This window comes from Paenibacillus sp. J31R98, from assembly GCF_056269245.1.
On the sequence record NZ_JBWDNO010000001.1, the window covers coordinates 230,686 to 288,356 of the forward strand.

General features: G+C 53.1%; 54 protein-coding genes and 1 tRNA gene (1 of these 55 running past the window's edge). 44 read left to right on the forward strand and 11 right to left on the reverse strand.

The features are described from left to right. Window positions 1-1,716: the 3' portion of an alpha/beta hydrolase family protein gene (locus tag AC0YNX_RS00945; protein ID WP_475813785.1), read on the forward strand. The gene continues 600 nt to the left of window position 1, outside the view; only the last 1,716 of its 2,316 coding nucleotides appear in the window; its start codon lies off the left edge, out of view; its stop codon occupies window positions 1,714-1,716. 73 nt (window positions 1,717-1,789) lie between these two features. Here the strand turns inward: AC0YNX_RS00945 and AC0YNX_RS00950 are convergent, their stop codons facing one another. Beyond that, window positions 1,790-2,812 (reverse strand): LacI family DNA-binding transcriptional regulator, encoded by a 1,023-nt coding sequence (locus tag AC0YNX_RS00950; RefSeq protein ID WP_475813786.1) that lies wholly within the window; start codon window positions 2,810-2,812, stop codon window positions 1,790-1,792. A gap of 135 nt (window positions 2,813-2,947) precedes the next feature. On the opposite strand from AC0YNX_RS00950, the gene AC0YNX_RS00955 reads away from it, so the two are divergent. The 9 genes from AC0YNX_RS00955 (at window position 2,948) to AC0YNX_RS00995 (ending at window position 12,860) form a co-directional block, all read left to right on the forward strand. Further along, window positions 2,948-4,738 carry an L-fucose isomerase gene (locus tag AC0YNX_RS00955; RefSeq protein ID WP_475813787.1) on the forward strand — a complete coding sequence of 597 codons (1,791 nt, stop codon included), beginning with the start codon at window positions 2,948-2,950 and terminating at the stop codon, window positions 4,736-4,738. Between the two features lie 31 nt (window positions 4,739-4,769). After that, on the forward strand, window positions 4,770-5,198 hold the full coding sequence (locus AC0YNX_RS00960; protein WP_475813788.1) for an RbsD/FucU family protein: 429 nt from the start codon (window positions 4,770-4,772) through the stop codon (window positions 5,196-5,198). 111 nt (window positions 5,199-5,309) lie between these two features. Beyond that, window positions 5,310-6,452 (forward strand): endospore germination permease, encoded by a 1,143-nt coding sequence (locus AC0YNX_RS00965; RefSeq protein WP_475813789.1) that lies wholly within the window; start codon window positions 5,310-5,312, stop codon window positions 6,450-6,452. Next, window positions 6,403-7,827, forward strand: coding sequence for a spore germination protein (locus AC0YNX_RS00970; protein WP_475813790.1), 1,425 nt, complete (start codon window positions 6,403-6,405; stop codon window positions 7,825-7,827). Before AC0YNX_RS00965 ends, AC0YNX_RS00970 begins: the two co-directional genes overlap by 50 nt. Next, window positions 7,782-8,975 carry a Ger(x)C family spore germination protein gene (locus AC0YNX_RS00975; RefSeq protein WP_475813791.1) on the forward strand — a complete coding sequence of 398 codons (1,194 nt, stop codon included), beginning with the start codon at window positions 7,782-7,784 and terminating at the stop codon, window positions 8,973-8,975. Before AC0YNX_RS00970 ends, AC0YNX_RS00975 begins: the two co-directional genes overlap by 46 nt. A 166-nt stretch (window positions 8,976-9,141) precedes the next feature. Then, window positions 9,142-11,328 (forward strand): alpha-galactosidase, encoded by a 2,187-nt coding sequence (locus AC0YNX_RS00980; protein ID WP_475813792.1) that lies wholly within the window; start codon window positions 9,142-9,144, stop codon window positions 11,326-11,328. Window positions 11,329-11,424: 96 nt separating this feature from the next. Then, on the forward strand, window positions 11,425-11,814 hold the full coding sequence (locus AC0YNX_RS00985) for a phage holin family protein (RefSeq protein ID WP_475813793.1): 390 nt from the start codon (window positions 11,425-11,427) through the stop codon (window positions 11,812-11,814). Window positions 11,815-11,927: 113 nt separating this feature from the next. After that, a complete protein-coding gene (locus AC0YNX_RS00990; protein WP_475813794.1) occupies window positions 11,928-12,350 on the forward strand; it encodes a YhjD family protein in 423 nt (140 codons plus the stop codon). A gap of 126 nt (window positions 12,351-12,476) precedes the next feature. Further along, a complete protein-coding gene (locus AC0YNX_RS00995; RefSeq protein ID WP_475813795.1) occupies window positions 12,477-12,860 on the forward strand; it encodes a cupredoxin domain-containing protein in 384 nt (127 codons plus the stop codon). Window positions 12,861-12,912: 52 nt separating this feature from the next. Here the strand turns inward: AC0YNX_RS00995 and AC0YNX_RS01000 are convergent, their stop codons facing one another. Continuing rightward, complete coding sequence (locus AC0YNX_RS01000; protein ID WP_475813796.1) at window positions 12,913-13,170, reverse strand: hypothetical protein; 258 nt, start codon at window positions 13,168-13,170, stop codon at window positions 12,913-12,915. Between the two features lie 111 nt (window positions 13,171-13,281). Here AC0YNX_RS01000 and AC0YNX_RS01005 point away from each other — a divergent pair, with 111 nt between their 5' ends. From AC0YNX_RS01005 to AC0YNX_RS01025, 5 genes are all read left to right on the forward strand, one after another. Beyond that, a complete protein-coding gene (locus tag AC0YNX_RS01005) occupies window positions 13,282-13,569 on the forward strand; it encodes a Dabb family protein (RefSeq protein ID WP_090572796.1) in 288 nt (95 codons plus the stop codon). A gap of 152 nt (window positions 13,570-13,721) precedes the next feature. Next, a complete protein-coding gene (locus AC0YNX_RS01010) occupies window positions 13,722-14,147 on the forward strand; it encodes a DUF86 domain-containing protein (protein WP_475813797.1) in 426 nt (141 codons plus the stop codon). A gap of 91 nt (window positions 14,148-14,238) precedes the next feature. Continuing rightward, entirely contained in the window at window positions 14,239-14,916 is a 678-nt protein-coding gene (locus AC0YNX_RS01015; protein ID WP_475813798.1) for a helix-turn-helix transcriptional regulator, read from the forward strand. A gap of 465 nt (window positions 14,917-15,381) precedes the next feature. After that, window positions 15,382-15,864 (forward strand): hypothetical protein, encoded by a 483-nt coding sequence (locus AC0YNX_RS01020; protein WP_475813799.1) that lies wholly within the window; start codon window positions 15,382-15,384, stop codon window positions 15,862-15,864. Between the two features lie 19 nt (window positions 15,865-15,883). After that, entirely contained in the window at window positions 15,884-16,294 is a 411-nt protein-coding gene (locus tag AC0YNX_RS01025) for a YtxH domain-containing protein (RefSeq protein ID WP_475813800.1), read from the forward strand. A 69-nt stretch (window positions 16,295-16,363) separates the two neighbouring features. On the opposite strand, the gene AC0YNX_RS01030 is transcribed toward AC0YNX_RS01025, so the two are convergent. Then, window positions 16,364-17,938, reverse strand: coding sequence for an MDR family MFS transporter (locus tag AC0YNX_RS01030; RefSeq protein WP_475815148.1), 1,575 nt, complete (start codon window positions 17,936-17,938; stop codon window positions 16,364-16,366). A gap of 165 nt (window positions 17,939-18,103) precedes the next feature. After that, window positions 18,104-18,985, reverse strand: a complete 882-nt coding sequence (locus AC0YNX_RS01035; RefSeq protein WP_475813801.1) for an AraC family transcriptional regulator — start codon at window positions 18,983-18,985, stop codon at window positions 18,104-18,106. Between the two features lie 182 nt (window positions 18,986-19,167). On the opposite strand from AC0YNX_RS01035, the gene melA reads away from it, so the two are divergent. From melA to AC0YNX_RS01070, 7 genes are all read left to right on the forward strand, one after another. Beyond that, on the forward strand, window positions 19,168-20,469 hold the full coding sequence (gene melA, locus AC0YNX_RS01040) for an alpha-galactosidase (protein ID WP_475813802.1): 1,302 nt from the start codon (window positions 19,168-19,170) through the stop codon (window positions 20,467-20,469). 229 nt (window positions 20,470-20,698) lie between these two features. Beyond that, window positions 20,699-21,508 (forward strand): glutamate racemase, encoded by an 810-nt coding sequence (gene racE / locus AC0YNX_RS01045; RefSeq protein WP_475813803.1) that lies wholly within the window; start codon window positions 20,699-20,701, stop codon window positions 21,506-21,508. A 117-nt stretch (window positions 21,509-21,625) separates the two neighbouring features. Next, window positions 21,626-22,852 (forward strand): M14 family zinc carboxypeptidase, encoded by a 1,227-nt coding sequence (locus AC0YNX_RS01050; protein WP_475813804.1) that lies wholly within the window; start codon window positions 21,626-21,628, stop codon window positions 22,850-22,852. A gap of 40 nt (window positions 22,853-22,892) precedes the next feature. Beyond that, a complete protein-coding gene (locus tag AC0YNX_RS01055; RefSeq protein ID WP_475813805.1) occupies window positions 22,893-23,132 on the forward strand; it encodes a hypothetical protein in 240 nt (79 codons plus the stop codon). A gap of 121 nt (window positions 23,133-23,253) precedes the next feature. Further along, window positions 23,254-23,556, forward strand: a complete 303-nt coding sequence (locus tag AC0YNX_RS01060; protein WP_475813806.1) for an iron-sulfur cluster assembly accessory protein — start codon at window positions 23,254-23,256, stop codon at window positions 23,554-23,556. 26 nt (window positions 23,557-23,582) lie between these two features. Further along, a complete protein-coding gene (locus AC0YNX_RS01065) occupies window positions 23,583-23,807 on the forward strand; it encodes a YuzB family protein (protein ID WP_475813807.1) in 225 nt (74 codons plus the stop codon). A gap of 198 nt (window positions 23,808-24,005) precedes the next feature. Continuing rightward, window positions 24,006-24,584 (forward strand): hypothetical protein, encoded by a 579-nt coding sequence (locus AC0YNX_RS01070; protein WP_475813808.1) that lies wholly within the window; start codon window positions 24,006-24,008, stop codon window positions 24,582-24,584. Between the two features lie 45 nt (window positions 24,585-24,629). Here the strand turns inward: AC0YNX_RS01070 and AC0YNX_RS01075 are convergent, their stop codons facing one another. Together AC0YNX_RS01075 and AC0YNX_RS01080 are read right to left on the reverse strand one after the other, a co-directional pair. Then, complete coding sequence (locus AC0YNX_RS01075; RefSeq protein WP_475813809.1) at window positions 24,630-26,654, reverse strand: LTA synthase family protein; 2,025 nt, start codon at window positions 26,652-26,654, stop codon at window positions 24,630-24,632. A 28-nt stretch (window positions 26,655-26,682) separates the two neighbouring features. Next, the gene (locus AC0YNX_RS01080) at window positions 26,683-27,831 is read right to left on the reverse strand and encodes a THUMP domain-containing class I SAM-dependent RNA methyltransferase (RefSeq protein ID WP_475813810.1); all 1,149 of its coding nucleotides are present in this window, start codon (window positions 27,829-27,831) and stop codon (window positions 26,683-26,685) included. Between the two features lie 178 nt (window positions 27,832-28,009). On the opposite strand from AC0YNX_RS01080, the gene AC0YNX_RS01085 reads away from it, so the two are divergent. Further along, on the forward strand, window positions 28,010-28,636 hold the full coding sequence (locus AC0YNX_RS01085; protein ID WP_475813811.1) for an O-methyltransferase: 627 nt from the start codon (window positions 28,010-28,012) through the stop codon (window positions 28,634-28,636). Window positions 28,637-29,449: 813 nt separating this feature from the next. Here the strand turns inward: AC0YNX_RS01085 and AC0YNX_RS01090 are convergent. Beyond that, a complete protein-coding gene (locus AC0YNX_RS01090) occupies window positions 29,450-30,670 on the reverse strand; it encodes an MFS transporter (protein WP_475813812.1) in 1,221 nt (406 codons plus the stop codon). Window positions 30,671-30,852: 182 nt separating this feature from the next. On the opposite strand from AC0YNX_RS01090, the gene hemE reads away from it, so the two are divergent. Genes hemE through hemG form a run of 3 tightly spaced genes read left to right on the forward strand, consistent with a single transcriptional unit; the run spans window position 30,853 to window position 34,388 of the window. Beyond that, on the forward strand, window positions 30,853-31,914 hold the full coding sequence (hemE, locus tag AC0YNX_RS01095) for a uroporphyrinogen decarboxylase (RefSeq protein ID WP_475813813.1): 1,062 nt from the start codon (window positions 30,853-30,855) through the stop codon (window positions 31,912-31,914). Between the two features lie 13 nt (window positions 31,915-31,927). After that, a complete protein-coding gene (gene hemH, locus AC0YNX_RS01100) occupies window positions 31,928-32,863 on the forward strand; it encodes a ferrochelatase (protein WP_475813814.1) in 936 nt (311 codons plus the stop codon). 49 nt (window positions 32,864-32,912) lie between these two features. Beyond that, window positions 32,913-34,388 (forward strand): protoporphyrinogen oxidase, encoded by a 1,476-nt coding sequence (hemG, locus tag AC0YNX_RS01105; protein ID WP_475813815.1) that lies wholly within the window; start codon window positions 32,913-32,915, stop codon window positions 34,386-34,388. A gap of 79 nt (window positions 34,389-34,467) precedes the next feature. Here hemG and AC0YNX_RS01110 read toward each other — a convergent pair whose 3' ends face one another. Next, window positions 34,468-35,007, reverse strand: coding sequence for a phosphatidylglycerophosphatase A family protein (locus AC0YNX_RS01110; RefSeq protein ID WP_475813816.1), 540 nt, complete (start codon window positions 35,005-35,007; stop codon window positions 34,468-34,470). Between the two features lie 137 nt (window positions 35,008-35,144). On the opposite strand from AC0YNX_RS01110, the gene AC0YNX_RS01115 reads away from it, so the two are divergent. The 3 genes from AC0YNX_RS01115 to rdgB all read left to right on the forward strand — a co-directional run bounded on the left by AC0YNX_RS01115 (window position 35,145) and on the right by rdgB (window position 37,764). Beyond that, complete coding sequence (locus tag AC0YNX_RS01115; protein ID WP_475813817.1) at window positions 35,145-36,218, forward strand: GerMN domain-containing protein; 1,074 nt, start codon at window positions 35,145-35,147, stop codon at window positions 36,216-36,218. A 161-nt stretch (window positions 36,219-36,379) separates the two neighbouring features. Then, window positions 36,380-37,126: a ribonuclease PH gene (gene rph / locus AC0YNX_RS01120; RefSeq protein ID WP_475813818.1), complete on the forward strand. Its 747-nt coding sequence runs from the start codon at window positions 36,380-36,382 to the stop codon at window positions 37,124-37,126. Further along, window positions 37,123-37,764: an RdgB/HAM1 family non-canonical purine NTP pyrophosphatase gene (rdgB, locus tag AC0YNX_RS01125; protein WP_475813819.1), complete on the forward strand. Its 642-nt coding sequence runs from the start codon at window positions 37,123-37,125 to the stop codon at window positions 37,762-37,764. Before rph ends, rdgB begins: the two co-directional genes overlap by 4 nt. A 753-nt stretch (window positions 37,765-38,517) precedes the next feature. On the opposite strand, the gene asnB is transcribed toward rdgB, so the two are convergent. Beyond that, window positions 38,518-40,362: an asparagine synthase (glutamine-hydrolyzing) gene (gene asnB, locus AC0YNX_RS01130; protein ID WP_475813820.1), complete on the reverse strand. Its 1,845-nt coding sequence runs from the start codon at window positions 40,360-40,362 to the stop codon at window positions 38,518-38,520. A 124-nt stretch (window positions 40,363-40,486) separates the two neighbouring features. Here asnB and AC0YNX_RS01135 point away from each other — a divergent pair, with 124 nt between their 5' ends. The 3 genes from AC0YNX_RS01135 to AC0YNX_RS01145 all read left to right on the forward strand — a co-directional run bounded on the left by AC0YNX_RS01135 (window position 40,487) and on the right by AC0YNX_RS01145 (window position 42,616). After that, window positions 40,487-40,840, forward strand: coding sequence for a hypothetical protein (locus AC0YNX_RS01135; RefSeq protein ID WP_475813821.1), 354 nt, complete (start codon window positions 40,487-40,489; stop codon window positions 40,838-40,840). After that, window positions 40,837-41,184, forward strand: a complete 348-nt coding sequence (locus AC0YNX_RS01140; RefSeq protein ID WP_475813822.1) for a hypothetical protein — start codon at window positions 40,837-40,839, stop codon at window positions 41,182-41,184. Before AC0YNX_RS01135 ends, AC0YNX_RS01140 begins: the two co-directional genes overlap by 4 nt. Window positions 41,185-41,284: 100 nt before the next feature. Beyond that, window positions 41,285-42,616 carry a 5'-deoxyadenosine deaminase gene (locus AC0YNX_RS01145; RefSeq protein ID WP_475813823.1) on the forward strand — a complete coding sequence of 444 codons (1,332 nt, stop codon included), beginning with the start codon at window positions 41,285-41,287 and terminating at the stop codon, window positions 42,614-42,616. Window positions 42,617-42,681: 65 nt separating this feature from the next. Here the strand turns inward: AC0YNX_RS01145 and AC0YNX_RS01150 are convergent, their stop codons facing one another. Further along, window positions 42,682-43,560: an SDR family oxidoreductase gene (locus AC0YNX_RS01150; RefSeq protein ID WP_475813824.1), complete on the reverse strand. Its 879-nt coding sequence runs from the start codon at window positions 43,558-43,560 to the stop codon at window positions 42,682-42,684. 196 nt (window positions 43,561-43,756) lie between these two features. Then, window positions 43,757-43,833: transfer RNA gene (locus AC0YNX_RS01155), tRNA-Arg, on the reverse strand. Window positions 43,834-43,992: 159 nt separating this feature from the next. Between AC0YNX_RS01155 and AC0YNX_RS01160 the strand changes: the two genes are divergently transcribed. The 12 genes from AC0YNX_RS01160 (at window position 43,993) to AC0YNX_RS01215 (ending at window position 57,434) form a co-directional block, all read left to right on the forward strand. Next, entirely contained in the window at window positions 43,993-44,193 is a 201-nt protein-coding gene (locus tag AC0YNX_RS01160; protein ID WP_475813825.1) for a hypothetical protein, read from the forward strand. Further along, window positions 44,183-45,448: a DNA polymerase IV gene (locus AC0YNX_RS01165; RefSeq protein WP_475813826.1), complete on the forward strand. Its 1,266-nt coding sequence runs from the start codon at window positions 44,183-44,185 to the stop codon at window positions 45,446-45,448. The genes AC0YNX_RS01160 and AC0YNX_RS01165 overlap by 11 nt, the downstream gene beginning before the upstream one ends. A gap of 28 nt (window positions 45,449-45,476) precedes the next feature. After that, window positions 45,477-45,833 carry a YolD-like family protein gene (locus AC0YNX_RS01170; protein ID WP_475813827.1) on the forward strand — a complete coding sequence of 119 codons (357 nt, stop codon included), beginning with the start codon at window positions 45,477-45,479 and terminating at the stop codon, window positions 45,831-45,833. A gap of 147 nt (window positions 45,834-45,980) precedes the next feature. Then, window positions 45,981-46,937: a hypothetical protein gene (locus AC0YNX_RS01175; protein ID WP_475813828.1), complete on the forward strand. Its 957-nt coding sequence runs from the start codon at window positions 45,981-45,983 to the stop codon at window positions 46,935-46,937. 97 nt (window positions 46,938-47,034) lie between these two features. After that, complete coding sequence (tig, locus tag AC0YNX_RS01180; RefSeq protein WP_475813829.1) at window positions 47,035-48,330, forward strand: trigger factor; 1,296 nt, start codon at window positions 47,035-47,037, stop codon at window positions 48,328-48,330. A gap of 196 nt (window positions 48,331-48,526) precedes the next feature. Next, on the forward strand, window positions 48,527-49,108 hold the full coding sequence (gene clpP / locus AC0YNX_RS01185; protein ID WP_475813830.1) for an ATP-dependent Clp endopeptidase proteolytic subunit ClpP: 582 nt from the start codon (window positions 48,527-48,529) through the stop codon (window positions 49,106-49,108). 34 nt (window positions 49,109-49,142) lie between these two features. Continuing rightward, window positions 49,143-50,399 (forward strand): ATP-dependent protease ATP-binding subunit ClpX, encoded by a 1,257-nt coding sequence (clpX, locus tag AC0YNX_RS01190; RefSeq protein ID WP_475813831.1) that lies wholly within the window; start codon window positions 49,143-49,145, stop codon window positions 50,397-50,399. Between the two features lie 200 nt (window positions 50,400-50,599). After that, window positions 50,600-51,721: a flavodoxin-dependent (E)-4-hydroxy-3-methylbut-2-enyl-diphosphate synthase gene (gene ispG / locus AC0YNX_RS01195; RefSeq protein ID WP_475813832.1), complete on the forward strand. Its 1,122-nt coding sequence runs from the start codon at window positions 50,600-50,602 to the stop codon at window positions 51,719-51,721. 142 nt (window positions 51,722-51,863) lie between these two features. After that, window positions 51,864-53,573 (forward strand): ATP-dependent protease LonB, encoded by a 1,710-nt coding sequence (gene lonB, locus AC0YNX_RS01200; protein ID WP_475813833.1) that lies wholly within the window; start codon window positions 51,864-51,866, stop codon window positions 53,571-53,573. A gap of 89 nt (window positions 53,574-53,662) precedes the next feature. Then, window positions 53,663-56,017, forward strand: a complete 2,355-nt coding sequence (lon, locus tag AC0YNX_RS01205; protein ID WP_475813834.1) for an endopeptidase La — start codon at window positions 53,663-53,665, stop codon at window positions 56,015-56,017. Between the two features lie 18 nt (window positions 56,018-56,035). Continuing rightward, window positions 56,036-56,677 carry a ribosome biogenesis GTP-binding protein YihA/YsxC gene (gene yihA, locus AC0YNX_RS01210; protein ID WP_475813835.1) on the forward strand — a complete coding sequence of 214 codons (642 nt, stop codon included), beginning with the start codon at window positions 56,036-56,038 and terminating at the stop codon, window positions 56,675-56,677. Window positions 56,678-56,843: 166 nt separating this feature from the next. Next, complete coding sequence (locus AC0YNX_RS01215; protein ID WP_475813836.1) at window positions 56,844-57,434, forward strand: non-ribosomal peptide synthetase module; 591 nt, start codon at window positions 56,844-56,846, stop codon at window positions 57,432-57,434. Window positions 57,435-57,671: the final 237 nt, after the last annotated feature.

The following is a 57,671-nucleotide window of genomic DNA, read 5'->3' on the forward strand; positions in this document are numbered from 1 at the left end:
GAGGTTGCGGCGCTGCTGGCCGATGATCCTGCGGAACCCGGATTGTACCGAGTGAAGAGCTTCACGTATGGCAGCGGTGACGATTCTCGCCGTGATGAATTTGGAGCAGACGCGGAGCTCATCTCGAAGCCTGTTGACGCTTCCGCTTATATTACACGGTGGAAGTGGCTGCGCTCTTTGTTCTGGGGCTTTGACCAGAGCGCCTTGCCGGTCAACGGGCGTGTCTGGATGCCGGAAGGCGAGGGGGAATTCCCGCTCGTGCTGATGGTGCACGGCAACCACTTGATGGAACAATACTCCGACGAAGGCTACGCGTACTTGGGCGAGCTGCTGGCAAGCCGAGGCTTCATAGCCGTCTCGGTCGATGAGAACTTCTTGAACTATTCGTACTGGGGCAACATCCCGAACAACGATATGAAAGTGCGGGCATGGATGCTGCTGAAGCACTTGCAGCAAATCGCAGTGTTTAATGAACAAGCGGGAACACCGTTCTACCATGCGGTTGATTTGAACAAAGTCGCGCTCATCGGGCATTCCCGCGGCGGTCAGGCTGTTGCAATGGCGGCTGACCGGTCTCGCTGGTTCGCAAGCGACAAGTCGCTGGATAGCTTGAATAGCGATGGCGTATCGATTCAAGCCGTCGTTGCGATTGCGCCGACCGATAACGTCGTCGACAAGCAGCAAGCACAGCTGAAAAATACGTATTACTTGTCGCTTCAAGGCGCCAGCGACGGAGATGTCGATACGTTCAACGGAGAGCGGCAGTACATTCGTTCTTCATTTTCCGCCGGATCGGACCGCTTCAAGTCCACGCTCTATATCGGTGAGGCGAACCACAGTCGGTTCAATACCGAGTGGGGGACGATGGACGACAGCTTGCCAGGAGGCTTGTTCCTGCGAAGAGCAGGCATGATGGATGCCGATGACCAGCGCGAAGTGGCAAAAGTATACGTCTCCGCTTTCCTCGAGGATGCGCTGCACGGCAAGAAGGAATATACGCCGCTCTTCAACGATTATCGGACAGGCGCCGCATGGCTGCCGCAAGCGACTTATATGAACCGCTACGAGGATGGCAGCTTCTTGCCGCTTGCCCGCAGCGAAGAGGACTTTGACAAGACGACGGAGAACAGCGGCGTGACCGCTAGCGCCGATAAGCTGCTCTGGACAGAAGAATCGGCGAAGGATCGAGACGGCAAGGACAAAGGCACGCGCGGCGCAGTGCTCCAGTGGAAGCAGGGAGACGGCAGCTACACGCTGCAATTGCCTGAATCGCTGACCGCGAAGCTGCAGCAGAATGCGCCTGCGGCGAATCAGCTGACATTCGCCATGACGAATCTGGCGAAGGATCTACCGGCGGATAGCAGCGGTTCAGCCGCTCCGCTGCCCGTCATTGACGTCGAGCTGCAGAGCAAGAACGGCGCGATTGTCCGGCTGCCGCTCGCACAGTTCAAAGCGGTGAAGCCATTGCCATACACGACATTCACCCGCTTCGCATGGACGGAAAAAACGATAAAGGACGGCAAGTATAAAGTGCCCTCTGAAGCGGTATTTCAAACGTTCAGCTTGCCGTTCGCGCAGTTCCAGAAGCAGAATGCGGACTTTGATCCAAGCAATCTGTCGCGAGTGACGTTCTATTTCACGAGCGACCGGGGCAAAGTGATGCTTGATGACATTGGCATTAGCAAGGTCATCAGCTCCGAATCCGAATCCGAATAATGACATCAACAAAGAAACACCGCAGTACTCGCGCTGACTCCAGCACGGGCACTGCGGTGTTTTTTTCAACTTATCAACCTTCAAGCCGTTTCACGGAGCGTCTGACAATCAGCTCCGGTGGCAGCACAACCTTCTTCCATACCGTCTTCTCCGGCGTTTCCCGCTCCCCGATGCGATCAATTAGCAGCTGCATCCCTAGGTATCCGAACTGGTACGCTTGCTGAGCTGCCACGGTGATGAACGGGTCCATCTCCGAGTAGAGTCCGAAGTCATCGAAGCATACGATCGAGATATCTTCGGGGATGCGGAGTCCGCGAGCCCGCAGTAGCTTGATAATTACGACGGCAAGCACATTGTTGCCGGCCATAATGGCTGTAGGGAGCGGGTCCATCGAAGCGATCCACTGCTCCATCGCATCCACATCCAGCTCAGGCCCGAAGCTGGTCTCATGCACATACTGTTTATCGAACGCGAGGTCGCTCAGCTTCATCGCTTCCTGAAAGCCCGCAAGCCGCAGGCGCGCGCTGCTAATGGAAGCCGATCCGTTGACGAGAGCAATGCGCCGGTGGCCTTGTTCCACCAAATGTTCCACCAATCGGCGCGCGCCGTCCCGGCTGTCCCCGAGCACAATATCGCATGCGATGCCCGGAACCTCACGGTCGAGCAGCACGAACGGCACGCCATGCTTGCGCAGCTGCTCCAAGTGAGGATGTGACGGATCGCCGGCTGGGGCAAGCAGCGCTCCGTCAACACGAGTCGTCAGAATGGTGTTGATATAGTCGCCTTCCTTCTCCACGCTCTCGTCGCTGTTGCCGAACAGCAGCCGGTAGCCGTTCTTGCGTGCAGCATCCTCGGCGCCGCGAGCAAGCGTTGTATAGAAAGGGTTCATAATGTCGGTGATAAGCAGAAACAGAATGCGCGTCTGCTGAAGGACGAGGCTGCGCGCCATCTGGTTAGGTACATAGCCAAGCTCGTCCATTACTTTTTTTACTTTTGCCCTTGTTTTATCGCTGATTTTGCCAGTGTTATTGATAACTCTCGAAACGGTCATAGCCGACACATTCGCTTGAGCTGCGATATCGTAGATGGTCACCATAGGTTTAAGCTCCTCGTAGGTCTGATCATGCATTTATATTACCTAACAAGTTCATTGACAGCAAGCGGTTACATTGTTATTTTAGAGTTATCGGTAACATTATTAATTACATTCATTCGTTGGAGGGATTCGTTCGTGGCAGATATCAGCACTCGTTATCAATCCGCTTTCCCTAAGATTGGCATTCGTCCTGCAATTGACGGCAGACGCAAAGGCATTCGTGAATCGCTTGAAGAGCAAACGATGGAGATGGCGAAATCCGTAGCAAGATTGTTCGCTGAGCATTTGCGTTATCCGAACGGTGAGCCAGTGGAATGCGTTATCGCGGATACTTGCATCGGCGGCGTTGCAGAAGCAGCTGCTTGCGGCGAGAAGTTCTCGCGTGAAGGCGTCGGCGTATCCATTACGGTAACACCTTGCTGGTGCTACGGTACGGAAACGATCGATATTGACGCGTCGATTCCGAAGGCGGTATGGGGCTTCAACGGCACAGAGCGTCCAGGCGCGGTTTACTTGGCTGCTGTATTATCCGGTTATGCGCAGAAGGGTTTGCCGGCATTCGGCATCTACGGCAACGAGGTGCAAGATAGCGGCGACACGACGATCCCGAGCGATGTTAGAGATAAGCTGCTCGGCTTTGCCCGCGCGGGCCTTGTTGTTGCTCTCATGAAAGGCAAGACGTATCTATCGATGGGCTCGGTATCCATGGGTATTGCAGGCTCCATCGTGAACGATGCTTTCTTCCAAGATTATCTCGGCATGCGTACCGATTACATCGACATGTCGGAGTTCGTCCGCCGTATGGATCAAGGCATCTACGATCCGGCTGAGTACGAGCGTGCGCTCTCATGGGTGAAGGAGAATTGCAGTGAAGGTGCGGACAACAACCCTCCTGCGCTTCAATCAACTCGCGAACAGAAGGATAAGGATTGGGAGACTGTTGTCAAAATGACGCTGATCGCGCGTGACCTCATGATCGGCAACCCTCGTCTGGATGAGCTGGGCTACGGCGAAGAGGCGCTCGGCCGCAATGCGATCGCTTCCGGCTTCCAGGGGCAGCGGGCATGGACGGATCATTTTCCGAATGGTGACTTCTTGGAGGCGATGCTCAATTCGTCCTTTGACTGGAACGGCAATCGCGCGCCATATATTGTTGCAACGGAGAACGACAGCTTGAACGGCGCTGTGATGCTCTTCGGCAATCTGCTGACGAATACAGCCCAAATCTTCGCGGACGTGCGGACTTTCTGGAGCCCGGATTCTGTGGAGCGCGTAACAGGCCATCGTCTGAGCGGTCATGCGGAGAACGGCATTCTGCACTTGATTAACTCCGGTCCGGCAACGCTGGATGGAACCGGACAGCAAGAGAAAGACGGCAAGCCAGTAATGAAGCCGTTCTGGGATATCAGCGAAGAGGAAGCGCAGAAGTGTCTGGATGCAACCTCGTGGCGTCCGGCTTCCCTGGAATATTTCCGTGGAGGCGGTTATTCCTCGGATTACCTCACTCGCGGCGGCATGCCGATGACAATGTCGCGGATCAACCTTGTGAAGGGCATCGGCCCTGTACTCCAAATCGCTGAAGGCTATTCGGTTGACTTGCCTGAGAATGTGCATGACACGCTCGACAAGCGGACAGATCCAACGTGGCCGACAACTTGGTTCGCTCCAAGGCTGACAGGCAGCGGTGCATTCCGCACGGTGTACGATGTGATGGATAACTGGGGCGCGAACCACGGCTCGATCAGCTACGGCCATATCGGCGCGGATCTCATTACGCTCGCTTCGATGCTGCGCATTCCGGTGAATATGCATAACGTACCGGCGGAACAGATTTTCCGTCCGCGCGCATGGAGCCTGTTCGGCACGGATAATCCGGAGAGCGCGGATTACCGGGCATGCACGAACTTCGGCCCGCTATATAATTAATTAGTTCGTTTACAACAGGAGGACACTCACGATGCTAATTGGTATTCCTAAATTGCTGTCACCGGATTTGCTGAAGATCTTAATGGAGATGGGCCACGGCGATGAAATTGTGATCGCGGACTCGAACTTCCCGGCTGCAAGCCACGCACAGAGGCTCATCCGCTGTGACGGGCATGAGATTCCGGCGCTGCTAGAGGCGATTCTCCAGCTGATGCCGCTCGATCAATATGTCGAGAAGCCGGCAGCGCTTATGCAGGTTGTGCCTGGCGATACGGTTGCGACGCCGGTGTGGGACGTTTACGGCCGCGTCATTCAGGAGCGCGCAAGCCTGGAGTCGCCGTTCGAGATGGTGGAGCGGTTCGCCTTCTACGAGCGGGCGCGCAAAGCCTATGCGATTATCGCAACGAGCGAAACGGAACGGTACGCGAATTTAATACTTAAGAAAGGCTGCGTTCTCTAACTCAGCCGCTGATTGAACCGGTCCCTTCGAGCCTAGTGCTTGCAAGGGATCGGTTTTTTTATGCCTATTCTGGTAAAACTATGCCGAAATGGAAAGGAGGGCAACTGCGGAATGAAGACGAAATCGCTTGAACTTGGCTTCTGGCCGGTCTTTATGATGCTGACGCTGTCAGTCGGTCTATCGTCGCATGTGCTAGTCCTTCCGTCCGTGCTGGAGGTCAGCGGCAGAGACTCGTGGATGTGCGGCATCATCGCTTTTGTTATCCTTCTGCCTTGGACCTTGATTTTCGTCACGGGGACGATGAAGCGAACGAAGCAGATTAATCTGCGGGAATGGCTGCGCACCAGAGTGTCCCCTTTTGGCGCATGGCTCATTATTTTGCCAACTATCCTCGTGCTGCTGCACGCGAGCTTTCAAACGTTTGTCGAAACAATCAGCTGGACGTCCGCGACTTATCTTCCGGATACGCCGCTTCTTGTTGTCATGATTACCTTGATGATGCTCATCGGTTGTGCTGCCTATAGCGGGCTAAGAGCGGTCGCGTATATGTCCTGCTTGCTGCTGCCTGCCGTCGTTATTCTCGGCGATTTCGTCATGAGCGCCAACATGCCGAATAAAAACTACGCTCTGCTGCTTCCGATGTTGGAGGGTGGAGCGGGTCCACCTCTGCACGGTTCCTTGTATGCGATTGGCTGCATGATGGAGCTTTCGGTGATTTTGTTCATTCAACATCACTTGAGCGGCCGCATTAAACATTGGCAAATGATCATTCAGCTTGCGTTTATTATGCTGCTCATGTTAGGCCCGACGATTGGAGCGCTCACGCAGTTCGGTCCTGCGGAAGCTGACAAGCTGCTCTTTCCGGCATTTGCCCAATGGCGGCTCGTTTCGGTCGGCAAATACATTGAGCATGTGGACTTCTTCGCGATCTATCAGTGGCTCTCCGGTGCTTTCGTGCGTATTTCGCTCGGTATCGTAATTACCATTGAGCTAATCCAACTGCGCAAGCCGCTCCCAAAGGTCATTTTCATAACGGGTCTTAGCATCATATACATGGTCCTTGCGCTCATCCTGCTTGCTTCGGTAAATGCCCCTGAATTGATCTATCGGTATGCGTTTGTCATTGAAATTGGCGTAATTGTTTGTGTGACGACTCTAATATGGCTGTTGTCGTTTAAGGGCATTCCGAAGGAGGGTGGCGCAGATGAGAATCCGAAGCCAAGGCAAGACGACGGAGCAATCAATAACCTTTGATTGGCTGCTGGACGCCGTAAAGCATTGCGGCGACGTCGAAGTTCACTCGTTGTCTTACGAGCGCGAAGGCAGCGAGGACCGTGAGCATATTACCGTACTGTATTGTTGCAGCATGCTGGACGTGCAATTGATGAGGGAACTGCTCCGGCCGGATAAGCTAGGTGAACACATCGATTCGGAGCAAAGTCCGTTTGTTCGGGATTTGGATCCCGGTGCCGAAGGCAAAGAACTGTTCAATCGGCTGTTCGCGGGTTATATCATCGTGTGGAAGCCGGCGCAGGAGCAATACTACTCCATCGATTGCTCTCAGCCTCCGGGGCGGGCGCCGGATGAATCGACGCTTGAATTATCCATTAAAGGACCGCGTGATGGGTTCGTCGAAGAGATCGACACGAATTTGGCGCTGATTCGGAAACGGCTGCGCTCGCCAAAAATGCATGCCGAATGGTTTACAGTCGGCACGGAATCGCAGACGAGAATATGCTTGCTCTCGATGGATGGCGTTACAGCGAAGGCCGCGCTTGAGGAAGCGAGACATCGGATTCGCGGCGTTAATATTGCGGTTCTTCATGGAGCGGGAGAGCTTGAGGATATTATTTCCGATAAGTCGATTGTGCTCGTGCCATTGATTGATTACATCGGCCGGCCGGACGCGGTCATTCAATCGCTTATGAATGGCAGATTCGCCATTCTGGTGAATGGCACGCCTGCTGCCCTAGTCGCGCCGGTCAATGTCTCCTTGCTTGTCAAGTCTCCGGAGGATGCCTACCAGCCGTTTTATTTTGTCGTCTTTGAACGGTCGCTTCGCTTGATCAGTTTCTTCTTAGCCGGCATATTGCCAGGTTTTTATCTGGGCTTGCTGGCTTTCAATAACGACCAGCTTCCATTCGCGCTGCTGGCTACGGTTACGCTGAATAGGATCGGGTTGCCGTTCAGTCCGCAAATGGAACTGATTCTGATGATGATCATGTTCGAAATCTTCCGCGAAGCGGGGGTTCGTTTGCCGCGAGCCGTCGGTCAAACGGTCACCGTTGTCGGCGGCTTGATTGTCGGCGATGCCGCGATTCGCGCAGGACTGACATCGGCTTCGATGCTGGTCATCACAGCAGTGACGGCGGTATCGACCTTTACATTAGTGAACCAATCACTCAACGGCTCTGTAACCGTTATTCGATTCTATATGATGATTGCTGCCTCGTTCCTAGGCCTGTTCGGTTTCTTTATTTCCTTGTTCTCCGTCATGTTGTACTTGTGCACGCTGGAGTCGTTCGGCATGCCGTTCTTGAAGCCGCTTGCTCCGTTCGAGTTCAAGAAAATGATTACAGCGGTGTGGCAGCTGCCGTGGAAATATCGCGTGAAGCGGAATTTGCCATGAAGCTCTGCAGCCGATCACTGTTTTTGCTGCTACTCGTGCTGCCGAGTGTGCTGAGCGGCTGCAAGGAGCGGATGGATACAAGCGATCTTAGCGCGCAAGCGTTCGTAAAGGCGATGGGCGTCGATTACCGGGACGGTCGATATATCGTAACGGTCCAGTTGATGGACTTCTCGGCGATCGCGAAGTCGGAGAGCCCAAAGGCACAGAAGCCTTCCGTCTGGATCGGCATAGGTCGAGGCGAAAGCATCAGCGAAGCGAATAAACAAATTGCGGTGACGACCCAAAGCACGCTTAATTTCGATCAATTAAGCGTGGTTATTGTGCGAGAGCCTGCCATGGATAGGATGGCTCAAATTCTGGATGCGGTCAATCGGGTGCGCGTGACGCGTTATACGTCATGGATCTACGGGACACGCAGCGATCTTAGCGACATCTTCACGGCAAGTGCTTTCTTTGAGCTGTCGCAGACGTACAGCTATATTTATAACCCGCTTACGCTTGAGAAGCAGAACAGCTCCGTTCCACCGGTTACGATGCAGAAATTCGTCGCGGCCTTCAATGAGAAAGCGATGACCGCGCTGCTGCCGAGTGTCACCGTTTCGAGCAAGGTTTGGCACCAGAACAAGAAGCCGATTACCGTGCAGGAGCTGGACGGCGTATTCGCCTTCAAGATGAAGCATAAGCCGGTCTTCTTGCCTCTGAAACAGGTGACGGGGATTCGCTGGTCGAGAAATCCGCTCTATCGCGCGCAATACACGGTGCAGTCAGGGGGGCAGCAGGATGCAGCGGTCGTCATGATTAAGTACGCAAAGGTGGAGAAGAAGGAACTGAAAGCAGGCGAGGGAGGTCCGAAGTTTGTTCTGCATGTGAAGGCGTACGGCGATTTGACTGAGATTGGCGGCTCGATGACGGTGGGAGAAATTGAAGACAAGGTAAAAAAGTTGATCGAGGACGAGATTATGCTTGCTTATACGTCTGGCATTCGCAAGCATATGGATCTGTTTAACATGGAAGAAGTGATGTATCGGTATCATTTGGGCACATGGAAAAAGACAGCTCGAAACGGCGACTGGCTCCCCGGTGAGAAGGATTTGCAAGTGAAGATTTCGTTTGATATCCGGCGAGCTGGCGTATTTGAGATGCAATAGTGACGGAAGCTCGTTCCGTGATCCTACATTTCTCCATATGATGGCGTCAAGCATCCATATTGATCGTTCGCGAATCCCCCTATACTTGGAGACGACAAGCCTATTGTGCCTGTCATTCACACGCTAACAGTAGAGTCGTTTTGTCCATAGGGAGGATGCGTTAAGGATGTCAATTATATTCAATGCCGCAAACGGTATGTTCCATCTTCAAACACGAAGCATGAGTTATATTTTTCAAGTGCTGCAAGGCTATCCGGCACATCTGTATTGGGGTCGCCGAATCAGCGAGCCTAACCCGGCGCGCTTGCTTCAGCGTATCGAACGCGCTTCATTCTGTCCGACACCGATTCCGGAGGACCGGACAATATCTTTGGATACATTGCCGCAGGAATATCCGGGCTACGGCTCTGGCGACCTGCGTTCGCCGGCATATGCCGTTCAGCTGCCGAACGGTACGACCGTAACGGAGCTTTCTTACGAGTCGCATGTGATCGTACAAGGGAAGCCAGAGCTTGCGGGGCTGCCTTCCGTTTATACAGAACAGGATTCCGAGGCTCAGACTCTTATCGTTACATTGGCGGACAAGCTTGCAGGCCTTACGGTCGAGCTGTCCTACACGGTATTTGAGGCGTTCGATGCAGTCGTCCGCTCTGCACGCATTAAGAACGATAGCACTGGCGTTATGCAGCTGACACGCGCGCTCACCGCAAGCGTGGATCTGCCGCATGACCGTTTCGATATGCTGCAATTGTCCGGAGCGTGGGTGCGCGAGCGCTACATCCATAAGCGCTCGCTGACGCCGGGCTTGCAGGCAATTGAGAGCCGTCGCGGCTCCAGCAGCCATATGAATAATCCGTTCTTCGCCTTGCTGTCCGAAGGTTCGACTGAAGATCATGGCGATGTATTCGGCTTCAGCCTCGTCTACAGCGGCAGCTTCTCCGCAGGTGTTGAAGTGGATCAGTTCCACACGTCGCGGGCATTTATCGGCATCAATCCGTTTGACTTCTCATGGCGGCTCGAAGCAGGCGAGTCGTTCCAGACGCCGGAAGCGGTTATGGTCTTCTCGGGTAGCGGTCTTGGCACGATGTCGCAGACGTATCATGAACTGTACCGGACACGCCTGTGCCGCGGCGCATTCCGTGATGCAGTTCGTCCGATTCTGGTCAACAACTGGGAAGCGACTTACTTTAACTTTAATGCGGACAAAATCGAAGCGATCGCCGCCCAAGCAAGCGAGCTCGGCATTGAGATGTTCGTCCTCGATGACGGATGGTTCGGTCGCCGGGACAGCGACAACTGTTCGCTTGGCGACTGGGTCGTCGACGCGAAGAAGCTGCCTCGCGGCCTGGAAGACTTGGCGGAGCGAGTGTGCAGCCATGGACTGGAATTCGGCTTATGGTTCGAGCCGGAGATGGTTTCTCCGGACAGCGACCTGTACCGTGCGCATCCGGACTGGTGCTTGCACGTGCCTGAGCGCCGCCGTTCGGAAGGCAGACAGCAGCTTATTCTCGATCTCTCCCGCGAGGATGTGCAGAACTATATCATCGAATCGGTGAGCGCGGTATTGCGCAGCGCGCCGATTACGTATGTGAAGTGGGATATGAACCGCAACATGTCGGAGATCGGATCGGCACTGCTGCCGCCGGAGCGGCAGCGCGAAACGGCGCATCGCTACATGCTTGGCCTCTATCGCGTGCTCGAGCAGATCACGTCTGCGTTCCCGCATGTGCTGTTTGAGAGTTGCTCTGGCGGCGGAGGACGGTTCGACCCAGGCATGCTCTATTACATGCCGCAAACGTGGACGAGCGACAACTCCGATGCGATTAGCCGGCTCCGCATCCAATATGGCACGAGTATCGTTTATCCGATTAGCACAATGGGCGCACATGTATCCGCCGTGCCGAATCACCAGGTAGGCCGCAACACGCCGCTCAAGACGCGCGGTGATGTCGCGATGTCCGGCAACTTCGGCTACGAGCTGGACTTGACGGTATTCAGCGAAGCCGAGAAGGAAGAAGTGAAGCGTCAGGTTGCGCTTGTGAAGGAAGTGCGCGAACTTGTGCAGTACGGCACGTTCTACCGGCTTCTCAGCCCGTTTGAGGGTAATGAGACGGCGTGGATGTTCGTCTCCAAGGATAAGCGCGAGGCACTCGTTGTACACGTTACCGTGCTGAACGAGCCGAACCCGCCGCTTAGCCGCTTGAAACTAAAAGGACTTAGCAGCGATCTGAGCTACGAGTGGATTGGCACAAGCGAAGTGGTCGGCGGCGACGAGCTGATGCATGCCGGCGTTGTGAAGCCGCTGCCGCACGGCGATTACAGCAGCACCGTGTTCCGGTTTATCGCGAAGTAAGCCTATCTTTGAGATCTTGTACACCTGTGGGGACAACCTGCAATTCTCTCGCATATGATGTAATGCAGTTGCATCTTGAGGGGAGGGGTAACGGTCTTGCCACACACCATCGTTTGCAGTATTACCGCTGTGTTCGGTTCGCTGCTCACGTTCTCCTTTGGTATGTGGCCGGAATCATTGACATTACTCATCGTGGCAATGGGCGTAGATTACGCGACCGGCATTACAGCCGCGGTAAAGGAGAAGAATTTAAGCAGCGGCGTGGGATCTTGGGGACTAGCGAAGAAAGGCGTAATGCTGCTCGTTATTTTGCTTGCCCACCGAATTGATATTATGCTTGAGCTAAGCAACGTTGCCATGGGCGGAGCCATTTATTTTTATTTAGCGAATGAGCTTATTTCCGTTACGGAGAATTTGGGTCGGATCGGCATTCCGTTGCCGGATCGGCTTCGCCAACTTATTGAAGTATTGAAGAACAGGAAGTAATTTACGTATAGCTCACTTCATTTGCGGTCATCCTTTCTAGGATGGCCGTTTTTCTTTTCCTAGGGCTTATCCGCCTCGGCAGCTGCTTGCATCCCGAAGCACGCGCTGTTATAATGAGAACAAATGTTCTTATTGTGGAGAGGCTTGGAGGGGTTACATTGGCTGTGGAGATGAATCATGCATCGCCGCCCGTTCAAATCGGCAAGGAACTGGAGCTTGTGAAGCGATATGTGCTGCTTGGTGTCGTAAGTCAAATTCTCGATCATGACATTCGTATCGTCGGTGCAACGGCGACGAAGCTGCCGCGCCTGTATGAGTCGATGATGCGCGGGCTGCAGGACCGTGTCCTGCTGGAGCTGGCATCGATACGCAGGCAGTTTCGGGCGTGCAGCATCAACCTTTACCAGGAGAAGCGCACGACGGAAGGGCTGACGGCGTCATATAGCTGTATGGGCTATCAGCATCACTTCTCCATGCCGTGGACGTTTGTGAAAGCGGAGGCTGAGCGGCTGCTTCGGACGTATTTGACGAAGTAGTTCGTTCATCGTTTTGTCAAAAAGGTGAAAAAAGTTTATTTGTTGACACAGTTTAAGGTTGAGAAGAACGGACGATCTTATGTAATATAAGGAGTAGACATTTGATGAAAAGGGGAGCAAGAAGCAATGCATAAGTGGATCATGTTCGTCGTTTTCGCAGCAGCTTCGGTTTTGGGCGTTGTTTTGCTGACGACACAGCTTCCGGGCAAGCCGGTAGACGAGGCAGCATCTTTGCCGCCTGGCGTTACTCTTATGAAGGTAGAAGCATCTGCAGATTTCGTCTTTGACCAGAAAGAATACAAAGTGAAGAAAGGCGATAAAGTGAAGCTGAAGCTCATCAATAAGAGCGGCGTTCACGGCCTGGCAATTCCTGATCTCGGTATTGATCTTCAAGGCGACAAGATGGAGCAAGACGTTACGTTTGATAAACCAGGCAAGTACGAGATGCACTGTGCCGTTATGTGCGGAACAGGCCACGCAGATATGAAAGCCGTTCTGATTGTTGAATAAGAAAGTAAAAGGAGCCGACCAGCGCGGCTCCTTTTTTTTGCAGGCTCACCTGCTAATCGTATGAACGGCGTCGTCCTCGGGATCGTGCAACCGCCCAGTCACAGATATAACCGAGCAGTGCATAGCTGGCGATCGTCAAGACGTACATCAAATAGACATTCACATTATGAATGTCCACAATCATGTCCGCGAACCAGGCCGGCACGCTGAACATGAAGAAGACGAAATTATGCGGATCGTATCCTGTGGAGTTAAATAGGCATAACAGGAGGCCGATCAGTGAGGCTGCAATCGTAACCGGATATCGCATAAGCGGCACACACCCTTTGCTGGAAGATTGCCGAATGACGGCACCTTGAGTTATTATGTGACAAAAGGATGTTTCTCAATCCACTACATTGACGAGGGAGCGGTTCGTATTATGATTACGCATATCGTATTGTTCAAGTTGAAGGATGGCAGCCCGGAGAGCGTTGCGCGCACCGTTCAAGTGCTGAAGAACATGGAAGGCAAGATTGATGAGCTGCTCTCGATCGAAGTGGGCACTGACGTGCTGCATTCAGAGCGTTCGTATCACATAGCACTGATTACCAAATTTGAATCGATGGAAACGCTCGCCGCTTACCAGGTGCACCCGGTACATAAAGAGGTCATCGCACATATGACTGAGGTTCGCGAGGCTTCTGCAAGCGTAGACTTCGAATCGTAGCAAAGGAAGGCTTAACAATGGGTGACGTATTTGAAATGATGACTTATTTGCTCGTCGTTATCTTTAGTGCAATCGTGATGACCATGTGGCTCAAACGCAAAGCACGTAAAAATAAAACGAAGCGGTCATAGCAGAACAGGAGATTTGGCAGGATGTATTATGTAAATCGTGAACAGTTGAATGTGCGTTTGCAGGTCATTCCTGACGTTGTTTCGGCGCTGCAATTGCTGAAGCAAAGCTGGGACGGAAGCCTGCTGCAAGGGCTTGCCCAAGAGCGGGCGCTCCATCTGGCAATCGAGGCAGTAACGGATATTGGAAGCTACCTGATTGACGGCTTTATTATGCGGGATGCGAGCAGCTATGAGGATATTATTACGATAATTGCAGGCGAAGGCGTATTCCCGGCGGAATTGCAGGAAACTTTGCTGGAGCTGGTGCGCTTGCGCAAGCCGCTTGTGCAGGATTATTACGAGTGGACAAGAGGCCAGTGGCATCCGCTCTCGGATGTGCTGCCAGAGAGGCTGCCTGCGTTTAAAGCGGCGGTTGAATCGTATTTGGTGCGGGAGCTGGGAGAGTAATCAGGACCTATGCTTTCGCCCGATTTACGAAACGGTGAAAATGCGTTACATTTGCTAGTAGTGGCTGGAACGATTAAGGTGGTGATTTGGGATGGAACAGGATGGTAAGCCGTTTTCGCAGAAGGAGCAGGCACTCCGGCAGGAAGGCTCGACGCGGCAGACTGTGCTTTTTTTGCTGAAGACGAACGGGCAAATGAATGCAGGCGAGCTGGCTAAGCAGCTGCAAATAACGGAAATGGCCGTGCGGCGCCACTTGAGCACGCTCGAGCGTGACGGACTTATATCGCCAACCGTTGTCCGTCAAGCTATGGGCAGACCGACGCATATGTTCAGTCTGACTGAGCAAGCCGAGCTCTTGTTCCCGAAGAACTACCACGTACTTGCGCTTGATTTTCTGGAAGAGCTGGAGGACGATCCGGAGACGGCACTTATCGTTGACCGATTGTTTGAAGGCCGCAAACGGAAACTCATAGACCGGTACGCGCACCGGATGGAAGGCAAGACGCTGGAGCAGAAAGTATCGGAGCTTGCGGCGATTCAGAACGACGGCGGCTACATGGTGCAGGTCGAGACAGGTGAAGGCGGCATTGTGCTGCATGAGTACAACTGTCCGATTGCCCAGGTGGCGAACCGCTATCAGCAAGCTTGCGGTTGCGAGCTGGCCTTGTTCCAGCAGCTGCTCGGCACAGACGTGGAACGAACGGAGTGTCTGGCAAAAGGCGGCGGCAAGTGCAGCTATCGAATCGGGAGTGTGGGGGCTGTCCTTTAGGACGGCCTTTTTTTTGTTTAGTGAAAAAACCGTGGCCGCTCCGCAGTCGAATGTTCTTTCGATCGCTGTTGTATTAGGATTCCCTTTGAACAACTGGGACTTGGTTGGAATCCGAATACAAAGGCGACCGCTGGCGCTTCTCCAGAATCATTCGACCGCTCCGCTTTTGGTTTCGCCAAAAGCAAAGCGAAGGACTAAACCAAAATGCCAGCCCCCCTGTGGGTGGGGTAGATTGATCGTCCTTGGCGTACCTCAAGGACGGGCTTTAAGGCATGCTAAGCACACATGTGGAGCAAAGGTGAAGAGCTTGTTTTAACATAGTAAATGACGAGATGGGCTAGTGCCAAAAGGGCATTAGCCCATTATTTTTTCGCAATTGCTGTGTCAAGACAAGCCTATGCTGGGTATTATGTCAGTAAGAAAATGGGCATTTGCCCTGGGGGCTTACGTGAAGGAGGTGCCACGATGACGATTTGGCTTGAGGCGGTTGCGGTAGCGGCGTTCGTTGCGCTTGTCGCAGGGATTTTACTTTGGTTGCGAGCGGCAGACCGGAAGCTGGCAAAGCTGCTAACGGCTGCTGAGGCAATGGAGCGTCATACTGCAGCAGCTAAAGAGCAAGTATGCGAGCTGCTTGATCCGATGACAGCGACGATGCGTAATGTGCAGAAGCAGCTGGAAGGCGTGTCCCGGCTATCGGATGCGACGCGCCGCATTGGCGATTCGGCAAATCAGCTGTCCTTGACGGTAAGCCGGCTGACCGCTGAGCTGAATGACACGGTTGAGCGGCATGCCGCGAAGTCTGGCGATAAGCTGAGGCACCAAATTACGGATGCAATGGACTGGGCGGAGGTTGGTTACGCGGTGTGGCAGTTATGGCAAACGAAGCGAAAAGATACCCGCGTCTCTGCATGCTCAGGTCATGACCTAGGGCAGGATACTACTATCTAACACAAAGGAGCGAATCAAAATGGCAAAGAAAATTGGAGCAAAAAGTTTCGTATATGGCGCGATTGCAGGCGGCGTAATCGGTTCCGTAACAGCACTGCTGTTTGCACCAAAGCCTGGACGCGAGCTGCGTAAGGACATCGCTGAAGGCACGCAGGTGGTATCTGATCATACTGTGCGCATCGCTTCCCAAGTCGGCGAAAGCACAACGAAGCTTGCGAAGCAAGTAGGCGAAGGCGTCACAACGGCAGCTTCGAAAGCAAAAGATACAGCAAGCCATATGATCGACAACGTACGCAGCTGGCGTTCCAGCGACCTTGGGGACGCTCTGGAAGACGCAGGCGAGCAGGTTCAAGAAGCAGCTGAGTCTGTGCAAGACAAAGCAGAAGAAATCGTATCCGAGCGCGCAGAAGAGCTGCAGACCATCGGCTAATTAATTGGTTTAAATGTTGCAAAAAGAAGGCTTCGCCGCTCAATAGCGGCGAAGCCTTTTCAATATATTTTAATGCGACTCAACCGCCTGTATAGCGTTTTCCGTCTTCTCTTCCTTGGAGCGCTGAGTCAGCTTCACTTTGCCGATCAGAAGCGCGAGCAGAGCGCCAATAAGGATGAACAAGAGAGCGTACAGGAATACGCTGTGCAAGGAGTCAACGAGGGTTGTCTTCAGGATCGGAACCATCGTCTCGACCGCTTCCTTCGGCAGCTTCTTCAGCGCTTCGGGATTCAGTAGCGTGTTGTACAGGCCATGGGGATCGGTGTGAATCATATCAATAATCGATGTCTTGAAGTCGGCCAACTGATCCGGCATTTTCTCAATTATAGGCGTCAGCTTCGTATCGAGCTCGCTGCCCGACACATGGTTCATAATAGCGCCAAGAATCGTAATGCCGAAGGTGCCGCCGATGGAGCGGAAGAACTGGCTGGATGAAGTGACAACGCCCAGCTCCTCGCGCTTGAAGCTCTCCTGAAGCACCAGCGTCAGCAGCGGCATGACTAGACCAATGCCGAAGCCCATAATGACCATGAAGGAGGAAGCAACAAGCTTGGTTGTGTCTTCATTCATCGTCGAGAGCAGATAGAAGCTGACGGCCGCGATTAGCATGCCAATGACCATTTGGAGGCGTGGGCCGATCCTGTAAACGATTTGACCGCCAAGGATGCTGGCGATGATTAATGCAAGCATCATCGGCATCATTACGGTACCGGAAGCGGTAGCGCTCGTTCCGACAATGCCTTGCATGAACAGCGGTACGAAGACGACCGCGCCGAACATGCCAAGGCTGAGGAAGAATCCGATACCGTTAACGGTGGTGAAGATACGATTTCGAAACAAGTGTACGGGCAGAATCGGTTCACTTGTCCTGCTCTCAATTCGGACGAAAGCGAATAACGAAACAATGGCTAATGCGAACAAGCCGATAATTTGCCAGGAAGTCCATGCATAGTCTTTGCCGCCGAACGAGAGTGCGAGCAATAAGCTGACAACGCCGACGATCATCGTAACGATACCAGCGTAGTCAATCTGGGGCTTGCCGACCGCTCGATGCTTCGGTAGCCCGCGCACAATAAAGACGAGCGCAAGTACTCCGACAGGCAAGTTGATGTAGAAGACCCAGTTCCAATTCCAGTTGTCGACGATAAAGCCGCCAATCTGCGGACCGATAACGGAAGAGAGGCCGAAGATGCCGCCGAAGACGCCTTGCCACTTCGCGCGCTGTTTACCGGTGAACAAGTCCCCTATAATGATCATCGCCATCGGCATCATAACCCCGCCGCCGATGCCTTGAATACCGCGATAAATAATGAGCTGTTCCATCGATTGCGAGATGCCGCAGAGCGCGGATCCAATAATAAAGATGATAATGCCCGTTACATAAATCAGCTTGCGTCCGAACATATCGGCAAGCTTGCCGGCAATCGGAACAACGGTTGTCGACGTAAGCATATATGCGGTGGTCACCCACGTTAACAAGCTGAGACCGCCGAGCTCGCCGATAATCTTCGGCATGGCGGTACCCACGATAGTGTTGTCGAGCGCGGCGAACAGCATCGCAATGATGAGTCCGGTGACAAGCATGCCGCGATGCTTGAATGCTGCTTGCGAGTGCTCGACTTCCGTAGATGAAGCAACAGATTGTTGCGACACGAGATCCCTCCTTAAAGTCAGTCTGTAGAAGCTCCTTACTTTAAGGATGGCGTTCAAGGGTCGATTTCACTCTTGGCAGGCTTTAGAAGAAGCGGGTTAAGCGCGCGCTTGCTGCCTATATTCGGAAGGAGAGAGGCCGAAGGTTTTGCGGAATTGCTTGGAGAAATAGAGCGCATCCGAGTAGCCGACAGAAGAAGCGACTTGATCGATGGACAGATGAATCTCGCCGTTTAGCAGCTCCTTAGCACGCTCCATCCGCACCTTGAGCAGGAATTGCATGGGGGAAATGCCAGTGACTTGCTTGAACATTTTGGACAGATGCGTCCGGTGGTAGCCAAGGCTTCGCGCAAGATCTTCAATGGAAATTTGCTGTGCATATTGGTAAGAAAGCCAGCGTACGGCCTGCTTGATCTGACGTTCAATATCAGGGATGATTGCAAGCGAATTGAACGCAAGCTTGCCGGCGTTATGCTGCCCGAGCTCCTTCAGGAATACACGAAGCAGGCCTTCAGCCTCCAGATCTGCGAGCTCGGGAAAAGGCGTCTGTTCGAACGTGCTGCGCATTTTGCGGTACAACGAAACAAGCGAGCGGATGTCCTCTGCATGGACGATCGGATTCGCCGGCGTAATGCCCAGGCTGAGCAACAAGGCTTCGGAGATATGGCCTTTGAAGGCGACCCACATATAATGCCAAGGGTCAGCTTCATCGGGGACATAGGTAAACAGCTCGTCCGGAAAAATAACGAATGTATCGCCCTTCGCGCACATGAAGCGCTGCCCGCTGATCTCGAACATGCCGCGGCCAGAGATAACGGTGTGTACGAGGTAATAGTTATGTACGGCTGGGCCGTTCGTAAGCCAAGGCATCGGCTTGCCTTCGCCAGCAAACATCACCGATAGCTCGCCTTGAGCAGGCTGCGTATTGTTGACGACGGAGAATTTGAAGTGGTCGGATGTGCGTGCGTACATTTTGCTCATAGGTAGGGATTGCCTCGCTTTCGTCAACCTTTTGCTACAAGTAGTGTAGTTCAAAAAACTACAAATGTACATATAGATCACGCATTATATCCTACTCAAACCGTTCATTTATGCCTTATAGTAAGGAATAGAAGAAGACATTAATCCGCTTACATTATGACCATTTCTTAGGGAGGCACATCATGCCGAAAATTACGTTTATTGGAGCAGGAAGCACTGTATTTGCGAAGAATGTACTGGGGGATGTACTGCATACGCCAGCACTTCAAGGTTTCGAAATCGCTTTGTTCGATATTAACCCAGAGCGTCTATCCGATTCGGAGTCGATGCTGAATCATATTAAGAACACTTGCGGCAGCACATCCACAATCAAAGCTTACTCCGACCGCAAGGAAGCTCTTCGCGGCGCGAAATATGTAGTCAACGCGATTCAAGTTGGCGGCTACGACCCTTGTACGATTACAGACTTTGAAATTCCGAAGAAGTACGGCCTTCGCCAAACGATTGCAGATACAGTCGGCATCGGCGGTATTTTCCGTAACCTGCGTACGATTCCGGTTATGCTTGATTTTGCCAAAGATATGCAAGAAGTTTGTCCTGATGCGTTGTTCCTGAATTATACGAATCCGATGGCGGTTCTGACGAACGTCATGAACACTTACGGCGGCATTAACACAGTCGGCCTCTGTCACAGCGTACAAGCATGCGTATCTGATCTGTTCAGAGACCTTGGTATGGATAAGACGGGCGTTCAATCCAAAATCGCCGGTATCAACCATATGGCGTGGCTGCTTGAAGTGAAAGATGCTTCTGGTGCTGACTTGTATCCGGAAATCAAACGCCGTGCACGCGAGAAGCAAAGCGAGAAGCACCATGATATGGTCCGCTATGAGATGATGCTGAACTTTGGCTACTACATTACAGAGTCATCCGAGCACAACGCCGAGTACCACCCGTACTTCATCAAGCGCAACTATCCGGAGCTGATCGAGCGCTTCAACATTCCGCTGGATGAATATCCGCGCCGCTGCATCGAGCAAATCGGCAACTGGAAGAAGCTTAAGCAGGAACTGGTCAGCAATCCAGAGCTGCAGCATAAACGTACGCATGAGTATGCATCGTATATTTTTGAAGCGATTGAAACGAACGTTCCATTCAAGATTGGCGGTAACGTCATGAATACAGGCCTGATCACGAATCTTCCGAAAGAAGCTTGCGTTGAGGTGTCCTGCCTCGTTGACCGCAGCGGCGTAACGCCGACTTTCGTAGGCGATCTGCCACCGCAATGCGCAGCGCTTAACCGTACGAACATCAATACGCAGCTGCTCACGATCGAAGCGGCAATTACTGGCAAACGCGAGCATATCTACCATGCAGCAATGCTTGATCCGCACACTGGCGCTGAGCTGTCGATGGACGACATCAAAGCGATGTGCGATGACTTGATCGAAGCGCATGGCGGCTGGCTGCCAACTTTCAACTAAGCACTGAATTAAATACCGTCCGAGCTTGCCGTGCTGCCCTGTTGCAGCGCTGCCGGCCCGGGCGGTTTTTTATTTTTAAGAGACAGTGAAGCGAGCGGGGATCCGCGCCTGCCGTGGAGCGGCTTTGTTGAACCTTGTCCTATTTTGCGCTAATATGTAGGTACCTTTTCTGAGGAGCATTCATATTCTATTGAAGTCCTGCCAAATCGTTCAAGAAAGCGGTGTGTCTGTGCAACAACCGATCGCAATTTTGGATTCTGGCGTAGGCGGTCTAACAGTCGTCAAGGAAGTTATGCGCCAGCTTCCCCGGGAAAAAATCATCTATTTCGGCGATACCGCACGTACCCCTTACGGTCCGCGGCCCGCTGAAGAAGTGACTCGGTTTACTAGGCAAATCGTTGAGTATTTAATCCAATTTCGTCCCAAAATGATAGTCATCGCCTGCAATACAGCTACTGCCGTCGCGCTTGAAGATATTCGCTCCCGCGTTGCCATTCCGGTTGTCGGCGTTATTCATCCAGGTGCCCGTGCTGCGAATAGTCGGACACTATCAGGCATCGTCGGCGTTATCGGTACCGAAGGAACGGTTCGAAGCGGAGCTTACGAGCAAGCGCTGAAGCAATTATCCCCGTCCACACAAGTGTTCAGCCTCGCATGTCCGCGCTTCGTGCCGCTCGTCGAGAAAGGCAATTTCCGTTCCAAGGAAACATACGAAGTTGTGGAATCGTCCTTGCAGCCGCTGAAAGAACGCACCATTGATACTCTTATCCTCGGTTGTACACACTATCCGTTTCTCTCGGAGACAATCGCAAGCGTAATGGGCAAGGATGTCGCGCTCATTAGCTCGGCGGATGAGACGGCCAGAGAGATCAGTACGATTTTGCATGATCGCAACCGGCTGACGCGGGACGGCGAGCTGCCCGTGCATCAGTTCTTCTGCAGCGGAGATCACCGCATGTTCCGCATGATTGCCCAAGAGTGGCTGGGGGAACAGATCGAGCTTACGCCTGTCGTCTGGCAGGTACCGAAGATCGTATAACGATGAGTGGAATCTAAGCCTAAAAAAGAAAGCCGTCGCTCTTGTCCCCCGGGATGAGTGCGGCGGCTATTTTGCGTGAAGAGGAGAGTCATGCTGCGGGCTCGCGCGGCATAGCATGTGACTAGAAAGGGTGATCACATGCTTCCCTATATCGTTCAAAAGGGTGACACGGTGCTGCGCATAGCCCGCACCTATAATGTGAATGAGGCTTCGCTGCTCTCGGCGAATCCCGGCATTGCTGCGGATGAACCGTTAGTGCCGGGGCTGCTGCTGCAAGTGCCAGCTCAGCATTATTTTACGTATCGGGTGCAGTCTGGTGATACGCTGCTGCGCATTGCCGCGAGATTCTCTGTGACGACCTATGCGCTGAAAGCAGCGAACCGTCCGCTTGATCTGAAGCAGCTGCAAGAAGGGCAGCTGCTCACCATACCGAATACGGGCAGCTCGCGCATTGTCGACGCCAGGGCAGAGTATGGCCAGCGTGAGCTGATGAATAACATCGAATCGCTCCTTGAGGCGTACCCGTTCTTGCAAAGCTATACGATCGGCCATAGTGTGATGGGCAAGCCGATTGCGGCGCTCCGCCTTGGAGACGGCCCGGTTAAGGTGCATATGAATGCAGCCATGCATGCGAATGAGTGGATTACGGCGCCGCTTCTGATGACGTTCGTCGAGGATCTTGCTAAGGCAGCAGCTGCGGGCGAGAAGCTGTGCGGCGCAGAGGCGAGAACGCTGCTCCGTCGGATCTCGTTATGGGCAGTACCGCTCGTTAATCCCGATGGCGCAGAGCTTGTACAGGAAGGGCTGCCTCGCGAGCATCCTTACTATAACGAGCTGCTCCAGTGGAATAACGGCTCGCCTCGTTTCCATAAATGGAAAGCGAATGTGCGCGGCGTTGATCTGAACGACCAGTTCCCAGCCTTCTGGGAGCAAGAAGCAGAGCGCCGTGATGTACCGGGGCCGGGGCCACGGGATTATACGGGCGCGAAGCCGTTGTCGGAACCGGAGGCACAGGCGATTCATGCGCTGACGCAGGAGCAGCAGTTCGACCTTGTTGTGGCGCTGCATACGCAAGGGCAGGAAATCTACTGGAACTATCGCGGCTACGAGTCTGCGGAGGCGGAAGTGATTGCGCATAAGCTTGGCAAAGCGAGCGGCTATAAGCCGATCAAGCTGACTGGCAGTGACGCGGGGTATAAAGATTGGTTCATTTTGCAATACCGCAAGCCTGGCTTTACGGTTGAAGTCGGTTATGGTGTGAATCCGCTCCCTGTCAGCGCGTTCCCAGGTCTCTATGATGAAGTGAAGCCGCTCCTAATCGCCGCGTTGGAGGCTTCGCTCTAGCTTGTGTTATAATAGGCACAAGTAGAAGGAGGGCTGCACCATGCGCAAGCTGCTGTCGCTTCGCCACTGGCGGGCGGTGTTTGTCCGGATTTTCCGTTTGCTTGGTGCAAAGGAAGTCCGGCTTGTAGACAAGCTTCTCTATGTCATTCCTGTGCTTCTGTATTGGGTTCTGCCCGATGTCATGCCGTTCATGCCAATTGATGATATCGCGGTGACGATGATCGCGGCGGAGTGGTATACCCGTTACATGGAGCGCAAATATGGCCAGCATTTGAAATAAGCGTTCGATTGCGGTTGAACAATGCGCCGCGTTTCTTTACAATAGAGAGATCATGAATGAAACGAGCCGTGCTTAGGGGCAGGTACTCCTGGGCAGCAACTATAAGGAGATGAATGGGACAATGAATTGCAAAATTACACGTAATGCAGCGAAAGTGCTTCGCGAAGAAATCGATAAGCCAGAGAACGAAGGCAAATTGCTGCGCATCATTATTACACATTCGCACGGAGACCATGCTCACTACGGCATGCAAATGGACGAGCCTACGGAGAATGACGTAGTCGTTGAGACGGACAAAGACATTAAAGTCATTTTGGAAAAGGGTGTTGAGCTGCTGGACGGTGTCAGAATTGACTACTTCTATGTACCACAAGAAGGCTTCATGATTTCTAACCCGACCAAAGGCAACCACGGCGATCATTAATTTGTAAAACGGTTAGGGAGAGAATCATGGCAAACGATATTCGCATTTGCGACAAATGCAAACACATCAACGTGAAGAAGATGGTGCCGAAGCTGGAGCAGATCGCGCCAGACACGGAGATTAAAGTTGCGTGCAAGTCTTACTGCGGCCCGTGCTCGCGGTTCGCGTTCGTCTTCATCAACGGCCGTTATATTACGGCGCCGACCGAAGACGAAGCGATTGAGAAAGCAAGTAAATATGTGAAGAAGTAAGAACGGAAGAGGCTAACCTGCCGAATCATTCGAGTTTAGGATGACGGCGGCGTTAGTCTTTTTTTGTTTTGTGAGATTTTCCAAAATATTCTATAACGAGCAGATTTTTAACATTTCATGACTTGTCCAATTGCATACACCATAATTGTCGTGAATATACTCTGTTCGGGTACATAATTGAGTTGGAGGTGGCGCGTAATGCTTCAAAACCAAGTCATTAAGACATACGCAATTGTAGGCGTAATCAACTCGATTCTAATTATTCTTCTCTACTTGGCAGGAGGTTTCGTTGAAAAATCCCATACTTTGGACGTTATTTCCGGAGCGGTCAATGCGGTATCTATATTTGGCGTACTCGCGATTTATTTGAATCATGTCAATAAACTGGGCACATTCGGCATTATCAGTGCAATGATTGTCATTTTTGGCATCATTTGGTCAACAGGCTTTAGCTTTGCACACAATTTCGCTGGACCGGTGCTGGAGCGCTTTCAACCTGGCATCATTGATTGGGATAATACGCCTCAGCCGCTCAAGGATGGTGCTTATTCGGCGGTGTGTTTGAACGGACTCGGATATGTCTTGTTTGGACTGTCGCTCATGCTCGGCAAGGTGTCGCGGTGGATGGCATTATTGTTTATTATCAGTGGCATCACGATAATCGTTGGCTATATAGCGACGATACTGCCTCTTGCACTGATCTTCTTTTTCTGCGTTCCGATTGCGACGCTCACGCTTTGCATTAAACAACTGAAATTAATAAAGGCTGCTGGATAGAATCGTTGATATTGCTGTGAAAATAAAGAAAAGAACCGTGATGCTTCACGGTTCTTTTTTTGTAAGCTGCGGCACGAGATTGTATTCGACGACAAGGTCGGAAGCGTTCAGCTCCTTGCGAGCTTCTTCTGCGCCGGTGTGGCAGACGCTCTGGTCGGTTAGCTGTGCTTGCTTCGTTCCCGTGGCGCCTGTGCCTGCGATGGAATAGCATTTGCTATGCTCAGGCAGGCCATCTTCGGCTGGCAGGTAGAGTACGCTGCCGTCCGTGTACGCGCCGTTTCGGAACACGATTCTTTTGCCGGCTTGCGGAGGTGCGGCTGTAATGAGCGGTGTGCCAATCATCACTTTATCGCTGCTTCCAATGCCGAGCAGATGCAGAATTGTAGGCGTAATATCGAGCTGCCCGCCAGGCTGCTCATACGTTCCGGCACGGGCATCGTCCGGCAAATGCACGATGAGAGGTATGCCTTTGAGAATGCGGTAGCGCTCGGTTTCATCGAGCGATTGACCTAGGAAGGACTCGAATGGCTTCCAATCTGCGATGGAATTATCGTGATCCCCATAGAAGAGGAAGATGGACTTGTTCCATAGCCCCGCTTGTTCCAACGATTCAATCATCGTTCCTAGCGCAGCATCCACATAATGAACTGCCTCCAGATAGTCGCCGAACATCGTCCCTTTGAACTGCTTGGTATCCAGCTGCTGCGCGCTTTGCGGCAGCTTGTAAGGGTGATGGCTCGATAGCGAGATCAGGAACGAGTAGAAGGGCTGCTTCTCTTGCTCCATCTTTGCAACGGACTGCTCGAAGAAGGATTTATCCCCGAGTGACCAGCCGATCGGCTCGTTCATGGTGAAATCTTTCTTGCTGAAGAACTTGTCATAGCCGAGCTGATCATACATCATATTCCGGTTCCAAAATCCTCCGTCGTACGCATGGAATGCAGCGGCGGTGTACCCGTTGTCCCCCAGCGTCTGCGGCATGCTGTCGAACTGATGCTGCGCATACCGGATGAAGACCGATCCGGTCGGCAACGGCTGGAGCGATACGTTAGCCGCCAGATCCGCGTCGGACGTGCGCCCTTGCGCGGTTTGGTGGTAGAAGTTCGGATAGTAGAGCGATGACTCCAGCAGCTTGTTCATATTCGGCGTTATCGGTACTCCGCCGATGGAACGGTTGATGACGAAGTTCTGGAACGCTTCGAGCTGTATCATAATGACGTTCTTGCCTTTGTACTTGCCGAATAGAGCGTCAGATTCCAGCTGCTTGCGAACATTGCCTCTTTCTTGGAACCATTGCTTCGCTTCGGTTAGCTGCTCCGGGGTTGCTTTACTGTCATGGAACCAATGTTCATTCGCATAGCGGTACAGATCATAGCCGTGAAATCCAAGGACGCCGGTTACGTTATAGAGCGATAGATTCCACCAGTTTCCAGTGAATAGTTCGGCTGCCCAGGTTGATTTCGCTTTATGGACGGGCACGTAGATAAGGCTGAAGCCGATCGCAAAGACAATGAGGGAAGCGGCAAGTCTGCGAAGGGCAATCGGCATTCTGCGCGGTCGATTGAACGACAGCTCGGCAGTGCGCGAGCTTCTGCGGTTCTTGCGTATTCTCACGATGATATAGATGAAGAAAGGCAAGAGCAGCAGCCAATCGGCGAAGAACCATAGATCTCTAAGGCTCAGAAGGGAATCGATGCTCTCGCCAAGCGCCCCGACTTGCCCAGCTTGCATGAGCACAGGGACCGTAATCAAGTCTTGAAAATAACGGAAATAGATGAGGTCTGCGTACACGATTCCTGTTAGCACGATATCGAGAATGATTAGAGCGATGAGCCGTCCGCGAGCTGGCAGCCACAACGTCCAGAAGGAGACGACAATCAGCGTGCCGGCGGCAGTCATCCAGTCATCGCGAACCATAGCCATGTTCGGTACATGAATGATGCGGTCGAACAAGTTCAGCTTCAGGAGCATTACGGCGATGAACAGGATGAGGTCAAGCTTCAGCAGCAGCTCCGTCATGAGAAAAAACGGCGCCTTCCGGCGCCGTGAATAGTCGAATGGTACAGTCATTTTTCATGGAATCCTTTCTACCAAGCGATTATTCCGGTTTGCGCAGCGGAGGTAATGGGCCGAAAAATTGATAAAATGCACATTCAATACGACCGTTGAACAGCTTGCGTTTCTTGTCTGCTTTGCGTCCAATCGTGTCCTCGAACGTACGGGATTGCGTTAAAGCGAACATCGACCAAGTCGGCATGTACAGCGCGCTTAGCCCTAACTGGCGAATCGCTTTCTCCGCATCTTCCTCATCTCCGAGACGCGAGCCGTAAGGCGGGTTAGTGATGATGCAGCCGTAGTCGCCTTCCGGTTTAATACGAGAAACGGCCATTTGCTGCAGCTTAATATCTTTGGCGAATCCGGCCTTCTTCACGGCGGCTGCGGCAATTTCGAGCGCCTGCGGGTCGATATCTGAGCCAGTAATTTGAAGCGGAATATCATCTTTTACCGAGTCAAAAGCTTCCTCCCGCGCTCGTTCCCACAGCTCTTCCGGCACTGTCGGCCAGCCTTCACTGTTGAACGTGCGGCGCAGTCCCGGCGCGATATTCCAGCCAATCATCGCTGCTTCAATTGGAATCGTTCCCGATCCGCAGAATGGATCATAGAGCGGACGCTCGGGGCGCCATCTGCTCAGCAGCACCATAGCAGCTGCCATCGTTTCCTTGAGCGGCGCTTCCGTGACAAGCTTGCGGTAGCCGCGTTTATGAAGCCCCGGTCCAGTCGTATCGAGCGTCAGCATAGCAACGTCGTTCAACAGCCACACTTCGATAACGAAGCGCATGCCGTTGTCTTCGTGGAACCATTCTGTTCCGTAGACGGACTTCATTTTTTCAACGACGGCTTTCTTCACGATGCTTTGGCAGGCAGGCACGCTCGACAGCTGAGACTTATGGGAGCGCCCCTCTACCGGAAATTCCGCGTCCTCGGGAATCCAGTCCGGCCAATTGACGGCCTTCGTTCCTTCAAACAATTCTTCGAATGTTGTGGCAGGAAACTCTGCCATCTTAATGAGTACACGATCCGATGTGCGCAGCCACAGGTTAGCGCGGCAAATATCTTCAGGACCGCCGGTAAAAATAACGCGGCCGTTCTCCACTTTCTGATCGGTGTAGCCAAGGTCTTTCAATTCGCGTGCGACGACCGCTTCAAGCCCCATAGGAGCTGTTGCGATCAGCTGCAGTTTGTCCATTATGTCTCACTCCGCCTTCACGTTCTTCCGGTTGTGTCCGGTCTATAAAAATCATACAATCAATATGGAATCAAATCTTGAGCAGATTCATGAAGATTCGTTTCTGTACAAGTATAGGACATCTACGGGAATAATTACAAACTTTACATGAGTACATAGTCGAAAGGAGCAGGAGAACATGTCTACGGAACAGTATGTAGAACGGCTGCTTGGGGAAGATGCGGATTTGGAGCGGGTTCATCAGACGATCCGCGAAAAAGGGATGCCGGAGATTTCCATCGCTGCTGGATACGGTCGTCTGCTGACGATGCTAGTTCGCATGTCGGGAGCGCGCAATGTGTTGGAAATCGGTGCTCTTGGCGGATACAGCGGAATCTGTCTGGCAAGGGGATTGTCGGACGGCGGACGTCTTACATCATTAGAACTGCTGCAGGATTATGCGGATGTAGCGCGGGGTAGCTTGGAGGCGGCGGGGCTTGGCGATCGTGCCGAGTATCGTGTAGGCGATGCCAAAGATAGCCTTGCGGTGCTGGCTGAGGAAGGCCGCAAGTTCGATTTCTTCTTCATAGATGCGGATAAGGAGAATTACCCGCTTTATTTGGAGTGGGCGATCAAGCTCGCGAATCCGGGAGCTGTTATTACCGGAGATAACGCGCTGCTTCATGGCAGAACAATCGATCCAGAGAAGAACGGCCCATCGGTTCTCGCGATGCGTCAGTTCAATGAGACGATGGCAAGCGACGAGCGCCTCATCGGCACTCTGCTGCCGGCGTATGACGGCTTGGCGGTTGCGATTGTGAAGTAGTTGTTGTTTAGTTGAGGAGAGGCGCACGCGGGTGCGCCTCTTTTTTTGTATTTGGTAGAGGTTGTTGCGGGAAATACGGCCAATCTCGTCAATGAAGGGTAATGGTTACCCCTCTTGAATGCTAAGCGAGCTGATATAGCTCAAGAAGGGTAGTGCTTACTCTACATGAACGCTAATCGAGTATATTTCGTCAAAGAGGAGTACTGAATACCCTTCATGTATAGGGTCGCTGTGGGACCCGCTTGGGTAGTTTGATTGGTTTTGGGAAGAGGTCGAGCATATCAGCTATGTTGGCGGAAAGTTGGTTTGAGAGGAAGCGGAGGTTGAGCAGACCCGCTACATTGGAGGAAATTTGGTTTAAGAGGGGCAAGAGGTCCAGTATACAAGCTACATTGGCGTGAAGTTGGCGTGAGGTTGGGGGGATGGCTTAAATGCTGGTTCTCGACGAATGTGAATCCCTGGAGTACACTCTTTCGCTAATATTGCTGGTTCTGGACCAATGTGAATCCCTAGAGTACACTCTTTCGCTCAAATTGCTGGTTCTCGACGAATGTGAATCCCTGGACTACTCTCTTTCGCTCAAATTGCTGGTTCTCCGCCAAAGTGTATCCCTAGAGTACACTCTTTCGCTCAAGTTGCTGGTTCTCCACCAATGTGAATCCCTAGTGTACACTCTTTCGCTCAAATTGCTGATTTCCCACCAAGTAACCCCCCCACAAGACCAGCATCAGCAGCAATATGGCCTCCTCACACAAAAAACAAAGAGACCATCCCAAAGGACGGTCTCTCTCTCTCTCCTCACTACAACCACATCTAACCCTCGCGCACCGCGCGATCGCGTCGTCCGCTAACGAGCGTGCGCCGCACCCAGAGTGCGTTCACGACAAACAGCACGGAGGAGATGATGAACACGCCGCTGATGCCGGTCCAGCCGGAGACGAAGCCGCCGACGATAGGGCCGACCATGTTGCCGAGCGCGAGCATGCTGCTGTTCAGGCTGTAGGCGCGGCCTTCCATGCCGTCCGGCGTGAAGCGCCGCACGAGCGCGTTCACGGACGGGATTAGTCCGCCGAGGAAGCAGCCCTGCAGCAGCCGGCACAGCAGCAGCTGCCACACGGTGTGCACGAATGCCTGCGGAATAAACAGCAGCGCCGCGCCAATGAGCGAGATGCCGAGCACGCGCTCCTGGCCGATGCGGTCGCTGAGCCGCCCGAGTAGCGGCGCAGCAAACATGTTCGACAGCCCGGCCGCAGAGCCGACGAAGCCGGCCCAGAACGCCAAGTTTACGGCGGTGCCATGCAGCTGCTGCACATAGAGCGGCATAAGCGGCATCGGGCCGATGTTGGCGAACTGCAGCAGGAACGTAACCGCGAACAGCGACATCAGCTGCGGCACTCGGCTCAGCTGCTTGAAGCCTTCGATGACCGAGAAATTCGGCTGTGCGGCGGCAACCTCACGGTTGAAGCTTTCCTTCACGATGACGAAGGCGAGCAGCGATGCGACAAACAAGCTGATGCCCGTAATGTAGAAGATCGGCCGGTACCCTACCGCATCCGCCAGCAGTCCGCCGAGGAAGGGGCCAAGAATCGTGCCGGCGATACCGCCCGATTGCAGCGTCCCCATCGCGAAGCCCATGCGATCCTTCGGCGTCGTAGCGGATACAAGCGATACCGCAGCCGGATTGAATCCGGAGATTGTCCCGTTCACCATCCGCAGCAGCAGCAGATGCCAGGGCGAAGTGGCGAAGCCCATCAGCGTCATCACGATCGCCATGCCGAAGCCCGAACGAAGTAGCATCATTTTGCGGCCGTAACGATCAGACAGCTTTCCCCAGAGCGGCTGAAACAGAAACGAAGTGACAAAGTTGCCGGCAAAAATAATACCTGCCCAAGTGGCGATTTCATGCTGATTCGTCAGCCCGATCCGGTCGGATTGCAAATACAGCGACATGAACGGAATAATCATCGTCATCCCGCCCATGACGAGAAACTGTCCGAACCAGAGGACCGCTAGATTTTTCTTCCATTGCTCCATTGCAGTTTCTCCCGTCTACTCCATCGATTCATTTTATAGTACCACTTTCGCACCGGGCCCAAACAGCTATGACGAACATTGTCATATGTTTGTCAATCATGTAAGGTGTGCGGCGGTTGTTACACCTCTGCAAAAAGGGCATAATGGAAACGTAGGGAAAACGATAGAAATGGGGAACTTCAATGAGCTACAACGACCTTTTCCTCCGTGCATGCCGCGGTGAACAAGTCGATCGCTTACCCGTCTGGTATATGCGACAAGCGGGACGCTACGATCCCGATTACCGTAAAATAAAAGAAAAATATTCGCTGCTCGAAATTTGTCGGCAGCCTGAGCTAGCGGCGGAAGTTACGATGATGCCGATCAACAAACTCGGCGTCGACGCGGCGATTCTGTATTCCGATATTATGAACCCCGTTGCTTCGATCGGTATCGATTTTGATATCGTGGCGAACGTTGGACCAGTCATTCATAACCCAATCCGCACAGCGGCGGACGTGGCGAAGCTGAAACCAATTGACGTCGAAGGCGATCTGTCCCACGTACTTGAGACGATTCGCATTCTGGATCGCGAGCTGAAAGTGCCGCTGATTACATTCGCAGGCGCGCCATTCACGATTGCGAGCTACTTGATCGAAGGCCGTCCTTCGAAGTCTTACATTCGCACGAAGACGATGATGTACTCGGAGCCGGACGTATGGTTCGCGCTTATGGACAAGCTCGGAGACATGGTTATCGCTTATTTGCGCGCCCATATTGCAAACGGCGGCAAGGCGTTCCAGTTGTTCGACAGCTGGGTAGGTTCGCTCGCGCCGCATGATTTCCGCAAATTCGTCCTGCCGACGATTGAGCGGATCTTTAGCGAGCTGTCTGATCTGCCGCAGCCGAAAATCTACTTCCCAGGCGTGGCATCCGGCGAGCTGCTCCCGACGCTCACGAACCTGAAGGCTGACGTGATTGGCCTTGACTGGCGCGTGTCAATCTCGGAAGGTCGCCGCAGACTGGAAGGTAAATACGCCGTTCAGGGCAACCTGGACCCTTATGTGCTAACCGCTCCGATTGAGGTTATTAAGGAGCATGCGAAGGCGATTATTGATGAAGGCGTTCAAGAGCCAGGTTATATTTTCAACCTTGGACACGGTCTGTTCCCCGAAGCATCGCTAGATAAGCTGCGCGAGCTGACAGAGTTCGTGCACGAATACTCGGCTGAGGCCATTGCAGCGGCAGCACCGCTTCGCAAGTAGGAGGAACTCTCAGATGGCGAACAACTTAATCGGCGTTCTCGTTATGTCTTACGGAACGCCTGAGAGCATGGATCAAATCGAAGAATATTACACGCACATTCGCAGAGGCCATGCGCCGACGCCTGAGCAGCTTGCAGAGCTGAGCGAGCGTTATGAAGCGGTGGTAGGCGGCGTGTTCCCGCTTCGCGAGAATACGAATCGCCAAGTAGCGGGCCTTCAGGCAAAGCTTGATGAAACGGTGCCGAACCAATTCCGCTGCTACCAAGGGCTGAAGCACGCGCGTCCCTATATTGAAGACGGCGTTGCGGCAATGGCTGCAGACGGCATTACACAAGCGGTTGCGATTGTGCTTGCGCCGCATTACTCTATCATGAGCGTTGGCGCCTATGTGAAACGTGCGGAGGAGAAAGCCAAGGAAGTCGGCATTACGATGACGGCTGTAGATAGCTATCACCTCCATCCGAAGCTGATAGAGGCACTTACTGAGCGTGTGAAGACAGCGTACAGCAAACTGCAGGAGAAGAACGTGCAGCCCATTAAAGTGCTGTTCAGCGCGCACAGCTTGCCGGAGAAGATCCGCGAGATGAATGATCCGTATGAGCAGCAGCTGCAGGACACTTCGAAGCTAGTGGCAGAAGACGCGGGCACGCCGGATTGGCAGTTTACTTGGCAGAGCGCCGGACGTACGCGCGATCCTTGGCTTGGTCCGGATATTCTCGATACGATGAAGGAAGTTGCCGAAGCAGGCTACAAAGGCGTGCTGTCTGCGCCGATCGGCTTCGTCTCCGAGCATCTTGAAGTGCTGTATGACATTGACATTGAAGCACAAGCAGTCGCACGTGAGCTCGGTTTGACGCTTGAGCGTATCGAGATGCTCGGCACGGATCCGCGTTATATGGAGACGCTCGCTGATTCTGTTAGGGAAGCGAGCAAGACTGCTTTTCTATAAAAAATATAAAAAGATAGCGTGAGAAACCTACCTTTGGGAGATGACCTGCATGCGGGGTAATGGAAAACGCGATCGCTTTGTCGTAATTGGCGGAGGCATCAGTGGACTGAGCTCCGCTTTTTATTTGTTGAAACAAGCGAAGCAGCGCGGTCGCGATGCGCTCGTTACAATTGTCGATCCTTCAGAGCGTATCGGGGGCAAAATCAACACGTTGAAACGTGACGGCTTTACCATTGAGCGAGGACCGGACTCATTCTTGGCGCGCAAGACGCCGATTATTGATCTCGCTTATGATCTTGGCATTGAGAATCAGCTGGTCGGAACGAATCCGAAAGCGAAGAAGACTTATATCTTACATGACGGCAAGCTCCATCCGATGCCGCCTGGCCTCGTGCTTGGCGTGCCGACGGAGATCGCGCCGTTCGCGAAGACGGGCTTGCTCTCTTGGGGAGGCAAGCTTCGGGCGATGATGGATTTCGTGCTTCCAGCGGGCAAGGAGGAAGGGGACGAATCGATCGGCCACTTCTTGACGCGCCGCGTAGGTGCTGAGGTGATGGAGCGGGTAGCAGAACCGCTGCTCGCTGGCATCTATGCAGGAGAGCTGGATAAGCTAAGCCTCGCGTCGACATTCCCTCAGTTTCGGGATGCAGAGCGCAAGCACGGCAGTTTGATTCGCGGCATGCGCGCCAATAAGCGGCTTTCGGCATCAACGCCTGCTGTGGCGACACGACTGCCGGATGCGGTGAAGAACAGCATGTTCCTCACGTTCCGCGGTGGATTGGCAACGATGGTGGAGGCGCTGCATAAGGCGCTCGAAATTGCAGAGTGGAAGCTAGGCTGTAAAGCAGTCGCGTTCCGGCAGAACAATCCGGACGAGCATGGAGAAGACACTGCCCCTTATGAAGTGCTGCTGAGCGACGGGGAAATTCTCGAGGCAGACGGTATCGTCATTACCGCTCCGGCATTCGATGCGGCTGACTTGCTTGAACCTCATATGAATGTCGATGCACTGCATGCGATTCGCTATGTATCGGTCGCGAATGTCGTGATGGCGTTTGATAAAACAACGCTCGGCATGGATTTTGACGGTTCAGGCTTCGTCGTTCCGCGCTCGGAAGGGACAACGATTACCGCTTGCACATGGACCTCGGCCAAATGGCTGCATTCCAGCCCGAGCGACAAGGTGCTGCTGCGCTGCTACGTCGGCCGTTCCGGTGATGAAGCGGTTGTGGATTTGTCGGACAACCAGCTGACTGAAGCGGTCCGCCGGGATATTCGGAATACGATGGGCATTACAGCGGAGCCGCTCTTCACTGAGATTACCAGGCTGCATCATTCGATGCCGCAGTATCCGGTCGGCCATCTGCAGGAGACGGCGAAGCTTCGTACGAAGTTACGTGCTCAGATGCCTGGGGTCTGGGTTACAGGTGCTGCTTTTGACGGCGTCGGCTTGCCGGATTGCATTCGTCAAGGCAAAGAGGCGGCAATGGGCGTCTACAAGTCGCTAATAGGCGATTTCAAATAAAGGCTTCTATTTTCAAAATAAAAAGGGTCACGCATTCGTTAGTCATCAAACTAACGCACTTGCGTGGCCCTTTATTTGGTTAGTCAATCGGGGGTCCGACTCGTCCTTCTCGTTCCGCTTGTTTGCGATGCGCAATGCGGCTGCTCGCCGCTGCTGCGATAGCTCCTACAATATCATCGAGGAATGTGTGGCATTCCGCGTCTTCTTTATCGTTAAGCTTCTTCAATATGCCCGGCTTGAGCTTGTCCACGTAACCGAAGTTGGTGAATCCGATGCTGCCGTACACATTCACGATGGATAAAGCCAGAATTTCATCGCAGCCGTAGAGTCCCTCGTCATTCTCGATCATCTCTTGCAACGGGGAGAGGAGCTTGCCTTGCTCGGCCAGGATATCCAGCTGAATGCCGGTCAATACGGCGTTCTGCACCTCGCGTTTCGTAAGCACGGCTTCAACATAGAGCTCGCATTCCTCCATGGTGAGGTCGGGAAAATAATCCTTTTGCAAGAAAATAACGAGTTCGGCGATTTGAGACGTCTTTACGCCGCGTTTGGTGAGCCATTCCTTTGTCGCTTCGGCGATTTTGGCGCTGTTGAGACTGTACGTACTGGACTTTGTCATGCCTAACACCCCTTGTCTCAAAATGGTGGACAAAACTGGTCTAATTGATTTGGAGGGCTCGTATATATAGTACTACAAAAGCAGGTCTTGTACCAAAACCAAAGATTCAACATTCAGAATAGGGAGGAAAAATAACCATGACTTACAATCGGCTCATTCGCCGGGCCGCGCTCGCGGGAGTGCTGGCTCTGCCCATCTTGACAACCGGCTGTGGACTGTTCTCTCAGCCAGCAAGCAAATCGATAGACCCGCCGCAAAACACCGCGCAGAACGTAAGCGGGGACGCTGACAACAATGGACAAACTGTCGCGCAAGGCGATCAAACTTCTCAAGGCGATCAGTCGCAAATGACGCTGTATCTGAAGGATCGGGGCGGACTGCTTGCGCCAATTACGGTAATGGCAGGTCTCGGCGCGGAAGAAAAGCCTGGTCAGAAAGCACTGGAAATGATGGTAGATGGCGGAACGTATGCAAGCGAGATCCCGGACGGCTTCCAAGCGGTGCTGCCGAAGGGCACAGTCATCAAAGGGCTGAATATCGTTCCTGATCAAAAGCTGGCTATCGTCGACTTCTCGAAGGAGTTCAGCAATTATAAAGCAGAGGACGAGCGGTCGATTGTCGAAGCGATCACTTGGACGCTGACAAGCTTGCAGGATGTCAATAAAGTGGAGATCAATCTCGAAGGAACGCGCCTCACGGAGATGCCTGTTGACGGCCTGCCGATGGACGACGACCTTACTCGCGCAATTGGCATCAACCTCGAAGCTGCCGATAACGTAGACTACAGCATGTCGACGCCGGTAACGATTTATTTCTCCGCCGTTACACCTGACGATGAGCCTTATTTCGTACCGGTGACCCGTCTTGTGAACCGTTCCGACAACAAAGCGAAGACGGCGATCGAGCAGCTTATCAGCGGTCCGATCAACAACTTGCCGCTTAAAGCGGTCATGACTTCGGATGTGCTCGTGAAGAGCGTAACGAAGCAGAAGGACCTCGTAACGGTCGAGTTGCAGGACGACAGCTATCAAGCTGGCCAGCCGGAGCCGGCCGAAATGATGGACGCGCTCATCCTGTCGTTGACCGAAGTTACTGGTCTTACCAAAGTTCAGGTGAAGCTGAACGGCAAGACAGACTTCGTCGATACGCTTAATCGTAAATACTCCGAGCCTGTTACGCGGATGGTGAGTTTGAACGCATTCAAATCTTAATTGTCTGTAGCCAACGGCTGCATGATCGAAGGCCTGCTTAATCGCACTGTTTGGTGCGGTTAGCGCAGGTCTTTCTTGTTTTTAAGGGAAAGATGATTTTGAGGCATTCTTTTGGTAAAATGAGTGAGGTTGACGTAAAAACAGATGGAGGCTTACATACGATGAGAATTGACGGACGACAGGCAGCTGAGCTTCGGCCGGTCACGATTACGCTACATCCGAACAAACACGCAGAAGGTTCCGTTCTTATAGCGTTTGGCGATACACAGGTGCTGTGCACGGCTTCGGTTGAGGAGCGCGTGCCGCCTTTTATGAAGGGGCAAGGCAAAGGATGGATTAACGCGGAGTATTCGATGCTTCCGCGCGCGACGCAGGTGCGCAACCAGCGTGAATCGGCGAAAGGCAAGCTGACGGGCCGCACGATGGAGATTCAGCGGCTGATTGGCCGCGCGTTGCGCTCGGTCATTGATTTGCAGGCGCTCGGCGAACGTACGCTTACGCTCGACTGCGATGTGCTGCAGGCAGATGGCGGCACGCGTACGACTTCAATTACCGGGGCGTTCGTGGCGCTCGCGCTGGCGATTCACAAGCTGGATCGCGCGAATGCGTTCGCGAAATATCCGATTACGGATTATCTCGCTTCGGTGAGCGTCGGCGTTATTGGCGAGCGCACGTTGCTCGATCTGAACTACGAAGAGGATTCGAAGGCGAAGGTCGATATGAACGTTGTCATGACTGGCGCCCGCAAGTTCGTTGAAGTGCAGGGAACAGGAGAAGAAGCGCCATTCTCGCGCGACGAGCTTAATGAGCTGCTCGCGAGCGCGGAAGCGGGCATTGCGAGCTTGATTGAGAAGCAGCGCGAAGTGCTTGGCGACATCGGCAGCCGGATCGGAACGGCTAGCGTATGAGGCCGGGCAATACGGTCGTCGTCGCGACCAAGAATGCCGGCAAGGTGAAGGAATTCGCGCATGCGTTCGAGAAACTGGGCATGCGCGTTGTGAGTATGTTCGACTATCCGAGCTTGCCGGATGTCGTTGAGGACGGCGTCACCTTCGCTGAGAACTCCCGCAAGAAGGCGCAGGAAGTGGCGGAAGCGCTCGGCATGCCGGTGCTCGCCGACGATTCGGGTCTGGAGGTTGCGCGGCTCGGCGGCGAGCCGGGCGTCTACTCGGCCCGGTACTCGGGCGAAGGCGCGACCGATGCGCGCAACAATGAGAAGCTGCTGCGCGAGCTGGCTGCGCTTGGCGACGCTGGCGCGGGTGAGGGCTTGGAGCCGCTCGCGGACGGTACGAAGCTGCTCAGCGAAGCGCGGTTCGTCTGCGCGCTGGCGCTGTACGACCCGGCGGAGCGCGCGTTCGTGGAGAGCGAGGGCTACGCCGCGGGCTATATCATGGAGAAGCCGCGCGGTGAAGGCGGCTTCGGCTATGACCCGCTGTTCTATGTCAGCGGGCAGGGCAAGTCGATGGCGGAGCTATCGACCGAGGAGAAGCAAGCGATCAGCCACCGCGGCGCCGCACTCGCCGCGCTGCTGGCGAAGCTTGCGTGATAGAAGGGCAGACAGCCACTTTCGTGGCTTGTCTGCTCTTTTTTTTGTTTGTCGCTGCCCCGACAGCTGGGGCGGCGAGCGTTTGTTTTGCTCGAGAGCACGTATATGCTCTCTCAGCAAGAAATCCGCGCCAAAATGGAGCTGAGAGCACGTATGTGTTCTCTCGGCAAGAGGGCAAGCGCTAATTGAGCTTGTCTCTGAGTCTGAGAGCACATATATGCTCTCTCAGCAAGAAATCCACGCCGAAATGGTGCTGAGAGCACGTATGTGTTCTCTCGGTTTTTTTTTTTTTTTTTTTTTTTCGATGAGAGAGGGAAAACCCGCTCTCAACGATCAAATCGCACCAATTTGCACGCTGAGAGAGGTAAAATCCTCTCTCCACCGGTCACTTCGGCCGAATACGACCGAATCCCCTCACCGAGAGAGGGAAAACCCGCTCTCAGCCTGTCACTTCCTCCGCACCGATGGCTCTGAGAGCACGTATGTGTTCCCTCGATCTCCCAACTAACCTTGCTCAGCCAATGGATGAGCGCGCTCTCGCGTCAACTTGAGCAATATGTTGCCTTCCAAACGCTGAGGCAGCAATATCCCGCTTTCAGGGACTCCTACAGCTCAATCGTCCTCCCAGAATCGGAATTTCCGCTCTCAGTTTGACCACTCTCGGCGAAGCGCAAAAAAACCGATAGAGGAGTTCTCCTCTATCGGTTTTTCAAGTCTCAGCTCTATACGCCGTTCTCGCCGCCAACTAACCAACTACCTAATGACCACCTTATACTCCCGCAGCCACATATCGACCTGGAGCAGCCAAGCGAACAGCTGTGGACCGCTCATGAGCTGGCCGAACCATGGGATGTTTGAACTGGCTTCTTCCGACTCGGCGAGCTCGCGGATTTTCTTCACATTGATCAAGGAAAGCAGCGGGGAGGTGCCCTCGTTGATGATCTCAAGCACCTGTTTGCGCACCGCGTTCAGGTAGTTCGGATTATGCGTCTTCGGATATGGGCTTTTCTTGCGGTACAGCACATCGTTCGGCAGGACGCCCTCGAGCGCTTTGCGGAGGATGCCTTTTTCCCGGTCGCCCGCGATCTTGATCTCCCACGGAATATTGTACACGTACTCGACCAGCCGGTGATCGCAATAAGGGACGCGCACCTCGAGCCCGACAGCCATGCTCATCCGGTCTTTGCGGTCGAGCAGCGTCGGCATGAAGCGCGTGATGTTGAGATACGACATCTGTCTCATCTTGCGAGCGGCCTCGTTCTCGCCGCCTAGGTGAGGCACTTCGGCAATCGCATCGGAGTAACGATCCTTAATATACTCAAGCGGACGAATCCACGCCGCGACGTCCTGCGAGAGCAGGTCTGCGCGCATGCCTGCCGCCAGGGACCACGGGAATGTACCGGCGTTCAACGCATCCTCGCGGTGGAACCATGGATAGCCGCCGAAGATTTCATCCGCCGCTTCACCAGAAATCGCCACCGTTGCTTCCTTCTTGATCTCCCGGCAGAAGAGCAGCAGCGACGCATCCACATCCGCCATACCCGGCATATCCCGCGCTAACATGGCCTCGCGCAGCGTTGCGACGAGCTCGGGCGTATCGAATACCATCGAGTGATGGGTGGTGCCAAGATGGCTGACCATCCGTTCAATCCACGGCGCATCGGCATTCGGCTGGAACGCATGCGCCTTAAAATGTTTATCGTTATCGACATAATCCACCGAGAACGTATGAACATTGCTTTGCCCAGTCTCGTTGTAGTAGTTAACGGCAAGCGACGTGAGCGCGCTCGAATCAAGGCCGCCGGAAAGCAGCGTGCAGAGAGGCACGTCAGAGACCAACTGGCGCTCGACTGTATCCTTCAGCAGTTCGCCGACCGTCTTCGCCGTTTCCTCGACTGACTCCGTATGCGGCTTGCTTTGCAATTCCCAATAAGTGCTCACCTTCATGCCGGAGCGGTCTATGATCGCGCACTGCCCTGGCTTTAATTCAGATAGGTCGCGATACACTCCGACGCCGGGCGTACGCGCAGGTCCGACGATGAAGATCTCCGCCAAGCCTTCGGGTCCGACTTCCGGCTTCACCGCAGGGTGCGCAAGCAGCGCCTTAGGCTCCGAGCCGAATATGAAACGTCCCAGCTGCTTCGCGAAGAAGAACGGCTTCACGCCGAGCCGGTCCCGCGCAACGAACAGCTGCTGTTCCCTTGAATCCCACAGCGCAAAAGCGAAGATGCCGTTGAATTTCTCAACGCAAGCCGGTCCCCACTCCATATAAGCGACGAGCAGCACTTCCGTGTCGCAAGTCGTGGTGAAGTGTCGGCCGCGGCCCTCCAGTTCCCTTTTCAGCTCAGGCGCATTATATAACTCTCCGTTATACACAAGGACGTAAGTATCGTCTTCGGACGTGCGGACCATCGGCTGCGCTCCGTTTGCAGGGTCAATGACGGAGAGGCGGCGGTGGCCAAGCGCGCAATGCGGCGAGATCCAGGTACCGGAGGCGTCCGGGCCGCGGTTAGCGAGCGTTCCGGTCATTTTCTCCAGAGTGATGGATTGTTTCGTCAGGTCCTCGGTCCAACTGATCCAGCCCGTGAATCCACACATGGTTCTCATTCCTTTCGTATGCAGAAGCTTAAAACAGCGTACTAAGATGGTTATGCGAAAAATATGGATAAAATGTCTGTCCGAAGGGGGATGCTAGAGCGATAGAAGGAGGGTGTTTTCAATAATGGCAAATGACTACGATGAGTCATATTACGCACGCAAACCGTATTATGTGTCCGTACAGGCGGGCTCAATCTTAGAGGATCCGACCGCTGCCGCATATGAATTGGCAATTACAGCTAATGAAGAGGAATTGAACCGTTTGCAAGAGTTGATGGAGGAATATGCGACGACGGATGAGCAGCAGCTGTTTCATTTTGCGAGCACACCGTTCAGTTCGGCGTCAGACCGTCAAATCAATGCAGGCGTAGATGGCTTGCTTGTGGATATCTACAGGCTGCTCTACGAGCTCGGCACCTCAGAGACCAAACAGCATATCGCGACGATGGGGCTGCTTCCCGAGGGGAGACTCGAATGATCGTGACTGATGCTCATGTAAGGCGCGCAGTGGACCGTGACGGGCTCCGCACTTGCGAGGTGGAAGTACATACGAATGATGCAAGCACGCCGGAGCTGCTTGTTTATTTTGGCGCGTCGCAGGATAACGACTACGATATGGTGGCTGTCGTCCAGAATGATGCGAAGTCCGAGATTGACTGGTATGACAACAGTATGCACAGCGCATTCGTGGATGTGAGTGATGCGCTGTTCGATACGCCGACAATGAAGACGGATTGGGGGCAGCGGGAGACGTTCAAGGAGCAGGTGCTCTCGTATCCTGGTATTCGTGCAGAGATTAGCAGGCTTATGGATTGGTCCTGATTTTGTAAAATATTCCTTCTCCTCTGATGGACGTGTTACAATGTTAGTATATCTGACATATTCACGCGTAAATGCGGTATGAAGGAGGCAGGCGATTGCGATGGCAGCGACTTTACTGCGCAATGCAACTATTGTCACCATGAACGAGCAGGATGACCTTATTGTTGGCGATGTTCTCATTCGGGATGATGCCATTGTCGCGGTCGGCGGGCGAGTGACTGATTATGATGCGGAATCGACGACCGTTATCGAGGCAAAAGGCAAGCTGCTGCTGCCCGGATTCGTGCAGACGCATATTCATCTGTGCCAGACGCTATTTCGCGGAAGAGCCGATGATATGGCGCTGATGGACTGGCTCCGCACGCGGGTATGGCCGCTTGAAGCTGCTCATGACGAGGAGTCGGTGTACTACTCGGCGATGCTCGGCATAGGCGAACTGCTGCGCAGCGGGACGACGACGATTCTCGATATGGAGACGGTGAGCCATACTGATTTTGCTTTTCAGGCGATGGCATCAAGCGGCATTCGGGCAATCTCCGGCAAAGTGATGATGGACGCGGGCGGCGATGTGCCGATCGGGCTGCAGGAAGACACGAACCGCTCGATCGCAGAGAGTACTGAGCTGCTTGAACGGTGGCACGGCCATGACGGTGGGCGCATCAGCTATGCGTATTGCCCGCGGTTTGTGGTGTCCTGCTCGGAGCGTCTGCTCACGGAGGTTCGTGACCTGTCGGCGAAGTACAACGTGCTCGTTCATACACATGCTGCTGAGAATCGCGAGGAGATCGAGCTCGTCATGCGCCAGCGGGGGATGCGCAATATTGTGTACCTTGATCACATTGGCTTAACCTCGCCGCGGCTCGTGCTAGCGCATTGCATATGGCTGGATGATGAAGAACGGGAAATCTTGAAGCGTACCGGTACGAAGATGACCCATTGCCCTGGCTCCAACCTGAAGCTATCCTCTGGCATTGCCTTGGTGCCCGAGCTGCTGGAGCAGGGTATCGACATAGGCATTGGCGCGGATGGCGCTCCGTGCAACAATACGCTTGATATGTTCCAAGAGATGAAGCTAACCGCGCTGCTGCACAAGGTGCGCTGCGGACCAGAGTCGATGAATGCGCGGACGGTGCTGCGGATGGCGACCATCGGAGGGGCGCGAACGCTTGGGCTCGATCATCTGATCGGAAGCATCGAAGTAGGGAAGAAGGCGGACCTCGTGCTGTTGGACCTGAATGATTTTCACACGTTCCCTTCTTATGATGCCGATCCGTACTCCAGAGTGGTGTACGCCGCATCCAGGGGCAATGTGTCGCATGTGTGGGTGGATGGCAAGCTCGTCGTCGACCGCGGCAAGGTGAAGACCGTGGACAAACGGCTTGTGCTGAAGGAAGCGGACCGCTCGATTGCTCGCCTGCTGAAACGGATTTAACGTAAAAAGGTAAAGCCAGCCTCGTGGGCTGGCTTTTTTGCGTGCTTATAGGTTTGCTGCCTTACTTAGCCGTTCACAATCTCCCCGCCGTTCACATGCAGCACCTGTCCGCTCATATAGGACGAGTCCTCGCAAGCCAGGTAGACATAGGCTGGAGCAAGCTCCTCCGGCTGGCCGGCCCGTTTCATCGGGGTGTCGGCGCCGAACTTGGCGACCTTCTGTTCATCGAACGTCGATGGGATGAGCGGCGTCCAGATCGGACCAGGAGCTACGGCATTCACGCGAATGCCCTGACTTGCCAGATTCGCCGACAGGGAGCGGGTGAAAGCGACTTGCGCACCCTTCGTCGACGAGTAGTCGAGCAGGTCCTTGCTGCCTTTGTAGGCCGTAATAGAGGTGGTGTTGATGATGACAGAGCCTGACTTCAGGTGCGGCATCGCTGCTTGCGTGATATAGAACATGCCGAACACGTTCGTCTTGAACGTGCGCTCAAGCTGCTGCGGCGTTATGAGCTCGAGGCTCTCCTGCGGATGCTGCTCCGCTGCGTTGTTGACGACGATATCAAGTCCGCCAAGCTGCGACGTCGTGTCGTAGACGGCTTTCTTGCAGAACTCAGGATCGCCGATATCGCCGGCAATGGTGATGCAGCGCCTGCCCAGCGTCTCAATCCGCCCCTTTATCTCGCTCGCGTCGCCATCCTCGCTCAAATAAACAATCGCTACGTCTGCGCCCTCCTTCGCATAAATAAGCGCGACAGCCCGGCCGATGCCGCTGTCTCCGCCTGTTATAATAGCAACTTTGCCTGCAAGCTTACCTGCCGGTTTATAGTTCGGACAATCAAACATGGGCCGTGGGGTCATTTCGCTCTCGATGCCGGGCTGCTGATTCTGATGCTGCGGCGGGAACGAGCTCGGCTTTGTTTGCCCGTTTTGCGGTGTTGTCATTGGATGCAATCCACTCCTTTCACGGAAGTAGGTTGCCTTAAACGGGGGGATTTTACACGTGATGAAAAAAAGACCACCCGCGGTCCCGAGCACTTGGCTCAGCAGCAGGAGGCCTTACTAATACGGTCGTGCAAAAATCAAAAAAGCCTCGAAACCCAGTAAAGGGCTTCAAGGCTTTGCTCATTCATAATTTAAGTGGCGTCCCAGGAGGGATTCGAACCCCCGACAACACGCTTAGAAGGCGTGTGCTCTATCCAACTGAGCTACTGGGACAACGAGAACTATTATAGCATGTAGCTTTTGGAAATGGCAAGTGCTAATTTCGAAAAAGTTTCCCTCTCCATCATCTGGAAATAAAAGTCTGTATACGAACATGCATTCCCGTCATATAATGAGAATATACGTTCGTATAACAGGGAGGGCGATGGCAGCATGCGAATAGCGAAATATGTCGGGTGTGTCGTTGACATTATTTATCAGGATCGTGCGGGCAAGCTTAGCAAGCGGCGAATTAAGGTGCAGGCGGTCAGCGGGACGTTCGTTCGGGCGCATTGTATGGCGGCAGATGCTCCACGCGTCTTTCGCATGGAAGGGATATTGGCAGTAGAGCCGGTGAAGCGACGTGCCGGCTAAATCGCGGACGATCTTCCTCGTGGACTGCCAGAGCTTCTACGCCAGCGTGGAGAAGGCGCTCAACCCGGAGCTGGAAGGGAAGCCGGTCGCCGTGGCGGGCGATCCGGAGCGCCGCTCCGGCATCATTCTGGCGGCATGCCCGCTCGCCAAGAGCTATGGCGTCACCACGGCGGAGCGGCTCGGCGAAGCGCTCGGCAAATGCCGGGATCTTGTTATTATCAAGCCTTCTATGCAGAGATATATCGAATACAGCATGCGCATTAGCCAGATTTATGAGAGCTACAGCGACCTCGTTGAAGCCTATTCCATCGACGAGCAGTTCATTGATGTGACGGGCTCCTTGCACTTGTATGGCGGGGATCCCGAGACGCTGGCACTTACGATTCAGCGTCATGTGAAGGAATCGGTCGGCGTCCATACGCGATTCGGCATTTCCGATTCGAAGGTGCTTGCGAAGCAGGCGTGCGACAATTTCGCCAAGAAGAACGAATCTGGCATCTATACGCTTGATCGGGAGCGACTGGCGGAATCGCTGTGGCGTCTGCCTGTCAATAAGATGTTCATGGTGGGCAGCCGCATGACGGCGCATTTCGAGCGGATGGGAGTTCGCACGATCGGCGATCTGGCGCAGACGCCGCTCTCGCAGCTCAAGGTGCGAATGCGGCAGCGCTTCGGCAAGAAGAGCGACGTTCAAGCGGAGGTGTGCTGGCGGATCGCCAACGGCATCGACGACTCGCCGGTGAAGCCTGGGACGCATATGGGCGAGAAGTCGGTTGGCCATATGATGACGCTGCCGCGCGATTACGGGACCCGCGATGAACTCAAGGTCATCGTGCTTGAGCTGTGCGAGCTCGTGGCGCGCCGCTGCCGTTCGATCGGCAAGATGGGGCGGACGCTGTCGGTCGGCTGCCAAGGGGCGGACTTCGACAGGCCGACGGGCTTCAGCCGGCAGATGACGATGCCGTATCCGTCGCATGTAACGAATCATCTTTATGCCAATGCGATGTCGCTGTTCGACCGGCACTGGGATGGGCTTCCGGTGCGACGGGTCGGCGTATCGGTAACGGGCTTTCAGTCCGATGAGCAGTATCAGCTCGTCATGGATGACAACCGGGAGCGGCTCGGCGCCTTGGAAGCGGCGATGGACCGGCTGAAGGATAAATACGGCGATGCCATTATTATGCGGGCTGTTTCCAAGACCGCTGCGGGGCAAGCGCAGGACCGTGCCATGAAGATTGGCGGACACTACAAATAGGCCAATAGGCTGGGAGGCGTATGGATATATGGGTGATTCCAGGAAGCTGACGGCAGGCGGGAACTGGCTGTGGGAGGACAGCCGGATGATGCTGCCAGAGCATAAATTAGCGCAGAATGAGCATCAGAGAGAGCTAAGACGCCGGGAACGCAAGCATATCGACGAGGCGGAGTGGTCGGAGATTGCGATGGCGTTCAGCACTTCGCTGCAGCTTCATCGGCTCATTACGATCCGCATGTTCGATCCGTTCGAGGAGGCGCGCATCGAAGGCGTTGTGGAACGGGTCGATCAGCTTGGCGGGCGGTTTATGGTGGACGGCGAGTGGTTCCCATTCACCGATATTGAAGGGGCTGTGCTTGCTGAAGCTGAAGTTGAAGGAGACTGACAGGGCATAGGAACGATAGCTGAACAAGCCGCGTTACAGGCGAAGCAGTATGCCTGTGACGCGGCTTGCCGGCGCTGTAGAAAGTCCGGCTGCCGATCAAATGGAAATAAACAGAAAGGGGTGATATAATCAGTCTCGAACAAGGCGGTGATTTTTATTACAACTCCCACGAATACGCAAGGTGACAACAAAGAGAACGTGTATCTGTTTCCCAATATGCTCGATCAATATCAGAATCAGCTGACGCGCATGCTTGAGTCCGAGCGATACGGCGAAGCGAAGGAACTGCTGCGTTTCCTGCTGAATTGCCAAGGGGAAGAGAAGCGTCATTATGAGGAATGGAGCAATCTCTTAACGTGGCTGGATGTTGCTTTTCCTAGCCATGAAACGAACGGTAATGGTATACATACGCTTGCAGATGGAAGCGACGAAGACCTGGATGAAGATACGCTGCGGCGAGATGTCTTGAGCTCGGGCAATTACGATGAAGCCTTCGTGCAGCAGGTGCTCTACATCATGCAGCATCATCCAGTGGCGGATCAGCAAATTCTCGCGCTCGAGCGCGCCGCTTATTTGCAGCATCCGCTTGTGGAGCAGACAATTGTATCTTGGCTGACAAGCACTGAGGTCCATCCGGCGCTGCAGTTCAAGGCGCTGCAATCGCTGAAGAAGCTGGGCACAGCAGGGCTGATTCAGCTCGACCGGCTCGGCGAAACGGTAGAGCTTGACATCGAAGCAACACCGCTTTCGATGGATGATTTTCCACCTGTGGTTATAAGAGTCGTAGAACGGGTAGAATCCGTAACAGAAGTCATGGACGCATCGCTGCCTCATTTTGCCCGAGAGCTGTGGAAAGAGTGTCTGCAATGCCTGTATGGCACAGCAGCCTATACGCGCTTGCTGAATGACGACGATGAGACAGTGGATTCCTATTCTGCGGCGCTCCATCAAGTGCTTGAACTGTCATTATATGGCAGAGTGAACGACGATGACGTTAGGGACGCATACGGCATTACAGATGCGCTGCGCTTCAGGTACGAGCAAGCTTGCCGATCGTTGCGCCAAATTGTACAATTTAAAAACGAGCACGGCAGCCAGTCTTGATCTTACTCCGATTGTTGAGTATAATAGAATGGTTTATTACGGTGAAACATCTGACACAGAATAATGTGTTATTTAATTTTGGAGGGGAAAGCATAACATGACAGCAACTTGGGAAAAAATAGACAAGAATCTTGTCTCCATCAACGCAGAAGTTGAAGTTGGACAAGTTACCGAAGCAATTGACAAAGCATTCAAGAAAGTGGTTCAAAAAGTAAACGTGCCAGGCTTCCGTAAAGGTAAAGTACCTCGCGCAATCTTCGAATCCCGTTTCGGCGTGGAAAGCCTGTATCAAGATGCGATCGACATCCTGCTTCCTGACGCTTATGCAGCAGCAGTGAAAGAAACTGGCGTATTCCCAGTTGACCGCCCTGACATCGACATTCAACAATTCGGCAAAGGTCAAACATTCAAGTTCATAGCGAAAGTAACTGTGAAACCTGAAGTTGAGCTTGGCGAGTACAAAGGTCTTGAAGTACCTGCAGTAAACGCAGAAGTTACTGAAGAAGAAATCGCAGCTGAACTGAACCGTCTGCAACAGCGTCATGCTGAGCTTACTGTTATCGAAGAAGGCGCTGCAGAGAACGGCGATACTGCAGTCATCGACTTCGACGGTTATGTAGACGGCGAAGCATTCGAAGGCGGCAAAGCTGAGCATCACTCCCTGGAGCTTGGTTCCGGCCAATTCATCCCAGGCTTTGAAGAGCAAGTAATCGGCATGGCAACTGGTGACTTCAAGGATGTTGAAGTATCGTTCCCAGAGACTTACCATGCAGAGCACCTTGCTGGCAAGCCGGCAGTATTCAAAGTGAAAGTACACGAAATCAAGCGCAAGAACCTTCCGGCTCTTGACGATGAGTTCGCGAAAGACGTTAGCGAATTCGATACGCTTGAAGAGTACAAGCAAGATCTGCAAGCGAAACTTGCTGATCGCAAAGTGAAAGAGAACGAAGCGGCTCGTGAAACAGCGGTAGTAGACAAAGTGGCTGAAGCTGCTGTAGTCGAAATCCCTGAAGCAATGATCGAATCCGAAACAACTTACATGCTGCGTGATTTCGAGAACCGTCTTCGCATGCAAGGCATGAACCTGGAACTGTACTACCAGTTCTCCGGTCAAGACGAAGCAGCACTTCGCGGTCAAATGCGCAGTGACGCTGAGAAACGCGTTCGCAACAACCTTGTTCTGGAGCAAATCGCGAAAGCTGAAGGCATCACTTCCGGCGAAGAAGATTTGAACGAAGAGCTTGAGAAGCTGTCGACACAATACGGTCGCTCGGCAGAAGAGCTTCGCTCGATCTTTGAGTCGAACGGCAACCTCGACAACATCAAAGAAGATCTCGTACTTCGCAAAACAATCAAGTTCCTGCTTGAGAACAGCAAGACAGCTGTAGCTTAATAATGAATGAACCGATAAGGCACGTACATACGTGCCTTATTTTATCCTAACGCAGCTTTTTGGCATGCGATGGGAGCCAGAGAAATACATATGTAGTTACCCGGTGCTATACCATACTTAGAAAAATGACATTGCTTCCGTAACATGTTAAAATGATGAGGGTAAGACGAATCGATAATGAAAGAAGGTTGGTCGCATGAATCTGGTGCCTATGGTCGTTGAGCAAACGAATCGGGGAGAGCGTTCTTACGATATATACTCCCGCTTATTGAAGGATCGGATTATTTTTCTAGGAAGTGCGATCGACGACGATGTTGCCAATGCCGTCATCGCGCAGCTGCTGTTCCTTGCAGCCGATGATCCGGAGAAGGACATTCATCTGTACATTAACTCACCGGGCGGTTCCGTAACCGCGGGTATGGGTATTTATGATACGATGCAGTTTATTAAGCCGGATGTATCGACGATCTGTGTCGGTCTAGCTGCAAGCATGGGTTCGCTGCTACTTACGGCAGGAGCGAAAGGTAAGCGCTTCGCGCTTCCAAACGCCGAAGTTATGATTCACCAGCCTCTTGGAGGCGTACGTGGCCAAGCATCCGATATTAAGATCCATGCAGATTGGATCTTGAAGACGAAGCAGAAGCTGAACCAAATATATGTGGATCGCACAGGCCAGACTTATGAACGTATCGATCGCGACACAGATCGTGATAACTTCATGAGCGCGGAAGAGGCGTTGAACTACGGCTTGATTGATAAAGTCGTCACGTCTTTGTAATTTACAGCGAACCAACAAGAAGGGGTGAAAACTCATGTTTAAATTCAACGACGAGAAAGGCCAGCTGAAATGTTCGTTCTGTGGCAAGTCGCAGGATCAAGTGCGTAAGCTTGTTGCCGGACCTGGCGTCTATATATGCGATGAATGTATCGAGCTATGTACGGAAATCGTTGAGGAGGAGCTCGGTCACGAAGAAGAGCTTGACCTGAAGGACATTCCGAAACCGCGTGATATCCGCGCGATTCTCGATCAATACGTTATCGGCCAAGAGCAAGCGAAGAAGTCGCTGTCTGTAGCGGTATATAACCACTACAAGCGCGTGAATTCGCAGAACAAGCTTGAGGACGTTGAGTTGCAGAAGTCGAACATCTTGCTCGTAGGCCCTACAGGTTCGGGTAAGACGCTTCTTGCACAGACAATGGCGAAGATTCTGAACGTACCGTTTGCGATTGCGGATGCAACTTCGCTTACAGAAGCCGGCTATGTCGGTGAAGACGTTGAGAATATTTTGCTCAAGCTGATCCAAGCAGCTGACTACGATGTGGAGAAAGCTGAACGCGGCATTATCTACATCGACGAAATCGATAAAGTAGCGCGCAAATCCGAGAATCCGTCGATTACACGCGACGTATCCGGTGAAGGCGTACAGCAAGCGCTTCTGAAGATTCTTGAAGGCACGGTCGCTTCCGTTCCACCGCAAGGCGGACGCAAACACCCGCATCAAGAATTTATCCAGATTGACACGACGAACATTCTGTTCATCTGCGGCGGCGCATTTGACGGACTGGAACAGCTTATTAAGCGCCGGATTGGTAAGAAAGTAATCGGCTTTAATACGGCTGGCGACGGTCAGAAGGATCTGAAAGCGGGCGAATACTTGTCGATGGTATTGCCGGAAGACTTGCTCAAATTCGGTTTGATTCCTGAATTTGTCGGTCGTTTGCCGGTTATCTCGACGCTTGAGCCGCTTGATGAGAGCGCGCTTGTACGTATCCTCTCCGAGCCGAAGAATGCGCTTGTGAAGCAGTATCAGAAGCTGCTTGAGATGGATAACGTGAAGCTCGAATTCGAAGCTGGAGCGCTTGATGCCATCGCGAAAGAAGCGATTAAGCGTAACACTGGAGCCCGCGGCTTGCGTGCGATCATCGAAGGACTCATGCTCGATGTGATGTATGAAGTGCCTTCGCGTGACGATGTAAGCAGCTGCACCATTACCGAGAAGGTCGTTCAAGACCGGATCATGCCGGAGCTTGTTTCCAAGAAGGGCAAGAAGAAGGAAGAAAGCGCCTGATCCAATAAATAACACCTCAAATGTTTCCACCTCTGTAGTCGCCTGCCATTCGCGGGCGACCCGCAGAGGTGGACTTTGACGTTTAAATATAAGAAAGTATAAGATTTACTTTATACTAGGCTTATATTTCACTGTGAAACGTTAGCTTTGCCGCCTTAGGACGGCGACAGCCGTTTACACTTGATGGGAGAGGTTATCTGATGTATTTGCGTAAGGATACGGTGCCGGTCAAGGTCGGACCGCTCACAATTGGCGGCAGCGATGAAGTCATTATTCAAAGTATGTGTACGACCAAGACAGCAGATGTTGAAGCGACTGTCGCTGAGATTTTGCGCTTGGAAGAGGCGGGCTGCCAAGTTGTCCGGGTAACGGTCAATAACAAGGAAGCTGCCGAGGCGATCAAGGAAATTAAGAAACGCATTCATATTCCGCTCGTTGCGGACATTCATTTTGATTATCGTTTGGCACTGGCTGCAATTGAGAACGGCGTCGATAAAGTGCGGATTAATCCGGGCAATATCGGCCGCCGGGAGAAAGTCGAAGCGGTCGTCAAGGCTTGTAAAGAGAAGAACATTCCGATTCGGATCGGTGTAAATGCCGGCTCGTTGGAGAACCACCTGCTCGAGAAGTATGGCTATCCTACGCCGGAGGCGATGGTTGAGAGCGCCTTGTTCCATATTGGCATTCTCGAAGAGCTCGACTTCCACGACATTATTGTGTCGCTCAAGGCATCCGATGTGCCGATGGCAATCGAAGCGTACCGGATGGCAGCAGAAGTGATTCGATATCCGCTGCACCTCGGCATTACGGAAGCGGGCACGCTTCATACCGGCACAATCAAGAGCTCCGCTGGTATCGGTGCTTTGCTGGCGATGGGCATCGGCAACACGGTGCGGATCAGTCTGAGTGCCGACCCTGTTGAAGAAGTGAAAGTCGCGCGCGAGCTGCTGAAGACATTCGGTCTGATTACGAATGCAGCGACGCTCGTCTCTTGCCCAACATGCGGACGCCTTGATATTGATCTGTTCTCGATTGCTAATGAGGTTGAAGAGTATATTAGCAAGATTAAAGTGCCGATTAAAGTATCCGTGCTTGGCTGTGCCGTTAACGGTCCAGGAGAGGCGCGTGAGGCGGATATTGGCATCGCGGGAGCTCGCGGCGAAGGAATGCTGTTCCGATACGGGGAGATGATCCGTAAGGTGCCTGAGGCTGAGCTACTCTCCGAGCTGAAGAAGGAAATTGACGAGATCGTGCGTGTGTTCGAAGCAACGGGAGAAATTCCGGGGCGAAAGCACCTGCCTGGTCCACAAGTAACGGCATAAGCAGTAAACTTTACGTGAATAGCGCGATTATTCCATCCGGCGGGGGGCAATACTGAACAGTATGAGCCCCATACAGCCGGATTTTTTATTGGGGGAAGCGGCGAGAGCGCCGTTTCTTTCTTTTTAGAGAGGAGTAATCGTTATGAGCAACTTAAGTTTGATTCTGATGTTTATTCAAGTGTTTTTTGCTATTGTTATCGGTTTGTATTTCTGGAACCTATTGCGTAACCAGAAGACGAACCGGACGGCGGTTGACCGCGAATCACGCAAGGAGATGGATAAGCTGCGTAAGCTGCGTTCCGTATCTCTCACCAAGCCGTTGTCGGAGAAGACGAGACCTCAGACGATTAACGATATCGTCGGGCAAAGGGACGGACTGCGAGCGCTGAAGGCGGCAATGTGCAGTGCGAATCCGCAGCACGTTATTATTTATGGTCCGCCAGGCGTTGGTAAGACAGCGGCTGCGCGTGTCGTGTTGGAAGAAGCGAAGAAGAATCCATCGTCGCCTTTTCTGCAGGAAGCAAAGTTTACGGAGATTGATGCGACGACCGCTCGCTTTGACGAGCGCGGTATCGCAGATCCGCTCATCGGATCGGTACATGACCCGATCTATCAAGGGGCTGGCGCCATGGGGGTTGCAGGCATTCCGCAGCCGAAACCGGGCGCTGTAACGAAGGCGCATGGCGGCATGTTGTTTATTGATGAAATTGGTGAATTGCATCCGATTCAGATGAATAAATTGTTAAAAGTACTTGAAGACCGCAAAGTCTACCTCGAGAGCGCCTATTACAACTCCGAGGATAACAGTATTCCGATGTACATCCATGATATTTTTCAGAATGGGCTTCCGGCTGACTTCCGGCTCGTAGGCGCGACAACGCGTTCGCCGCAGGAGCTTCCGCCTGCACTGCGGTCCAGGTGCATGGAAATTTACTTCCGTCCGTTGCTGCCGGATGAAATCTCGCAAATTGCCGTTAATGCACTGAAGAAGATTGGCTTGCCTCCATCACAGGAAGCAATTGACGTGATTACTCGCTACGCGACGAACGGGCGCGAAGCCGTCAATATTATTCAACTGGCTGCAGGACTAGCGTTGTCTGAGAAGCGCGATACAATCTCGGCAGCGGATATCGAATGGGTCGTCAACAGCAGCCAGATCCCGCCTCGTCCGGACCGTAAAGTGCCAGCTGCGCCTCAAATCGGCTTTGTAAACGGACTGGCTGTATATGGCCCGAATATGGGCACGCTGCTTGAGATTGAAGTAAGCGCGATTGGAGCAAGAGCAGGCAAAGGGGTATATACAATTACGGGTGTCGTCGATGAAGAAGAGCTTGGCGGAGGCAGCAGCAGGACGCTTCGCCGCAAGAGCATGGCGAAGGGCTCGATTGAAAATGTACTCACCGTGCTGCGCCGGATGGGCATGAAGCCGGAAAACTACGATTTGCATATTAATTTTCCTGGCGGTACGCCGATTGACGGTCCTTCTGCAGGCATTGCGATGGCGACTGCAATCGCTTCGGCTATCAGAGGCGTTCCCATTAGCCATAAGCTTGCAATGACAGGCGAGATGGGGATTCACGGCAATGTGAAGCCGGTAGGCGGCGTGCTAGCCAAGGTGGAAGCGGCATTCCAAGCGGGAGCGGATACAGTTATCATTCCGCGGGAGAACTGGCAGGCGATCTTTGCAGACCTGCAAGGGGTGCAAGTGATTCCGGTTGACCATGTTGAAGAAGTGTTCAAGCATGTATTTGGGGTAGAGGAATCGCATGTTCCGGCTGCAATTCCGGCGCCGGCTGCGGATGTTTTTATCGCGGGCAGCCTCCCCTATTTGCAGGCGGATTCCGCTCAGTGATAAAATGGATAAAAGCTCTAAGACTTTAGGTCGATTCACACCTGGCCTGTAAAGTTCGAGAGGTAAGCTTCTAAGACGGAGGTGCTGGAATGGGACCTGCTAAATGGAAAGGTCGTCGCTTGCCCCTGCTGCCGCTACGGGGGCTGCTTGTATACCCCAGCATGGTGCTGCATTTAGATGTGGGCAGGGAAAAATCAGTACGCGCGCTTGATCGCGCAATGCTGGACGATCATATGATTCTGTTATGTTCGCAGTCCGAAGTGAATATTGAGGAGCCGACACAGGAAGATATTTTCCGTGTGGGCACGGTAGCGCGGGTACGACAGATGCTCAAGCTGCCAAACGGTACGATCCGCGTGCTTGTAGAGGGCGTCGTTCGTGCCGAGATCGTCGATTATGTGCCGAATGAAGAGTTCTACGAAGTGTCGATCAAGGAACTGCCAGAATCGGAGTCGACCGATCCGGAGATTGATGCGCTCATGCGGACTGTACTGAACCAGTTCGAGCATTATATCAACTTGTCGAAGAAGGTAACGCCGGAGACGCTTGCGGCCGTATCTGACATTGATGAGCCAGGACGGCTTGCCGATGTCATCTCTAGTCATCTGTCGCTCAAGATTAAGGATAAGCAGGATATCCTTGAGACGATTGATGTGCGTGAGCGGCTGGAGCGCCTGCTCGACATTCTGAACAATGAACGCGAAGTGCTTGAGCTCGAACGCAAAATCAGCCAGCGCGTCAAGAAGCAGATGGAGAAGACGCAGAAGGAATACTATTTGCGCGAGCAGATGAAGGCGATTCAGAAGGAGCTTGGCGAGAAAGAAGGCCGTGCAGGCGAAGCGGAAGAGCTTCGGACGCAGATGGCCGAATCCGGCATTCCGGAGAAAGTGAAGGAGAAGGTCGAGAAGGAAATCGACCGGCTCGAGAAGATGCCATCGACTTCGGCAGAAGGCGGTGTCATCCGCAATTATATTGATTGGCTACTCTCCTTGCCTTGGAACAAGAGGACCGAAGATGACCTCGACGTGAACCGGGCGGAAGGCATCTTGAATGAAGATCATTATGGATTGGAGAAACCGAAGGAGCGCGTGCTTGAGTATCTGGCGGTCCAACAGCTGGTGAAGAAGCTGAAAGGCCCGATTCTCTGCTTGGTTGGCCCTCCCGGTGTCGGTAAAACCTCCATTGCTCGCTCCATTGCAAAGTCGCTGAATCGCGAATTCGTTCGCATCTCGCTCGGCGGCGTAAGGGATGAAGCTGAGATTCGCGGTCATCGCCGTACATACGTCGGCGCAATGCCGGGTCGTATTATTCAAGGCATGAAGTCGGCGGGCTCGCTCAATCCGGTATTCCTGCTGGATGAGATTGATAAGATGGCGATGGACTTCCGCGGCGATCCGGCGTCGGCTCTGCTCGAAGTGCTTGATCCGGAGCAGAACAGCACGTTCAGCGACCATTTCATCGAAGTTCCGTTTGATCTGTCGAATGTCATGTTCGTGACGACGGCGAATGCGATTCATAATATTCCGAGACCGCTGCTTGACCGGATGGAAGTACTCTATATTCCAGGCTATACCGAGCTTGAGAAGCAGCAGATCGCTAACCGATATTTGCTGCCGAAGCAGAAACGCGAGCACGGCCTAACGGATGAGCAGCTGATGATTGGCGAAGACAGCCTATTGCAAGTCATCCGTGAGTATACGCGGGAATCCGGCGTTCGGAACTTGGAGCAGCAGATCGCAGCGATTTGCCGTAAAGCAGCGAAGGCGATCGTAACCGAGACGGATACGAAGTTGATCGAGGTCGATGCTGCGAAAGTGAAGGAATGGCTTGGACCAGCGAAGTTCCGCTATGGCATGGCGGAAGCGGAGGATCAGATCGGGGCGGTTACTGGCCTCGCCTGGACTGAGGTAGGCGGCGACACGCTTGTCATCGAGGTGACCGTGCTGCCAGGCAGCGGCAAGCTGACGTTAACCGGCAAGCTCGGCGACGTTATGAAGGAGTCTGCACAGGCAGCGTTCAGCTATACGCGTTCACGTGCAGAGGAGCTCGGAATCGATCCGAAATTCCATGAGAAGAACGATATTCATATTCATATTCCGGAAGGCGCGATTCCGAAGGACGGTCCGTCCGCAGGCATCACAATGGCGACGGCGCTAATCTCAGCCTTAACCAATCGATATGTGAATAAAGAAGTCGCGATGACCGGCGAGATTACGCTTCGCGGGCGCGTGCTTCCGATTGGCGGGCTGAAGGAGAAATCGCTCGCGGCGCACCGCGCTGGGATTCGGAAAGTGCTAATGCCGAAGGAGAATGAGCGTGATCTGCGCGACATCCCGGACAGCGTAAAGGACGATCTGGAGTTTATCCCTGTCAGCTCCATGGACGAAGTGCTTAGACACGCGCTTCATGCAGCGAAGGCAGAGTCGCCGGTGGAAACGCATTAAGAAAGCAGGTTACTTAAAGTGAAAATTACTAACGTAGAATTCGTCATCAGTGCCGTAAGACCCGATCAATACCCTGTGGATGCCTTGCCGGAGTTCGCTCTGGCAGGGCGTTCCAATGTCGGCAAATCATCGCTTATTAATAAGATGATCAACCGCAAGGGGCTGGCGCGAACGAGCGCGCAGCCGGGCAAGACGCAGCAGCTCAACTACTACCGTGTGAACGAAAGCGTCTATCTTGTCGATTTTCCAGGCTACGGCTATGCAAAAGTATCCAAGGTACAGCGTCAACAATTCGGAACAATGATCGAGACGTTCTTGAACGACCGCGAGCCGCTTCGCATGGTGCTGCTCATCATTGATATCCGGCATGAGCCGTCGAAGGACGACATTCTCATGTACGATTGGCTGAAGCATTACGAAATTCCCGTTTGCGTTGTAACGACGAAGGCGGACAAGATCCCGAAGAGCAAGTGGGATAAGCATGTGAAGATGATTAAGACTGCGCTCAGCTTCCATCCTGCTGACCGGCATGTGCTCTTCTCCTCAGAGACAGGCCTTGGCCGCGATGAGCTTTGGGAATTGATCAATGAAACCATTGAGGAAACGAAAGCAGAAGCGGAAGAAGCGGAAGAAACAGCAGAAGTTTCACTCGAAAAGTGAGGATAACGCATAAAAGCGGTGACTCTTCGTAAAATCTCCATGATTATTCAGAAATATGCGAGAATATCGCGGCTGGCCGACAGGAATAAAGCTTTTCGATCAGGTATAATATAGGTAAGCAAGAAGATTTACAAATGCGTTACTTTAAAGAATTGAGGAGATTTTTATGGCTCAGCGGATAGCCACAGAATATGTCAATGCTTCTCTGCAATTAACGGCTGAAGAGATGGCGGGATTTGTCCGGTTTTTTGAAGACCAGCACATTAAACAACAGGTGCGGGTACTGGAAAACGGCAATCACGAGGTGGTTCTCGAAGACGACGCAGGACAAGAAGAAGTCCGCCTTACATTCGAGCGTGAGAATGATCAATTCGTATGTGCACTCACATGCCGCATCATGCATCCGAAACTAACGAACGCTATGCGCAAAGCGGTATCCGTATTCCGCGGCGATGCAACTGTAAACCGCATTTATCCGAACTATACGATGACCTATCATTATACCGAAGGCACCGTTCGCAAAATTGTCGAAATTCGCGGCGGTGAATCAAGAGTCGTCTTTGAATTCAAAGACACGGTTGGCCAGCTCGAAGCAGCGTTTCGCATTATGGACGTTGAGCAAGAGATTGAAGTCGTACGCGGTGCGATTAACCAGTTGCTTGATTTGCGAAATCAATGCAAAGACAAAGAGCAAATTGCTATTATCGATGAGCGTTTAGCCCAGCATTCCCGTAATTTGTTTAAGCTAGAAGCTTAATAATTCAACAATATAAGTGTGAAAGAGCCGCAGAAATGCGGCTTTTTTTATTGCGAATGGACGAGCGAGGGCGCACACCAACGATTCAATTCAAACATACGTTGAAAAGTGGAATTTTCGCAGCATGGTCCAATAAATTTATGCCAAAAAAAACTGTTGCATTTCTGGGCGATAGATGTTATTTTTATTTTCGTTGCAATGACAATTAGGAACCAGGATTCACTCAGGACATGGTAA

Excerpts from the sequence above, each read along its gene's own strand:
- AC0YNX_RS01135 (WP_475813821.1), top strand. The coding sequence starts at position 40,487 with ATGGCAAATGACTACGATGAGTCATATTACGCACGCAAACCGTATTAT.
- AC0YNX_RS01150 (WP_475813824.1), bottom strand. The coding sequence starts at position 43,560 with ATGACAACACCGCAAAACGGGCAAACAAAGCCGAGCTCGTTCCCGCCG.
- AC0YNX_RS01065 (WP_475813807.1), top strand. The coding sequence starts at position 23,583 with ATGGCAAACGATATTCGCATTTGCGACAAATGCAAACACATCAACGTG.
- melA (WP_475813802.1), top strand. The coding sequence starts at position 19,168 with ATGCCGAAAATTACGTTTATTGGAGCAGGAAGCACTGTATTTGCGAAG.
- asnB (WP_475813820.1), bottom strand. The coding sequence starts at position 40,362 with ATGTGTGGATTCACGGGCTGGATCAGTTGGACCGAGGACCTGACGAAA.
- AC0YNX_RS01075 (WP_475813809.1), bottom strand. The coding sequence starts at position 26,654 with ATGACTGTACCATTCGACTATTCACGGCGCCGGAAGGCGCCGTTTTTT.
- ispG (WP_475813832.1), top strand. The coding sequence starts at position 50,600 with ATGTATTTGCGTAAGGATACGGTGCCGGTCAAGGTCGGACCGCTCACA.
- AC0YNX_RS01160 (WP_475813825.1), top strand. The coding sequence starts at position 43,993 with ATGCGAATAGCGAAATATGTCGGGTGTGTCGTTGACATTATTTATCAG.
- AC0YNX_RS01145 (WP_475813823.1), top strand. The coding sequence starts at position 41,285 with ATGGCAGCGACTTTACTGCGCAATGCAACTATTGTCACCATGAACGAG.
- rdgB (WP_475813819.1), top strand. The coding sequence starts at position 37,123 with ATGAGGCCGGGCAATACGGTCGTCGTCGCGACCAAGAATGCCGGCAAG.
- AC0YNX_RS01035 (WP_475813801.1), bottom strand. The coding sequence starts at position 18,985 with ATGAGCAAAATGTACGCACGCACATCCGACCACTTCAAATTCTCCGTC.
- tig (WP_475813829.1), top strand. The coding sequence starts at position 47,035 with ATGACAGCAACTTGGGAAAAAATAGACAAGAATCTTGTCTCCATCAAC.
- lonB (WP_475813833.1), top strand. The coding sequence starts at position 51,864 with ATGAGCAACTTAAGTTTGATTCTGATGTTTATTCAAGTGTTTTTTGCT.
- AC0YNX_RS01085 (WP_475813811.1), top strand. The coding sequence starts at position 28,010 with ATGTCTACGGAACAGTATGTAGAACGGCTGCTTGGGGAAGATGCGGAT.
- AC0YNX_RS01080 (WP_475813810.1), bottom strand. The coding sequence starts at position 27,831 with ATGGACAAACTGCAGCTGATCGCAACAGCTCCTATGGGGCTTGAAGCG.
- AC0YNX_RS01010 (WP_475813797.1), top strand. The coding sequence starts at position 13,722 with ATGTATTATGTAAATCGTGAACAGTTGAATGTGCGTTTGCAGGTCATT.
- AC0YNX_RS01000 (WP_475813796.1), bottom strand. The coding sequence starts at position 13,170 with ATGCGATATCCGGTTACGATTGCAGCCTCACTGATCGGCCTCCTGTTA.
- hemE (WP_475813813.1), top strand. The coding sequence starts at position 30,853 with ATGAGCTACAACGACCTTTTCCTCCGTGCATGCCGCGGTGAACAAGTC.
- AC0YNX_RS01020 (WP_475813799.1), top strand. The coding sequence starts at position 15,382 with ATGACGATTTGGCTTGAGGCGGTTGCGGTAGCGGCGTTCGTTGCGCTT.
- AC0YNX_RS00960 (WP_475813788.1), top strand. The coding sequence starts at position 4,770 with ATGCTAATTGGTATTCCTAAATTGCTGTCACCGGATTTGCTGAAGATC.
- AC0YNX_RS01215 (WP_475813836.1), top strand. The coding sequence starts at position 56,844 with ATGGCTCAGCGGATAGCCACAGAATATGTCAATGCTTCTCTGCAATTA.
- hemH (WP_475813814.1), top strand. The coding sequence starts at position 31,928 with ATGGCGAACAACTTAATCGGCGTTCTCGTTATGTCTTACGGAACGCCT.
- AC0YNX_RS01140 (WP_475813822.1), top strand. The coding sequence starts at position 40,837 with ATGATCGTGACTGATGCTCATGTAAGGCGCGCAGTGGACCGTGACGGG.
- AC0YNX_RS01170 (WP_475813827.1), top strand. The coding sequence starts at position 45,477 with ATGGGTGATTCCAGGAAGCTGACGGCAGGCGGGAACTGGCTGTGGGAG.
- lon (WP_475813834.1), top strand. The coding sequence starts at position 53,663 with ATGGGACCTGCTAAATGGAAAGGTCGTCGCTTGCCCCTGCTGCCGCTA.
- AC0YNX_RS00995 (WP_475813795.1), top strand. The coding sequence starts at position 12,477 with ATGCATAAGTGGATCATGTTCGTCGTTTTCGCAGCAGCTTCGGTTTTG.
- clpP (WP_475813830.1), top strand. The coding sequence starts at position 48,527 with ATGAATCTGGTGCCTATGGTCGTTGAGCAAACGAATCGGGGAGAGCGT.
- clpX (WP_475813831.1), top strand. The coding sequence starts at position 49,143 with ATGTTTAAATTCAACGACGAGAAAGGCCAGCTGAAATGTTCGTTCTGT.
- AC0YNX_RS01110 (WP_475813816.1), bottom strand. The coding sequence starts at position 35,007 with ATGACAAAGTCCAGTACGTACAGTCTCAACAGCGCCAAAATCGCCGAA.
- AC0YNX_RS00980 (WP_475813792.1), top strand. The coding sequence starts at position 9,142 with ATGTCAATTATATTCAATGCCGCAAACGGTATGTTCCATCTTCAAACA.
- AC0YNX_RS01090 (WP_475813812.1), bottom strand. The coding sequence starts at position 30,670 with ATGGAGCAATGGAAGAAAAATCTAGCGGTCCTCTGGTTCGGACAGTTT.
- AC0YNX_RS01025 (WP_475813800.1), top strand. The coding sequence starts at position 15,884 with ATGGCAAAGAAAATTGGAGCAAAAAGTTTCGTATATGGCGCGATTGCA.
- AC0YNX_RS01005 (WP_090572796.1), top strand. The coding sequence starts at position 13,282 with ATGATTACGCATATCGTATTGTTCAAGTTGAAGGATGGCAGCCCGGAG.
- AC0YNX_RS00965 (WP_475813789.1), top strand. The coding sequence starts at position 5,310 with ATGAAGACGAAATCGCTTGAACTTGGCTTCTGGCCGGTCTTTATGATG.
- AC0YNX_RS00950 (WP_475813786.1), bottom strand. The coding sequence starts at position 2,812 with ATGGTGACCATCTACGATATCGCAGCTCAAGCGAATGTGTCGGCTATG.
- AC0YNX_RS01055 (WP_475813805.1), top strand. The coding sequence starts at position 22,893 with ATGCGCAAGCTGCTGTCGCTTCGCCACTGGCGGGCGGTGTTTGTCCGG.
- AC0YNX_RS00970 (WP_475813790.1), top strand. The coding sequence starts at position 6,403 with ATGAGAATCCGAAGCCAAGGCAAGACGACGGAGCAATCAATAACCTTT.
- AC0YNX_RS01030 (WP_475815148.1), bottom strand. The coding sequence starts at position 17,938 with ATGCTTGTCACCGGACTCATCATTGCGATGCTGTTCGCCGCGCTCGAC.
- AC0YNX_RS01070 (WP_475813808.1), top strand. The coding sequence starts at position 24,006 with ATGCTTCAAAACCAAGTCATTAAGACATACGCAATTGTAGGCGTAATC.
- rph (WP_475813818.1), top strand. The coding sequence starts at position 36,380 with ATGAGAATTGACGGACGACAGGCAGCTGAGCTTCGGCCGGTCACGATT.
- AC0YNX_RS00990 (WP_475813794.1), top strand. The coding sequence starts at position 11,928 with ATGAGAACAAATGTTCTTATTGTGGAGAGGCTTGGAGGGGTTACATTG.
- AC0YNX_RS01115 (WP_475813817.1), top strand. The coding sequence starts at position 35,145 with ATGACTTACAATCGGCTCATTCGCCGGGCCGCGCTCGCGGGAGTGCTG.
- AC0YNX_RS01015 (WP_475813798.1), top strand. The coding sequence starts at position 14,239 with ATGGAACAGGATGGTAAGCCGTTTTCGCAGAAGGAGCAGGCACTCCGG.
- AC0YNX_RS01060 (WP_475813806.1), top strand. The coding sequence starts at position 23,254 with ATGAATTGCAAAATTACACGTAATGCAGCGAAAGTGCTTCGCGAAGAA.
- hemG (WP_475813815.1), top strand. The coding sequence starts at position 32,913 with ATGCGGGGTAATGGAAAACGCGATCGCTTTGTCGTAATTGGCGGAGGC.